This window comes from Veillonella seminalis (assembly GCF_003992065.1).
GTDB classification, from domain to species: Bacteria; Bacillota; Negativicutes; order Veillonellales; family Veillonellaceae; genus Veillonella_A; species Veillonella_A seminalis.
This window is the reverse complement of record NZ_RQUZ01000002.1, coordinates 57,672-114,614: the sequence shown is the minus strand read 5'-3', so window position 1 is coordinate 114,614 and position 56,943 is coordinate 57,672. Positions and strand designations below refer to the sequence as shown.

The window sequence follows — 56,943 nt, the reverse complement described above, 5'->3', positions numbered from 1 at the left end:
TATTACACGAGTTGCCTTTGGTAGTGGTAACTTGACAAATATTGAAAGTGCTACACGATTAGTACGAGAAATCGACAATGCAGAAATTATTACTAAGGTACAAAAGAATAATACGTGTACGGTAACAGTGCGATTGACTAACGCTAATTTTACAACGGCTCAAAATATTTCCGAAATCGGTATTTTTGCAACGGATCCGGATGAAGGTGAAATTTTATTTGCGGGTATGGTGGATGCAAATCCGGATTTTGTTCAGGCGGCATCTAGCAGCACATTAGTGGCCAAAACCGTAACAATGGGTATTGGTTATTCAAATTCGGATAATGTAACGATTTCACTATCAAATACGATGTGGGTCACGGCAGAAGAAGTTTTGACGATGATTAGTGATGAGCTTAGAAAATATGGTAACAATACCCATCGGATTAATGATGCGGTAGTCGCTGCTAATACGGCTCAAACTATTACAGCCTTAACTGATATGATTGGCAATCGTATTAAGGCCATTACAGGAGAATCCACATGGGTTGGCAATCCAGCTAATAATATTAAAGGGATTCAGAGCAGCATTACGGATTTATTATCGCTAGTTGCATCTCTGCCGGTTACAAATATTAAGGATTTTAACAAACAAGTAATTAGTGCTTTAGATCAAGAAAAACTTACTGCATTAGGAGTCAAATACAATTTTGATAATCCTAATGCTTGGTCAATCAGTTTTGGCAAGCTGTTTGGGGGGTTAATTCTCCAAGGTATAAACATCAATCCAAATATAACTATTAATAGTAGCAGCAGTACAATTCAATTACCCATTCCATTCGTTAAGAAAAATCTTGCATCCTTGTTATCCGATACAACCGGCACAACCGCTATTACCGGTGGTGGAAATGATGAAGGTGCTGCTATTAGATCACGTTATACAGATCGAGTTATTTTATACTCAGGTTGGGATAGAGGCTTAACAACAGAAGTAACTATTATTGCTTTTGGATATTAGTACCCAAGGTATAAACGCTGAAATTAAAACTGAAGAAACAATTTTGCAATATCCTATAAACTTGAATACTTATTTAGGTGCATTAGCATTAAGCCACGATGCCTATAGTTTGGTAAGTGCAAAAACAATTGAACGAATAACCACATTAAAAAACGGAACCAGAAACAATGATTTATCAACTATTGTATTACGCAAAGTATTGGTCAAAGACTCTACACCATATACTGCTGGCGGTGCTCATGTTTTTATTTTTGGCAATTAAATTCCAATAGAAAACCAAAAGAATGCCACATTGTCACCATAGTTGCGATTTAATACATCGAAGTAAGCAATAGCATTAAAACTATCATTTTTTACGCCTCCAATTCCATCATTATTGAACAATACCATATGAGGTGGTTTATTAGTTAATTCTGGAGCTACTGTAGGCATTAATAATACTCCAAATGCTTTTTGGTAAATAACATTAAATTGTACGCTTTTAGCTCCAGCATGATAAGTGTATCCACCTTGGCTATATTCCTACTAGCCATATCCAAGTAGTGATTTCTACATTAGAGGCCGTCAAAGCATGTAAAAACACACGTGCGTTTGAATTATTAGGATTTACAGAGGCGTGCTCCGCAAACGTAGCAGAGGTATCGATTAACCCAGATGTAAAACCTAACAATTTTTTAAATGGAATAGGATATGTAATTAATTTTTCGCCTTCGGAATATCCTGAATTTAATGCACTACCCGTAATTCCAATAACTTTTATACCTTGGTTAATTGCCAACGGAAATAACACTATAGCTTACATCAGATGATACGCCTCTTAAATTTGTGCTAAATCCAAATTTGTTGTATCCGGCTAGCGATAATCTATATATATCACTACCATTATCAACAGCTGTTATACGAGCACTTAACACTGTGTTAAAAGTAATAGGCCAAGCAATATTATTGCCATTTCCAGGGCTAGCTAGGGCGTTTACACCTTGGCTAGCAACCAAGGGCGATAATAGTTACCTCAGTTGTTAATCCCTTATCCCATGCGGAATATAAGTTTACTTTATCGTTCCATCTATTAGCAATGCGTGCACCTTCATCGTTACCAGTAATTCCTGAAATCATACTGCAAGTGTCTGATAAAACAGATGCAAGGTTTTTATTTGGAAAAATAACCGGTAAGTCGATTTGTGCCGCAGTGCTATTAGTTTTGATGTTTGGATTAACATTTACACCTTGGCTACTAACTACCAATAGCAAGCCAATACGCCTTGCCATCTAGAGTTGGAGTTGAGGTTACTATAACAGCACTAGTTAAGCCATCAGTAGTTGGTCGTATTGCCATCTCGACTGTTACACTTTGCCCTGTTGTATGATTTGCAACCATAGTAACTCGTTTTGTAAATCTTATTGGATAGGTTAAGAGTTTGTTTTCATCATATAGTCCACCTTGGGGATGAAAAATTAAATACATATCATAAATGTTAGGAGGTGATAAATTGATTTACACTAGTAATGAAGTCGAAAAGATTGATTTAGAAATCAATCAGGGAGACGATCATCAAATAACTTTTAATTTAACTGACGATAACGGAGAATTAATAGACACTTCAAATAGTAAGTTTATATTTGGTGCCTGTTATCGGTATAGCGATCCGTTAGCCATTAAATGTGAGTGCGAGGTTGTTAGTAATGGCGAGATTTTGTTGAGGATAAACCGTGATGTTACATCTAAATTAATGGCTAATAATAGTCATGCTAAATTTAATAAGATGTATTATGATATCCAACGAATTTGCAATGGCAAGGCCCAGAGAATTGTGCAAGGGGAATTATTAATATCTCCGGGCAATGCTTTTAAGGGGGATAAGAATGAATTGTAAATCAGTAAATGTGGTAATACATAATAATAAGGATCAAATTAATGTAAGGCCTAATGAAAAGGGCGTATTACAAGAGTTAAAAATAGAAGGTAATCTATTAACTATCACAGGTGGCAATACTGTGCAGCTGCCAATTGCTGAAACTACGGCATTAAATAAGATTAATGATCGACTGACAACGGCAGAAGGAGCCTATAGGGAAATCAATAATAATATGGCACAAATGAACGCCACGGTATCAGAGGATATCTACTATTTAAAGGAAAGCATTAAATATTTAGTTACGGCTGATCAAGTAAAGGATATTATTACTGATGCTGTTGGTGCCGATATAGATCAAATGAGGCATAATTATAATGATTTATTTGATGAAATAGACATGACAAATAGTACACTCAATCGCATTAAAACGGATATGATTACTAAAAGTCAGGTACAGTCATTGATTGATGATGCCCTTGGTAAGATCGTGAATGCAGAGGAGGTCCGGTATTAATGGCTCTTGTACTAATTAATAGTGACACCTTGCAGCGGATTGCAGAGGCGATAAAATCTAAACTTGGAAATGACAAGAAGATGCTGCCATCAGAAATGCCTAAGGCGATTGATGAAATTTCAACCGGTAAAGGTGAAGGCATTGATTTGGCAACACTCGCTGATGGAACATATCCGTGGAGTGACTATATCGGAACAGAAACTGCCATAAACACTCGTTTGTATAGTATGCAGAGTATGAGCAGTTATACTAATAACTCACTCATTTCTATTGGAGTGGATAATGCATTTACTATGTCAACGATGCAGCGATTTAGTGCTCCAAATCTGGAAACATTGAATAATAAATCAAACATTTTTCAATATTGCAACTATCTAATAGAGGTTGATATAGGAAAGGTAACAGCCTTGCCTACTGGCACGTTCTATGGTTCTCCAAAACTTGCAGCTGTGCCAAACGCTGACATTATTACTAGTGTTGGGCAACAGTGTTTTTCATTCAATTCAACACTGACTGAAATCGATTTGAAGCAGTGTGAGAGCATTGGCCCTTTTGCCTTTGCTCAATGCGGCAATTTGGAAGTAGTACGATTGCCATCAATTGTGAATTTAACGGCCAACATATTTAATAACAGTCATAAAATACAAATAGTCGAACTGGGTGAATTTTGTAAATCAGTTACAAATTCAGCGTTTAGCAGCTGTAAAATTGACCTTACATTGATTGTGCGAGCAACTACACCTCCAACGTTGAATGGCTCATTTATGTTAGGGTCGGGTGGGGCAGTAATATCTGTAATGGTTCCAGCAGAAAGCGTAGAAGCATACAAAAACGCTCCAAACTGGAGCAATTATGCACCGGTAATTAGTGCAATTAGTAACTAATTTGCAACATCAAGACTCTAACAATAGTGCATCTATTCTACTTGCTTAAAATATAAATAGTATCAAGTTTGCAGCATTACTTTAGCAATGCAATAGCTCTACGCAGATCACGTAAGCCTTTGTGAGTATATACCTTGATTGTTACATCTCCATTTTTGTGTCCGAGTATAGCCCGAACAGCATTAGGATTTGCATCGGCACGATCAAGCATGGTTGCTACTGTATGCCGGCAATCGTGAGTCGTATGCTTGCCATTTGTGATCCGATTAAAATGCTTTGAAAAATTGGTATAGGAAATCGGGAATAGGCGATCTTGATATTGAGAACAGAGACGTTCGACAATTGGCAAAATACGCTTATGAAGAGGGATAACTCTCCCTTCACCGGCTTTAGTTTTTGATTTCGTAATTGTGAGGTATTTGCTTTTAAGATTAATATCTTTTCGCCGGAGATTGAGTAGCTCATCACACCGCATGCCGGTATAGAGGAGAATCAGAGCTCCATCCGCTTCGGATGTATTAAGCTGCCATAGTTTATTTATTTGCTGCCGGGTAAATGGTTTGTGTGGCCGTACTTTAGTATTCTTACCAATAGTGACTAAGTCTCCATAGTTACGCTGCATGAGTTCCTTTTTGATGGCATACTTGCATAGTTGGTTAATTAAAGAGCGTACCTTCTTTTTGCTTGCGTAAGATAATTGCATGGCATCAAGCACGCCTTGAAAATCATCGTATGTTAGTTGTTGTATTGGAATAGTGGCAATAGATTGGATATGCCGGTAAGCGTTTGTATAACTAGATACTCCAGATTTAGAAAGCGTTGGAGCGTGATGCGGCAGCCATTGCTTGTATAGCGTTGTTAAAGTAATAGTTGATTTTGGAAGCTCAGCAGGTTGGCGATTATAATCAGCCAAGGCCTGAAGGGCTTTTTCTTTTGTCTCAAAATAGCCGATAACTAATTGATTTCCGTCAAGGCTTTTACGGACCATATAGGGTCTACGGCGATTACCGGATAATTTGCTGACGGATCCATAGTTGTTTGGCAGTTTCATAATTTTACCTCCAGTTATTTAAAAGAAAGGATTGATGATTGTATGAATCAATATCTTATTGTACTAGATAATCCGGATAAAAACGGAGAAAGTCAGCGTTTAGCATCATACTGGCTAGAAGTTCATGGAGATACATGGGAAGAACTGGAAACGCTAGCAAAGCAAGCGTATCCGGGAAAACAATATTTAAGAGATGATGATGGAAGCATTCAGGCTAAATTAGCTGATGGTAAATATGTTTGGGGCGGAGATAAGCCAGTGTTGCCAACTCCATATGTACCATCAGAAGCGGAAGTAAGAAAGGCCCGGATACAAGAAATTAAGGCAGAAACAGATGCTGCCAATGCTCCGCTGCAAGAACGTATGCTTACAGCCTTATTACAAGGTAATGATAAGTTGGCAGCACAATTACGTGATCAGTATCAAGCCAATAATAAGGCTATGATTGATGCAATCAAGGAGGTTTAATTATGGAAAAGAAATTATATTGCGAATATTGTGCAGCGGAATTAACTGAAGATGGCCGTTGTCCGGATGAAAATTGTGTTTTAAATGTTTATCTTGATGCTATTGCAGAATGCGATAAAGAAATTGAAGCTGAAAAGGAGATCAATGAATGATTTATGTACAGTATTTGCAAGACATGTGGCAATCATTGATTTCCGCATGGTGGGTGAAATCAGCATTATCTGTTGTGGCCGCAGTAGCCATTTGGCTAATTGGATTAAAGCACGTACAAGTATTAGGTATATTTGTGTTATTAGTATGCCTTGATCTTGTAACCAAGTGGGCTAGTGTGGCATATAATATGTTAGTAAATCAGTTTGGATATGATCCGGAACACATTGCGGTGTGGGAAAAATACAGGGCAATTCCTACGGCCTTTGATTTAAACCTTATTAAAAGCGAATATATGCGTAAGGGATTTTGCAAAAAAGTACTTACATATGTAGCAGCCACGGCGGCTGCTTTTTTGTTTGACTGGATGGCAGGCAAGAACTCTTTTGCAGTCAATCTTGTATGGTTATATTTGGGCTCATCTGAATTTTTAAGTATTTTAGAAAACCTCCGGGACGGAGGAAATAAAAGTATGGGTCGGTTTTTGGAATTAGTAAAAGATAAGATTGAAAATAAGGTTAAGTTTTAGGAGGTGCAGTATGAGAGTATTTGTAAATCCAGGCCATGCACCTGGAGGTATACCTGATCCGGGAGCCGTTAATCCTGTTACCGGAAGCCGTGAAAGTGATATTGCCGCTAAGGCCGGTAAGTTATTAGCTGGGTACTTAATTACGGCCGGAGTTGAAGTAAAAGCACTGCAATCTGATGATTTAGGCGAGGTGTGTGCAGCTAGCAATGAATGGGGGGCTGATATATTTATCAGTCTCCACTGTAATGCTTTTAATACTACGGCTCGTGGTACAGAGACATTGTATAAATCTTTTAATGGCCAGAGATTAGCCGGATTTATACAGTCTCAAATTATCCGGTCTGTAAATACTATTGACCGGGGAAGTAAACAGCGTGATGGCCTATGGGTCTTAAATGGCACTGATGCCGTTGCCGTGTTAGTCGAGTTGGCATTTATCGACAACATGGAAGATCTAGAAATTTTAGAAAATGATTTAGACAAAATGGTCCGGGCGATTGCTCGTGGCATTACTGACTATTGGACGGCTTAAAATAATTATTTAGGGGATAGGGATATGGATAATAAAAGAATATGCTATGTTTTATATGCAGCCATTGCAGTGGCGTTAATTGTTATTACAACGGCATTTTATATCAACAGCAAAGAAAAGGTCGAGAAGCCAAAAGTTATACCTCAAACCACTATGTCAAATCCAGCGGAAATTGCTAAAGAAATTAAAGTAACTCCTAAACAGGCGGAACAAATTGCAAAAGCCGTACCTGAAGCTAAGCCGGTTGTTACGTATACGGTAGTAGCACCTACGGTAGAAAAGGCTGCTGCTAAGACAGCTGAAGCAATTAAAAATAAATCACCGGATGTACCTAATGAGGCCATTGTCAATACTGATAGAACTGTAGTTGTGCCGAATACTGAAAAACAGAAGGTTGATGTCTACAAAATCAACCTTAATAAGGAACATAAGATTAAAGCCGGTGTTACTGTAATTGATGATAAAGTCTACCCAACGGTAGGCTATCAAGCCGGCAGGGTAGAAGGATTAGTACAATTTGATGGCTCTAAAATAAAAGGAGCCACGGTAATGTATACGGTGGCTCAGTGGTGAAAGGTACGGTGATCCGTTTATCTCGTAGCATATTGCGTTAAGTATGTGAAAAAGAAGAAAGCCCAAAAGGTTAGATAAAATCTAGCTTTTTGGGCACTTTTTTTGTTTATTTTTACTTGACATTATACCGTATATGCGGTATAATAAAACCATAGAAAGGAGGTAGAAATGATTGATAAAGTAGATGTTGAATGGTTCATAACATTAGTAGTAATGATATGGCTAGAGTTCAGAAAAAAAGAAAAGCCCTCAAATCGTAAGCGTCGTCGAAAACAAAAACGATAAGAGAGCGGTGAAGGGAGAGGGAAACCTCTCCTGACACTTTCATTATATCATAAGGAGTGAATACGATGAAAGACATTATAGCAATTATAGGCATTGCCATTTTAATATATTTTATAGACTTTGATAAGGAAGCCATAAAAGCTTTGATTACCGGATGTGTTATAGGATATTATATATGCAGGAGGATCCGATGAATTACATTGATAAAGTATTAACTCTGGAAGAAGCAGCGGAATTATGGGGAAAGAGTACAGATTCATTGCGTCAAGCTTGTATTGAAAGAAATGGAAAGCCACCACGATTTAAGATAGGCGTTGAGGCTAGGCAATCAAAACGTATATGGTTAGTAACATATGATGGCATGAAACGCCTATATGGTGAGCCGGTGGAGTGATATGTTTTGATGTCACTACCACGCAGAAGAATATCGGGAACATATCGAGTACACTTTCCATGCCTTTTGCAAAGTCGTTATCCGAAATGCAACGATCAACGCAGCGAGGACACGGAGCAGGAAGCACAAAAGAGAAATATCCCTTGAATACCTCACAGACGAAAAGCACTACCCTTTAGGCACGACAGATGAATATTTCCAAGCCCCGGAGCCGGACGAGGAATACATACTTACCCTTTGCGGCGATACGGTCATTTTCAGCAGCGGCTTACTTGCGGAAGCCCTGTCACGGCTGGACGAACGGGAGCGGGAAATGATTTACCTGTCCTTTTTCAAGCGTATTCCACAGCACGAAATTGGCAGACAGTACGGGCGCAGCCGCAGCACAGCGGGCTACCATATCCGAAAAGTCCTACGGCAGCTCCAAGCGGAAATGGAGGGAATGGCATATGAGAAATAATAGGCTTCTCCCCTATGAAACAATCGTCCAAGCCACCAGCGGGGAGCCGGAAGCGGTGGGAACTGTATTGCAGTATTACCGCCGCCGCATACAATGTGCCGCCCGTGTGAATGGACGGGTAGACCAAGATACAGAGGACTACATCACCCAGACGCTTCTCACAGCTATTTTCAAGTTCCGCTTTGGGAGATAGCCCTACCGCCTACAACTGAATAACCGCCGCTTCGCCGGCAACCAGAAAGCAGTAAATCTATTCAACAGATTTGCTGCTTTTTTTCGTTCCTGTTTGGCATTTTTGAAAATCCCCAGTATGAAAAAACAAAAGGGAAAATTGCCGCCGCAGTTGGCAAAATCCCTTACTTATCCGTGGAGGGTATCAAAGAAAAAAATACTGCCATTGTCCGCCTTTTTCGGCTTGCGTGGTGTTGTAGGGAATAAGGGGAAATTCTAAAAATCTCCGTCCATTTTGCTTTGCGTGGTGTTGTAGGTAGTGAAAGGAAAATTTTCAAGATATGCCGGAATAGCGGGTAGCAAAGCCCTTTTGAAACGTCTTGTTAGCGGAAAGTACGGAAGCCGGGGAACGCCGGAGTTTTTCAGAGCAAGATTCTACCGCAGTACCAAAATTCGCTTATCGCTCATTTTGCCCCTGCGGGAATCTTGTTGGGGAGTGCCTTCCCCAAACCCTGCTTATGCGGCTTACGCCGCTGGAAAATCCCTCAAAATAATTTTTCGGATTTTTCAAAAACAGTTCCGCTTTACACCCTGTTTTTCTCCTATTAGTGAGAGGACACCACGCACAGCCGAAGGAGGTTTTACCATGCGAAAACGATATAACACGCCGCACCGCAGCCGGGTAGTCAAGACACGCATGACCGAGGAAGAATACGCCGAGTTTGCGGAAAGGCTTTCTGCTTACAACATGAGCCAAGCCGAGTTTATCCGGCAAGCCATAACCGGGGCAGCCATACGCCCCATCATAACCGTTTCCCCCGTCAATGACGAGTTGCTTGCCGCTGTCGGGAAGCTGACCGCCGAATACGGCAGGATCGGCGGCAACTTAAACCAGATAGCCCGGACGCTGAACGAGTGGCACAGCCCCTACCCGCAGCTTGCCGGGGAGGTACGGGCGGCGGTTTCCGACTTTGCTGCCCTAAAGTTTGAAGTCTTGCAGAAAGTGGGTGACGCTGTTGGCAACATTCAAACATATCAGCTCTAAAAATGCGGACTATGGCGCAGCGGAAGCCTATCTCACATTTGAGCATGACGAGTTTACCATGAAGCCCACCCTTGATGAAAACGGGCGGCTGATACCGAGGGAGGATTACCGCATTTCTTCCCTCAACTGTGGGGGCGAGGATTTCGCTGTTGCCTGTATGCGGGCTAATCTCCGCTATGAGAAAAACCAAAAACGGGAAGATGTGAAAAGCCACCACTATATCATCAGCTTTGACCCACGGGACGGGACAGACAACGGCTTGACCGTAGACCGGGCGCAGGAGCTGGGCGAGCAGTTCTGTAAAGAGCATTTCCCCGGACACCAAGCCTTAGTCTGCACCCACCCGGACGGGCATAACCACAGCGGCAATATCCATGTGCATATCGTCATCAACTCCCTGCGGATTTATGAAGTCCCGCTTCTGCCCTACATGGACAGACCAGCCGACACACGGGAGGGCTGCAAGCACCGCTGCACCAACGCCGCTATGGAATATTTCAAGAGTGAAGTCATGGAGATGTGCCACCGGGAGGGGCTTTACCAAATCGACCTCCTAAGCGGCAGCAAGGAACGGATAACCGAACGGGAATACTGGGCGGCAAAGAAAGGACAGCTTGCCCTTGATAAAGAGAACGCTGTCAGAGAAGCCGCAGGACAGCCGACCAAGCCCACCAAGTTTGAAACGGACAAGGCGAAGCTGCGCCGGACGATACGGCAGGCACTTTCCCAAGCTGGCAGCTTTGACGAATTTTCTTCCCTTTTGCTGCGGGAGGGTGTGACCGTCAAGGAGAGCCGGGGGCGGCTTTCCTACCTCACGCCGGACAGGACAAAGCCTATCACAGCCCGGAAGCTGGGGGACGATTTTGACAAGGCTGCTGTCCTTGTCCTGCTTACGCAGAACGCCCACAGAGCCGCCGAACAGAGCAAAGCCATACTCGAATACCCTGCCGCGGTTAAAAAGCTGTCACAAGGGGAAAAAACCACAAAAACCACCCCGGCAGACAACACCTTGCAGCGCATGGTTGACCGGGAAGCCAAGCGAGCCGAGGGCAAGGGCGTGGGCTATGACCGCTGGGCGGCAAAGCACAACCTAAAGCAAATGGCAGCTACCGTTACCGCCTATCAGCAGTACGGCTTTTCTTCCCCGGAGGAACTGGACGAAGCCTGTTCTGCCGCCTATACCGCCATGCGGGAAAGCCTTACAGAGCTGAAGCAGATGGAAAAGACGCTGAACGGGAAAAAGGAGCTGCAACGGCAGGTGCTTGCCTATTCCAAGACCCGCCCTGTCCGGGACGGGCTGAAACAGCAGAAAAACGCCAAAGCAAAAGCAGCCTACCGTCAGAAGTACGAAAGCGACTTTATCATAGCAGACGCAGCCGCCCGCTATTTCAGGGAAAACGGCATTTCCAAGCTGCCGAGCTATAAAGCCCTGCAAGCAGAGATTGAAACCCTTATCCAAGAGAAAAACAGCGGCTACAACGATTACCGGGCAAAACGGGAGGAATACCGCCGCTTACAGACTGTCAAGGGCAATATCGACCAGATTTTACACCGGGAGCGCAAGCCTGTGAAAAGGCAGGAACAGGAACGATAAAAACCGCCCCAAAATGTACCCGAACCTATACAGAACAAGGGGGCTGCCCCGTACCCTATCCGCAAATACCAAAGGATTTTTTAACGGGCTTATAGGGCAGAAAAAACCCGAAAATGATACCGAGATGATACAGAATTACCGCCGATACCGCCACACCAGCGGAAACGGCAGAAAGGAGCGCACCCATGCCAAGAATGAGCAAGAAACGGCGGCTGGAATGGTCTTTTTTCCTGCGGCAAGTGAAAGTCGGGAATTCCACCTGCGATCGTATCACATACAATGACCTCTGCCGGGGCTGTACCCATAGCTGCAAGCAGAGCTTCCGGGCGGTTATCATACTCTGCCCCCACTACTACTCCAAACGCCGGAAAAAGGAGGACAGGGACAATGGCAGATAACCGCAAGTATTACTACCTCAAGCTGAAAGAGAACTTTTTTGACAGCGACTCCATTGTGCTGCTGGAAGATATGAAAGACGGGATTTTATACTCCAATATCCTCTTGAAGCTGTACTTAAAATCGCTGAAAAACGGCGGGAAATTGCAGCTTGACGAGCATATCCCCTACACAGCGCAGATGATAGCGACACTGACCCGCCACCAGATAGGGACGGTTGAGAGGGCTTTAGAGATTTTCCGGCAGTTGGGGCTTGTGGAGCAGCTTGACAGCGGGGCTTTCTATATGACCGACATTGAGCTGATGATAGGACAGTCCTCTACCGAAGCCGAGCGGAAACGGGCTGCAAGACTGGAAAACAAGGCACTTTTACCGCCCCGGACAAAAGGCGGACATTTGTCCGACATTCGTCCACCAGAGATAGAGATAGAGTTAGAGAAAGAGATAGAGATAGAAAAAGAGAGAGAGGGAGAAACGGGACACCCCGCCCCCGCCGCTTATGGCAGATACAACAATGTGATACTGACCGATACAGAGCTTTCCGGGCTAAAAACAGAGTTGCCCGACAAGTGGGAGTATTATATTGACCGGCTTTCCTGCCATATCGCTTCCACCGGGAAACAGTACCACAGCCATGCAGCCACCATTTACAAGTGGGCGCAGGAGGACGCTGCCAAAGGCAAGGCTGCCCCGAAACAGGGCATACCCGATTATTCATGCAAGGAGGGCGAGAGCTTATGAAAAACGGAATTGAAGCTATGATTACGGACATTACAGCCACTACCGCCGAAGCGGAGGACTACACAGGCGAGGACGGGCTTTTATACTGCGGTAAGTGCCATACGCCCAAAGAAGCCTATTTTGCAGAGGGAAAGACTTGTTTCGGGCGTGACCGCCACCCGGCAGAGTGCGACTGCCAGCGGGCAGCCCGTGAAAAGCAGCAAGCCGCCGAAAGCCGACAGAAGCACCTTGAAAAAGTGGAGGACTTGAAACGCCGGGGCTTTACCGACCCTGCTATGCGGAACTGGACATTTGAGCATGACAACGGCAGAAACCCGCAGACCGAAACCGCCCGCTTTTATGTGGAGAGCTGGGAAACCATGCAGGCTGAAAATATCGGCTACCTGTTTTGGGGCGGCGTGGGGACGGGAAAAAGCTACCTTGCCGCCTGTATCGCCAACGCCCTTATGGAAAAAGAGGTTGCCGTCTGCATGACAAACTTTGCAACGATACTGGGTGACCTTGCCGCCAGCTTTGAGGGCAGGAACGAATATATTTCCCGCCTTTGCAGCTACCCTCTGCTGATACTTGATGATTTCGGTATGGAGCGAGGAACAGAATACGGGCTGGAACAGGTTTACAGCGTGATTGACAGCCGTTACCGAAGCGGCAAGCCGCTGATCGCCACGACCAACCTCACGCTGGAGGAATTGCAGCACCCGCAGGACACGCCCCACGCCCGTATCTATGACAGGCTGACTTCCATGTGCGCCCCCGTCCGCTTCACGGGCAGCAACTTCCGAAAGGAAACCGCACAGGAAAAGCTGGAACGCTTAAAGCAACTGATGAAGCAGCGAAAGGAGAGCCTATGACAGAAACGAAACAGACAAGCACCACCAAAACAGACCGCCGCCCGGACTGTGTGACGGAAATCCGCATGGGCAACTCCGTCCTTACCGTTTCCGGCTTCTTCAAGCAGGGCGCAACCGACACCGCAGCCGACAAGATGATGAAAGTGCTGGAAGCGGAAGCTGCTACACAAAAAACGGCGATTTGACCGACCATAAAGAAGCAGATTTGACGCTTTTGCCGCTATACAGACAGCCGCCCCATGTGGTACAATCAAGGTACGGAATAGTGGGGCTGGCTGTCGGAAACGGAGGATTTTATGTTAAGACAGACCAACCAACAACCAATTACCGCCCTTTACCCAAGACTATCCCATGAGGACGAGCTGCAAGGCGAAAGCAATTCCATTTCCAATCAGAAGCGTATCCTTGAAACCTATGCAAAGCAGAACGGCTTTTCCAATCTGCGCTGGTACACGGACGACGGTTATTCTGGTGCGAACTTTCAAAGACCCGGTTTTCAAGCCATGCTTGCGGACATTGAAGCCGGAAAAGTCGGGACAGTTATCGTAAAGGATATGTCGAGGTTAGGGCGAAACTACCTGCAAGTGGGAATGTACACGGAAATGATTTTCCCACAGAAAGGTGTCCGCTTCATCGCTATCAATGACGGAGTGGACAGCGCACAGGGCGACAATGACTTTGCCCCGCTGCGGAATATCTTTAACGAATGGCTGGTGAGAGATACGAGCAAGAAAATCAAAGCAGTAAAACGCTCAAAAGGCATGAATGGCAAGCCCATCACAAGCAAGCCTGTGTATGGCTACCTCATGGACGAGGATGAAAATTTCATTATTGACGAGGAAGCTGCACCCGTAGTCAAGCAGATATACAACCTCTGTCTTGCCGGGAATGGTCCGACCAAGATAGCCCGTATGCTCACAGAGCAGCAAATCCCCACGCCGGGAACGCTTGAATACCGCAGGACGGGCAGCACCCGCCGCTACCACCCCGGCTATGAGTGCAAGTGGGCGACCAATACCGTAGTGCATATCCTTGAAAACCGGGAATACACAGGCTGTCTGGTAAATTTCAAGACAGAAAAACTTTCTTACAAAGTCAAGCACAGTGTAGAAAATCCCCCGGAAAAGCAAGTGATTTTCGAGAACCACCACGAGCCTATCATAGACACCCAAACATGGGAACGGGTGCAGGAGCTTCGCAAACAGCGCAAACGCCCAAACCGCTATGATGAAGTGGGTTTGTTCTCCGGCATACTGTTCTGTGCGGACTGCGGCAGCGTGATGTATCAGCAGCGATACCAGACGGACAAGCGCAAGCAGGACTGTTATATCTGCGGCAACTACAAGAAACGCACCCATGACTGTACGGCGCACTTTATCCGCACCGACCTCTTGACCGCTGGTGTACTCTCCAATCTGCGGAAAGTGACCAGCTATGCGGCAAAGCATGAAGCCCGGTTTATGAAACTCTTGATTGAGCAGAACGAGGACGGGGGCAAACGCAGGAACGCCGCCAAGAAAAAGGAACTGGAAGCCTCCGAGAAACGCATAGCCGAGTTATCCGCTATCTTCAAGCGGCTGTATGAGGACAGCGTGACCGGGCGCATATCAGACGAGCGTTTCACAGAGCTGTCGGCAGACTATGAAGCAGAGCAACGGGAGCTGAAAGAAAGAGCCGCTGCTATTCAAGCGGAGCTTTCCAAAGCACAGGAAGCCACCGTGAACGCAGAAAAGTTTATGAATGTTGTCCGGCGGCATACCAGCTTTGAAGAACTTACCCCTACTCTGCTGCGGGAGTTTGTAGAGAAAATCGTTGTGCATGAGTGCAGCTATGACGAGAACAAGACCCGCAGACAGGACATTGAGATTTATTATTCTTTTGTTGGCAAGGTGGACTTGCCCGAATAACCGCCCGACCTATCCGACACAATGCGCAAGTGCCGGATAGGAACGGCAAAATTTTTTACACTTCTATTACTTCTTTATCGCACATCAGTAAAATCTCAAGGTATTAAGCAGCTTATGGCTGGTGGAGGAATTGTACTAATCGGTATTAAGTTAATTCCACTACTTGCAAATGTTTTAAATTAGGAGAAAGTCTATGTTTGGTATCTTTGACAAGCTAACTGAATTTTTTAAGGATATGCTACTTGGAGGTATCAAAGCAAATCTTGAGTCCATGTTCTTAGATATAAATGACAAGGTAGGAGTTATTGCAACTGATGTTGGGAAAACGCCAATGGGTTGGAATGGAGAAGTATATAACTTCATAAAAAATATTAATGATAATGTGATTGTTCCAATAGCAGGTCTTATCATAACAGCAGTTTTATGTATTGAACTCATAAATATGGTTATGCAAAAGAATAATATGCACGATACAGATACTTTTGAGTTTTTCAAATACATTATAAAGATGTTTATAGCAGTCTACCTTGCAAGCCATGCCTTTGAATTTTCAATGGCAGTCTTTGATGTGGCACAAAATCTTGTAAACAAAGCGGCAGGGGTAATCACTACTTCTGCCACTGTTTCAGGAAATCAGATAGTTGCAATGGTTGATGCATTAAAAGAAAAAGAAATAGGTGAGCTTTTAATGATACTAGTTGAAACAAGCCTAGTGAGGATTGCAATTCAATGTATATCTTTAACTATTACATTAATAGTATATGGGCGTATGTTTGAAATATATGTCTACTCATCAGTATCATCCATACCATTTGCTACTATGGGAAATAAAGAATGGGGTCAGATTGGAACAAATTATATCAAGGGACTTTTTGCCTTGGGACTACAAGGTTTGTTTTTGATGATATGTTTAGGTATCTACACCGTTTTAATAAGAACGGTACAGATTACAGATATTCACGCAAGCTTGTTTAGTATATTAGGATATGCTCTACTACTTGGACTTATGATGTTTAAAAGTGGAACAGTTGCAAAAAGTATTATGAATACGCACTAGGAGGAATAAATGTTAAAAAAGAAAAATTGTGCTTTATTGGGACTTGGATTTTTATTGGGAGGAACTTATGAAATCTTAAAAGAGAAAAAAAGAAATGAAGAGATTAGAAACTTAAAGAGGAGAATAAATAGACTCGGAAGATGTCATAATGAATTTGTTATGTATCAAGGAGAATACAATGACAGAAATGAAGAAAAACAAGAAGAATTAGAAGAAAGAATTAGCTACCTAGAAGAAGAAACAACATCTAATTATGACCATATACTTGAACTTTCCAAAGAAGAAGTAGAGGGAGATTAAAATGGCGTACGTACCAATACCAAAAGATTTGGACAAGATTAAAACAAAGGTTGCCTTTAACTTAACTAAAAGACAACTTATAGGTTTTTCTGTGGCAGGACTAATTGGCATACCAACCTATTTATTTATGAAGAAATATCTACCTAATGATGTTTCTATTATTGTAATGCTAATAGTAACCCTGCCAATCTTTTTTATAACCTTATATGAAAAAGATACCTTAACTTTTGAAAAATATTTTAAATTTTTCTATCTTCATAAGTTTTATCAACCAGCTAAGAGAATAAGAAAGGAGGCATACCTTGAAGCAAAGAAAAAAGCAAATCAGCGACTTAAAACTAAGGGAAAAACAATTAAAAAAAGACAGAAAGGAAGTAAGAAGGTTAAAAACAAAGAAAGATCCAACAAATAGTCTTCTAAGTGTACTTTTAAAGAAAGAGAAAAAGAGATTTACTGTTGAGGACACTATTCCATATATAAGAATGTTACCAGAGGGCATTTGCCAGTTAGATGAAAAAAATTATTCAAAGACAATTTCATTTCAAGATATAAATTACCAGTTGGCATTGGAAGAAGATAGAGATTTAATCTTTAACCAATTTGCCAACTTTTTAAATTCTTTTGATCCAAGTGTACACATCGAACTTTCGTATGTAAATCAATTAGGAAGAAATAAAGACCTACAAGATGCAATTAAAATTGCAGACAAGGGAGACTTCTATGACGATGTAAGAAAAGAGTTTAGGGAGATGTTAAAGCTTCAACTTGCAAAGGGCAATAACGGACTTAAAAAGATGAAGTATATAACCTTTACCACAGAAGCCGATAACCTAGAGCAAGCAAGAGCAAAGTTAAATAGACTTGAAGTGGATATTTTATCTAACTTTAAATCTATGGGGGTAAGAGCAGAAAGTCTTGATGGCGAAGAAAGATTAAGACTTGTTCACGATATGTTAAATCCAGACAAGAACTTTAATTTTTCATATAAAGATTTGAATAAGAAAGAGTCTACAAAATCACATATAACTCCCAATATCTTTAATTTTGCACCAGCAAATAATTTTAAATTTGGGAAATATATTGGGGCAGTAAGCCATTTTCAAATACTAGCAAGTGAGCTATCAGACAGAATGCTATCTGAGTTTTTAGATATTGATGACAATATTTATGTAGCATTTCATATAGATGTAGTTGAACAAGCAGAAGCTATTAAACTTATTAAGAGAAAAAACACAGACCTGGATAGAATGAAAATTGAAGAACAAAAGAAAGCAGTTCGTGCTGGATATGATATGGATATTATTCCTTCAGATATAAATACTTTTGGGGCTGATGTTAAGTCCATGTTATCTGACTTACAAAATAGAGATGAAAGGCTCTTTGTAGTATCCATAGTAATGATGAATTTTGCTAGGACTAATCAAAAATTAGAAAACACTATTGCTCAAATCTCATCAATTGCTAACAGACATAATTGTCAGCTAAAAAGATTATCTCACCAACAAGAGCAAGGACTTGTTTCTGCCTTACCTCTAGGAGTTAATCAAGTCGAAATAAAAAGATTTTTAACTTCATCATCAACGGCAGTATTTATGCCTTTTACAACAGAAGAGCTATTTATTGATTCGGCAAATTCTTTGTACTATGGATTAAATGCCCTTAGCCAAAACTTGATTATGGCAGATAGGAAGAAACTAAAGAACCCTAACGGTCTAATATTAGGTACACCAGGTTCTGGTAAATCTTTCTCAGCAAAGAGAGAGATGGCAAATGCAATTCTTGTAACAGATGATGATGTAATTATTTGTGATCCTGAGGGCGAGTATTCAAACCTTGTAAAACAATTTAATGGAGAAGTTATTAAAGTTTCAGCAAAGTCAAAGGATTATCTAAATCCATTAGATATTAATATGAACTATGGAGATGGGGACGCACCTTTAAAGGATAAGGCAAACTTCATAATGTCTATGCTTGAACTTGTAGTAGGAGGATCTGGTCTTACTGCTGCAGAAAAATCTGTTATAGATAGGTGCTTACCAAAGATATATCAAAAATATTTTGAAGACCCCAAACCAGAAAATATGCCTATACTAGGAGATTTATACGATATGCTCCTATCTCAAGAAGAGGGAGTTGGTAGGAAACTCGCAACAGAAATGGAAATTTATGTTAAGGGAAGTCTTAATGTATTTAATAATAGGTCAAATGTTGACTTAAATAGACAACTGCTCTGTTTTGATATAAAAGAGCTAGGGACACAACTTAAAAAAATAGGTATGCTTGTAATTCAAGACCAGGTTTGGAACAAGGTTTCCCTTAATAGAGGAAGCAAGTCTACAAGATACTATATAGATGAGTTTCACCTTTTATTAAAAGACCCACAAACTGCCTCATATTCAGTAGAAATCTGGAAAAGATTTAGAAAATGGGGAGGTATTCCAACAGGTATAACTCAAAACGTAAAAGACCTTTTAACAAGTCAGGAAATTGAAAATATCTTTGATAATACAGACTTTGTTCTAATGTTAAATCAAGCATCTGGAGATAGAGATATTCTTGCTAAGAAATTAAAAATATCGCCTTATCAGTTAAACTATATTACTAATTCAAACGCAGGTGAGGGACTATTATTCTTCGGGAATACTATTGTTCCCTTTATAGATAAATTCCCTAAAGATACCATGCTATATAAGCTAATGACAACAAAACCAGAAGAAGCTAAGTAGGTGTGATATGGATAAAAAACTAAAAAAAGATTTTCAAAAGAAAATTATAAGAAATAGGGACGCTCCTGAAACGAATCTTGAAAGTAAACTTGTTCATTCAGATGATTATACCAATAAGATTATTAAGACTAGGAATAGGTTCGGAGATAAAATTTCAGAAAAAGAATCTAAACTTATTCATGAGAATGTATTAGCTAAAGATCAAAAACAAGATAAACTAAAAGATTTTCAGAAGTCTAAAAACAAGGAAAGAATTAGAAAAGAAGTTTTAGATAATAAGGATAAGGTTGAAGAAACAAAACAAGCTAATCTTGAAATAAGGGCAGATGAAAGCTTTAAACTTGATGAAGACTTAGATGTAGACTTCAAAAAGGTAAATTTTGATAGTGAAAATAGTAGAAATATTAATTCTAATAAACTAACAACAGATGATATCTCAGCTAAGGCTCAACCAATAAGCAATAAGACGGCATCAAGTAAAATACAAGTTCTTAAAAATTATGAGGATAAACTTATTCATAGTAAGGATAAATTTCAAGACAAAATCAACGAGAAAGAGTCTAAGCGAATCCATACAAGTGAAGATAAACCTATTGAAGCGAAGAAAAGTAAGAGAATATATAGAAAAGATAAGCTTGTTAAAGATGAAGTAAGTAAGAACGAGAGTAATACTAATATCGATAAAAAGCAAAAGCAGAAGCTTTATCAAGAAAAGAAGTTTAGAGATAAGGAAAAATTTTCTAAAGAAATAGATAAAGAAAATAAGCTAAGCCAAGTTGATACAGAAAAAACTTTTGATAATCCTGAGTTTAAGGACAATAATCAAGAATTTATAAAAGATGAAAAGGAAACAAGCCTTAAACCTTCAGAACAAAAGAAAGTTAATAAAAAGAAGACTTACTACAAAAGAAAAAATTATGAAAGTGATAAATTCACTCGAAAGAAAATTGATGACTTAAAAAATGAATCTAAGAAAGTTACAACTAAAGATTCTAAGAAATCACAAGATGTTAAAGATTTTATCTCAGATAAAAAGATTGGAGAGCTTGAAAAGTCTAAAAGCAAGCTAAAGGATAATATTTTAAAGAATAAAACTAAAGGAAGTCTATCTTCTGGGGTTTTATTATCTGGAGCTAAGTCATCAGAGTTAGTGAGAGATTATTTAAGTTCAGGATCTGACAATACTGGTGTAGAATCTGGAGAAAAGGCCGCTAATGTAAGCTCTAAACTCCAGCATGGAATAAGGAAGTATAAGCTAGACAAAAAGAAAAAGTCCTTAAAAAAGCTATCTAAACTTGATAAGAAAATAAGAAAGAGAAAAAGCAAGTTGGAGTTTAAAAGTGGTTTGGAAGATTTAAAAAAGTCAGACGCCTATATAAAGAAAAATAGATTTAAGAAGTTTTACCAGAGAAAACAAATGAAAAGCATGATAGCTAAAAAGCACGAAACAAGACTGGTAGATAGAGTTAAAAAAGCTATTTTAAGTTTAGGTAAGGCTTCTAAAGAGCTAATCGTAAGAAAAAGTAAGATGGTTCTATTTCTAGTAATAGGACTAGGTCTTATGCTATCAATCATGATTGGTGGTGGAAGTGTTGGTATGAGTGGACTAAGCAACTCAGTAAACTCAGTAATGACAACAACATACCTATCACAAGATACAGTTCTAAGTGAAGTTAATCAAGAATTTTCATCAATGGAATATGACCTACAATCACAAATAGAAAGTGTAAAAACAAGTCATCCTGGATATGACGAATATATCATAAATAAAGAAGGAGAAATTGGTCATAATACCCATGAACTTTTATCCTATATAACTTCAAGATGTGGAGAAGTAAAATCAGCATCTGAAGTAAAAGGAATTTTAAAAGAACTTTTCGACAAGATGTATAAGCTTGACTTTAAAGAAGAAATTGAAATTAGAACAAGAACAGTAGCAAGAACAAGATATGATAGTCGTGGTAATCCTTATACTAGCTATGAAAAAGAAGAGTACGAATATAAAAAGTTAATTGTAACTTTAAAGAAAAAAGAAATGGATGAAGTTGTTAGGGAAATATTTAAAGATTATCCAGACAATGTAGTTCATTATGAAGCTCTTCTAGAAGCCAAGGGGAATATGGGAGATGTTTTTGGATCAGGTAATGGGGACTTAGGAGAAATAGTAGATAATCCAAACTTTGGAAATCCTGGTCTTGCTTTTGATTCAGCTACTGCCAAAGCCTTATTTAATGAAGCAGAAAAACATATAGGTAAAAGATATGTGTTTGGAGCAAGTGGACCATCTAACTTTGACTGTTCAGGTTTTGTATGTTGGTCATTTACAAAGTCTGGTGTAAAGAGAATGCCAAGAACAACTGCATGGAGAATATACAAAGACTATTGTAATCCAGTAAGTCCAAGTGAAGCTCAACCTGGAGATATTATATTTTTCCACTCAACATATAACAGTGGAACACCAATATCTCACGTAGGAATATACGCAGGTAACGGAATGATGATTCACGCAGGAGATCCAATTCAATACACATCAATAAATTCAAAATATTGGAAATCACACTTTTATGGTTTTGGAAGACCAAGATAGAAGGGAGATATTATGTGAACAGAAAACTTGTAAGTATTAGAAATAAAAAGAAAAAAATAGAAGAGAAATTGAAAGATTTAAATGCAAAATACAAGGAAATTTGCGATGAAGAAATACAAGTTGAAAATGAAGAAATAATTGTAACTCTTAGGAGGAACAATATTAGCTTGGAAGAATTAATGGAGAAAATTAATGATAGAAAAAGAGAAGAAAAATTAAAAGAAAAGGAGAACATTCATAATGAAGAAATTTAATACGAACAGACTAAGAGCCTTTTTTATGGCTCTTTTATTAGTTTTAACATCAACTGTGCATACAAGTGCATTTGCAAAGTCTGATGTTACTTGGACGGAAGATGATTTTATGTATTCCTCTGAGGGAAATATAATCGCTTTTAGTGATAAAGGTTTAGAAAAGAAAGAGAAGACAAATATTCTAGTATTTCCTGAAGGAACGAAATCTATAAATGGAAATTATTCTTTAAGTCATTCAAACGATGAACTTAGATATAAAAGAGAATTTGGACTGGTAATCACGTCCTCTAATAAATAAAGCCTGTAACCATGCGTGGTTACAGGCTTTCTCATTTACAGAATATGCTCGACGGTGTTGACTTTTTTAGTCGTTACACAACTGTTGCTCAACCGGTATCAGATTTTTTTGTGTCGGGAGCAGCTCAACGGCATCGACTAATTGTTTAATTGTCTTATGCGTATAGGTGCCTTCCGTTAGGTCTTTGATACTATGGCCCATGATAAGTTTTATGATGTGCGGTTTAATATCGGCATTGGCAGCCATCGTCGCAAAAGTGTGCCGGCCATCGTGTGGCAGGTGCCCACCTTTTACCCATTGACGTCTGAGTTTGGCGTAGTCACCAATAACACCGGCCAATGTTTCATCCCGGTTAAACCGAGCTTTATTTACAAGCTCAAATACAAAGGGAAGTATGCATTTGGCAATTGGGATGACACGGTTTTTACCGGCCTTCGTTTTATTACCTCCAACAACATAACCGTCTTTTAAATACGTATTTTCAACGCGTAAATTGATTAATTCTCGTGGACGCATTCCGGTGTAGATGTAAATCAGTTTGAGCTTATTGATGCCTTCATCCTGATTCTGCCATAACGCTAGTATCTCTTCTGGTGTGTAAGCGGAGTGAATAGTACTTTCTTCAGCCGGTGGGCGTACTACAAATTTAGAGTAATCCTTAACATCTATATCGTGTTTAATGGCTGTAACGAACGTAGCTGACATGGCCAATACGATTTTATTAATCGTGGATCGTGACGACTCCTTATTGTCATCTACAATTCGTTGCAGATGGATTAGTTTCACATCGCCTATAGGCATATCCATTAATTCGTCCAGCCGTCGTTCCGCTAAGTCGTAATTGGCTAACGTTGATGCGGTAATACCTTGACGTTCCTTGTCGGCTTTCATCCATTTAAAGCACGTGCCAAAGGTAACGTCTTGTTTTTCAAAAACTTTTGGATCACCTTTATAATTCTTTAGAAATTCGAGGGCCTCTCGTGCAGTACGAAAGGTACCAACGGTTTTCCGAATCATACGGCCTTCTTCATCTTCGCCGATGGTGATAACGGCCCGGTAGGGCTTACGTAACGGTTTGTGGGTCATCTTATATACGGAACCCGAACCATTTGCTCTTCTCATAAAAAATCACGCTCCTGTCTTAAAAATAGGTATGGTTAATAGACCTGGAGCGTGTACCGTGATATAATTAAATTACTGAGTATGCGGCACTTCTCCAAGTGTTGTATATGAATCCCTCATCCGTTGCCGCGGGTGGGGGATTTTTTTGCTTTAATTGATTAGAAAGGGATATTATCCTCATCCCAAGGGGTTCCCTCTGCTGTAGTGGCACTGTTTTGTGCGTCGCGTTCATCTTTCCATGATGTTAGAGCTTTTTCTTTGAAATAAAGGCTTTCTGTCCCACATTTAGGACAATAGCGAAAATGTGGTTCTAATTTTTCGCCACAATCTTCACAGACATTTTGAGTAGGTAGCGAACAAATCGGGCAGTAGTTCCAATCGGAATCTATGTTTTCTAGTTCGCAACGCGGGCATGTTTCTGTTCGTCCGTTATCTATATTTTGGGGATATGTTTTGTAGTCCATAATAGGCAACTCTCCTGTTACATCTCCGTAAAAAAAGTTGATAAGATAGTTATTTTTGTGATACCACATAAGGCTTTTATTGCCACAAACCGGGCAATATTCTATAGACCTCGTATTTGCTACAAATAAATGACATCAGCAATATGTTTTGTATTGCCGCGATAGGAATAGTAAATAATTAATGCCTTCATTACAATCGCCTCTAATCTTTTTAATACAAGCTTTAATTTCAGTGCCAGTATAATCCTTGGAGTCGACTTTAAGTCAAGTATGTAAAAATTTAATTTACATTTTGAAAAAGAGGATTTGTTACTTCTCATATTGAATTATATTAATTAAAGGACTAATTAGGAGAAAGGAGGAGACCGATGGTAACCTATTTACTGATTGGTGGTATTATGCTGCTTGGAATTGAATCCGTTGTGCCGGGCACTTGCGTATTTGGTGTGAGCGGAATGATTCTGTTATTGGCGGTACTCTATTTATATTTAGGCGCCGGAGCTACTGCAGCTGTAGTGGTAGCTATTTTATCCGTTATTTCACTGGCTGTCGGCATATGGTTGATAAAAAAAGTGCCGCACAGTTGGATTGGCAAACGTTTGACTTTAACTTTGGAATCTACTAAAGATCGCGGCTATAGCGGCAATGATGAACGGGTAGATTTATTGGGTCAAGAAGGAGTAACGCAATCGGTGTTAAGGCCGGCCGGAAGGGCTCTTTTCGGTGAAAATATTATTGATGTTATAACGGACGGCGAGTTTTACGAACCGGGGACGAAAGTCGTGGTAGTAGCGGTTACCGGTGGCCGTGTGGTAGTCAGAAAAGTTGAGTCTGAAGAAGCAAAGTAGTTTGCCATATTCTTAGAGTCCTGTATTAAGGACTTGTACTGAATTTTTTATATAAACAAATGAGGAGGCTCTATGGAAGCGATAGTTAATTTCAGCTTTATGTTTATCATTGTGGCAGTCGTCGCAATTGTGGCCCTGTTTTTCCATTTTGTTCCGTTGGGATTATGGATTTCCGCATTAGCGGCCGGGGTTAATGTAGGCATTTTTACTTTGATCGGGATGCGTTTGCGTCGTGTATCACCGTCGAAGATTGTTTTGCCGCTGGTAAAAGCTAATAAAGCGGGCCTTTCTGTTAATGTAAATCAGTTGGAAGCTCACTATTTGGCAGGCGGTGATGTAGACCGCGTCGTAGATGCTTTAATTGCTGCTGAACGTGCGTCGATTCCGCTTACGTTTGAACGTGCTGCTGCCATTGATTTGGCCGGTCGTGATGTATTGGAAGCAGTACAGATGAGTGTTAATCCTAAAGTTATTGAAACACCGACTATTTCCGCTGTGGCTAAAAACGGGATTGAGCTTAAAGTTCGTGCCCGTGTAACAGTGCGTGCCAATATTGACCGTTTAGTTGGCGGAGCCGGCGAAGCAACGATTATTGCTCGTGTCGGTGAAGGTATTGTAACGACGGTAGGTTCTTCGGAAGAACATACGGATGTACTTGAAAATCCGGATCACATTTCCCGTACTGTATTGAATAAAGGTCTTGATGCGGGCTCCGCTTTTGAAATCTTATCCATCGATATTGCCGACGTTGATGTAGGACGTAATATCGGGGCTCAACTTATGACCGATCAAGCGGAAGCGGATAAGAATATTGCCCAGGCAAAAGCGGAAGAACGTCGTGCCATGGCTGTGGCCAAAGAGCAGGAAATGAGAGCGTATACGCAGGAAATGCAGGCAAAAGTTGTGGAAGCACAGGCGGAAGTACCGCAGGCTTTATCTCAAGCATTGCGTGACGGTCACATGGGCGTTATGGATTATTACAATATGAACAATATTATGGCTGATACTAAGATGCGTGAAACTATTGCTGAAGGGGAAACGACGGAGTTAACGACTCAGCCGAACCCACGTAATAAATAGCGAGGTTTAAGCTATGGATTTGGGGTTAATAGTAGTATTGCTTCTATTGGGGTCTGTAATTTTTGATAATCGCAAAAAACGGCGTAATTCTCAGAATAAGAATCCTAACGAAGACAATGCTGATATAGAAAATCGGACCGGTTTTGACTGGTCCGAACCGGGTGAGCAAAACAGGCCGGGACCACGGTCTCAGCAGCCGACGAATCCTATGCCGTCTAATGAGTCGCGAAATCAACCTTCGAATGGTGACTATACTGGCACACAAGGCACGGGTGGCACGGAAAATACCCGTGCTCGTGGGCAAGGTAAGTCGCCTATGTCTTGGGAAGAGATGGAACGCTATTACGGCATTAAGATGGAACGGAAGGAACCGACGGCACCGAGAACTCAGCCGACACGTAAAGAAGCTCAGGTGTATAGAGAATCCACCATGTCCGGTGAGACAAATCGACGCGTTGGTGTTCCTATGCCACAAGAAGCCTCTTTACCGCAAGAAGCTTCGTTACCGCAGGAGGCACCTCGTCCTAGAGATGTATCTTCACCGCAACAGCGGCAACCTGAACCGGTTATTGTGGCGTCAGAGCAACGAGCGGAAGCAAAACGTAAAGAGTCGATTCGTCCGGCACAAACCGAAACAGCACGTCAAGTGCCGAAGACGGTCACTATTTCACCGAATCGTACGACTATTCCGTCTGCCCAACCGGTTAAAACAATGCCTGCATCGGCTGCTTGGCAACCAAATGCAGCTGTTACAGGGCGGCATATATTTCATGGCGGCAATCATCGTTTACCGCCGGGCGGTTTAAGAGCGGGCATTATGTGGTCTATGATTTTGCAACCGCCTAGAGTTAAGCAGGGTGTGTATCGTCGCTAATATGAATTAAGTAGGTTTACGAGGTAAAATGTGATAAATGTGACAATTATCACATTTTCAATATTGTATTAGATTTATACTATTTGTTAGCGCGATTTGTATTAGCCTTGGTTAATACTATTAAATTAAATAGAGTCATAATTCGTCCCTCGGATTGCTTTCTATATTGACGCGATTCGAGTGGCGTGTTACGATTTAGACAGTTGTATTTGAAGTTGATATAGGTATGTCATTATAAAGAAATGAGAGGGCTATAAGATGACATTTTTAACAGAAGAGGTGAAAGCACGCCTCATCAAAGATTTACCGAAGTTTGCTAAAGTAAGCGAACAGTTTTTTAACAAAGAAATCTCAGTTAATGACTACAAAGGCTTGTCCGGCCCGTTCGGCACTTATGCAGAACGCGGTGCGAATACAGGCATGTTCCGTTTGCGTTTACCGGGGGGACGTATTACGCAAAAGCAATTGGCCTTTTTAGCTGATTTATTCACTCGCAATGATTTACCTCATTTACATTTTACGACCGGCCAATCTATTCAGATTCACAGCCTTCAGGGACCACAAATCATTGAAATGTTTAAAGAATGTCACGCTCAGGGAATTTATTCTCGCGGTGGCGGCGGTGACCATCCGCGTAATATTGCAGCCAGTCCGTTGTGCGGTGTAACACCGGGTGAACCGTTCGACATCACCCCATATGTGCAGGTGGCCAGCGAATACATTTTGACTTTAATTCCTGACTTCAAAATGCCGCGTAAACTTAAAGTTGCTTTTACTAACGGTCTTGAAAACGCTACCCACGTAACTTTCAAGGATTTAGGTTTCTGGGCACAGGCTGACGGTACCTTCACTGTATATGCAGCAGGCGGCCTCGGCGGCAATCCGCGTAAAGGTATTTTATTGGCAGAAAAAGTAGAGCCGTCCGAAATTTTATATTATATTAAAGCTATGGTTCGCACATTTATTGAAAATGCGGACTATAAAACACGTAGCAAAAACCGCACCCGTTATATGGTTGCTGAAATGGGTGAAGATAAATTCCGTGAAACATACAATAAATTCTTATTGTTTACTAAACGCGTAGAAGACTTGGACTTCACTGTACCTGATACTACAATTACTAAAACCGGCAACGGCAAATTATCCCAAGAAGAATTGGCAAAAGCTAACGGTTTAATCGGTGAACAGGTTCAAGACGGTTTATATTACGTATACTATCATCCGGTAGGAGGTCATGCTCAGCCGGTAGTGGCTCGTGACGTATTCCAATACGTAGGTTCCTTGGAAGGCACCGAAGCTCGTATGACCGGTGAAGAAGGTACGTATTTCATTAACTTGACGGCAGATGAAGCTCGTAAAGTATATGATCTTATTAAAGATGACAGCTCTACCTCCAATTTCTCCGCCAGCGTATGCTGTGTTGGTGCGTCTAAATGCCAGGTAGGTTTCCAGAATTCTCAGGTAGCTTACAAAGACATTTTGGCTCACTTAAAAGCGGAAGGTATTGATGACAGCTTGTTACCAAAAATCCACATTTCCGGTTGCCCTTCTTCTTGCGGTACCCATCAGATTGGTACTTTAGGCTTACACGGTTTTGTTAAACAAGTTGACGGCAAACCGCAACCTGCTTTCAATTTATTTAAAGGCGGCAGTGATGAATTGGGCGTTGTAACTTTCGGCGAACCTTTAGGTGCCATTACAACTGCTGATTTACCGGCCTTCTTTGCCGAATTGGCACAGATTTTAAATGCAGCCGGTGTTGCCTATGATATTTGGATTCAGGACCATGAAGCTGATTTCGAAGCATTGGCTAAAAAATATATCTAAAAGAAACATCAACTATACATAACGAAAGCCCCCTCGTGGTGAGGGGGCTTTTTTATATGCTTATAATTTTTTGCTTTTATGACAAGAAACCTTGGTTTCTGTGATGCGGAGCTAATTACGCTAATTTATTATTAAGCTTTTAATTCTTCCAGGAATTCAGTAATGCGTTTTAACGCTTCCTTGATGTTGGCTAAGGAGTTGGCATAAGCTACACGGACAAACCCTTCTCCGCAATCGCCAAAGGCATTGCCCGGTACGACCGCCACATGTTTAGCATAAAGCAATTTTTCGCAGAAGGTTTCTGAATCAAGACCGGTGGAACGGATATCAGGGAACACATAGAAGGCCCCTTCCGGTTCAAAACAAGTCAGTCCCAATTGATTGAATGTGTTAACTAAAAGTCGACGGCGAATATCATACTGATCGCGCATATATTCAATGTCTTTGTCACCGTTTTGCAAGGCTTCGATGGCGGCATATTGAGCAACCGACGGGGCACTCATAATGCCGTATTGATGGAGCTTCGTCATTTGCGTAATGATTTCTTTTGGACCAAGAGCCATACCTAAACGCCAACCCGTCATAGCAAAGGCTTTGGAAAAACCGTTGATAACGATAGACCGCTCTTTCATGCCCGGAATGGAAGCAATCGTTACATGCGGTTCGGAGCCGTAGGTTAACTCGCTGTATAATTCATCGGAAATAACGAGTAAATCATGTTCTTCGATAACTTTGGCGATTTCCTCTAAATGTTCGCGGCGCATAACGGCACCGGTCGGATTATTAGGGAATGGCAACACTAAGAGTTTAGTGCGCGGTGTAATATGGGCACGAATATCTTCGGCAGTAAGGCGGAAGTTGTTTTCCGCTTTTGTTTCTACCGGTACGGATACACCTTTGGATACTTCTGTAAGTGGCGTATAACAAACAAAGCTGGGTACCGGAATCAGGACTTCGTCGCCTTCGTTAATGAGGGCACGAAGCGCTAAATCGATGGCTTCGGAACCCCCGACAGTAACCAGAATCTCAGTAGCCGGATCATAGCTTACCTCGTATTTACGATTAAACCAACGGCTGATTTCTTCTCGCAAGTCTGAAAAACCGCGATTCGGTGAGTACCAGGTTTTTCCTTTTTCCAAGGTATCAATGCCGGTTTCACGAATATGCCACGGCGTAGTGAAGTCCGGTTCGCCGATACTGAGAGAAATGACATCGTCAATTTCGCTGGCAATGTCGAAGAAACGGCGGATTCCGGACGGTTTTACATTGGTCAGCTCACGATTTAAAAATTTATCATAATTAATCATAGAACACATTACTCCTTGTTTCTTTTTGTGCTTCGTCATGGTAGATAACGTTGCGGTCTTTGTAGCGGCTTAAGATAAAATGAGTGCCTGTTCCTTGTACGCCTTCCAAGGTGGAGAGGCGACGGGCTACAAAGAGGGCGATATCGCGCATGCTTTGCCCTTGAATGATAACGGTCAAGTCATAACCGCCGGACATGAGGTAGACACCTTCCACTTCTTCAAATTGCATGATGCGGTGTGCCAATTTATCAAAGCCCTGATCGGGTTCAGGGGTAACTTTGAGCTGAATGAGGGCTGTTGCTTTATTGGCATCGATGGCTTCCCAGTCGATTACGGCTTGATAGCCTTTGATAATTCCTTCCGCTTCGAGGGCGGCGATACGTTCAGATACCTCAGCTTCGGCTACACCTAACATGGCCGCCAATTGGTCATGTGTTAATTTCGCGTCTGTCGCCAAAAGGTCGAGCAGCTTTTTGTCAGTAGCAGTTACAGTAAAATTACTCATAATTAATATCTCCTTTCAAAGGTCGGAAACGAAGCATCCGAGGTATCAGACAAACAAGGTAAGTCTCAGTCTGTTACAGTTTAGTCTGACAAGATAACGATTTTTGTCTGACAATATAGTATACAATTTATTGTACCACTCTTTAAAGTTGAATTAAATAGAAAATTCAGTATTGATGCAGAAGATGCATGATAAAGATGAGTTTAGTGTCGGTATATAATGTGGTAAAGAATATTTTAAGCTGCCGATAACTATAGGATAAATAAAAAGCCGTGCGCCTATTACCTTGAAGGGTAAAGCGCACGGCCGGTCAATCTCTATCAATGTTTCTATCAAACAATATCAAAGTGTATGTTTATTATTTGGTTACTACTTTAAGTTCTACAGGAATCTTGCTATCCACAGTTTCACCCTTAATAACTTTGGAAGCAGTATCTACAGCAATTTTACCCATCAATTCAGGTTGTTGTGCAATAGTAGCCGCTAAAGTACCGTCTTGAACAGCTTTTTCAGCGTCTGCCGTACCGTCAAAACCTACGATGAAAAGTTGTTTGCCGGCAGATTTAGCAGCCTGGATAGCACCGAGGGCCATTTCGTCGTTGTGAGCAAAAATAGCTTTTACATCAGGGTTAGCTTGAAGAATGTTAGTGGAAACGTTTAAGCCTTTAGTGCGGTCGAAATCAGCACTCTGTTTAGCTACAACGTCTAAGGATTTGTCGGCAATATTGTGGAAGCCTTGACCGCGTTCGCGAGTAGCGGAAGCACCCGGAATACCTTCGATTTCAGCAACTTTTGTGCCGGCACCGAGTTTGTCAACAATTAATTGAGCCGCCATTTCGCCGCCTTTAATGTTATCGGAAGCGATATGAGCTACGACTTTACCTTTATCGGTAGAGCGGTCAACTGTGATTACAGGAATGTTTTTAGCATTCGCTGCTTCAACGGATGTAGCGATGGCTGCGGAGTCAACCGGATTTACGATCAATACGGACACGCCGCTTTCTAATAAGTCGGCAACGTCATTGGCCTGTTTTGCAGGGTCGTTTTGAGCGTCAACGATTTTAACTTTAAGGCCTAATTCTTTAGCCTGTTTTTCAACACCGTCTTTTAAAGATACGAAGAACGGATTGTTTAAAGTGGACACGGAAAAACCGATAGTGCCTTGTTTTTTATCGCTGCCACCGTCTTTAGAAGAGCCGCAACCGGCTACGAGACCGATAACTAAAATAACGGCAGCAATGATTGTTAATAATTTTTTCATTCTAACCTCCTACGCTTTTTTGCGGTCCCCGAGGACTGCAAGTAGAATTACAATACCTTTGACGATTTGTTGATAGAAACTGGAAACGTCGAGAATATTTAAACCATTGTTGAGGGTACCGATAATGAGGGCACCGATTAAGGTACCGACGATGTGACCGCGACCGCCGGCGAGGCTGGTACCGCCTAATACTACGGCTGCGATGGCGTCAAGTTCATAACCCATCCCTGCTGTAGGTTGAGCCGAGTTGAGGCGAGAGGTAATGATGGCACCGGCAATGGCACTGAGCATACCGGTTAAGGCGTAAGCGAAGATTTTTACACGGTTAATTTTAATACCCGCAATGTAACTTACTTTTTCACTGCCGCCGATAGCATAGGTCTGACGGCCGAGGGATGTTTTTTGTAAAACAAACCATAAAATAAGGAAGGATACGAACATGGTAATGGCCGGAACCGGCAGACCTGCAATGTCGCCTTGTCCGAAGCCGTGGAATAACGGATCCGAAGTCAAACCGCTGATAGGGTTACCATCTGTAAATACCAAGGTGGCACCGCGATAAATGGTCATGGTAGCCAAGGTGGCAATAAATGGCGCTACTTTACCGTAGGCGATGACAATCCCGTTGATACCGCCTAGGATGATGCCCACACCGGCGGAGGCGAGAATGGCCACTTCCGGATTCATGCCGCCAACGATGAAGTTTGCCATGATGGCACTGGATAAGGCGAGAATAGAGCCAACGGATAAGTCGATACCGCTCGTTAAAATAACGAAGGTCATACCGAAGGCGATAATCGCATTAATGGAAACCTGACGTAATAAGTTACGCAAGTTGGAGAATTCCAAGAAGCTGTCATTTAGAAATGCGATGATAATAAATAAGGCAATCAGGCCGATGAGAGGGCCTAATTTTTTGAGTTTTTCTGTAATATTTTGGTTCATTATTGTCCTCCTGTTGCTAGGTTCATGATAGTTTCCGGTGTTGCGTCACTATGGTTTAAAATACCGGCTACGGCACCTTCGTGAATTACCATGACCCGATCACTCATCCCGATAACTTCAGGGAGTTCCGAGGAGACCATAATAATGGAAACCCCTTGGCTTGTTAATTCATTCATTAAGTCGTAAATATCGCGTTTTGCACCTATGTCGATACCGCGAGTCGGCTCGTCCATGATGATAATGGACGGGGATAAACCTATCCATTTAGCGATAACTACTTTTTGCTGATTACCGCCGGATAATGAGGAGGCGGGTAAGTGAACCGATTGAGTTTTTACGCCTAAGCGCTTGGACAAAGTATCGGCAAAACTTACGAGTTTATTGCTATCCAACACATGGTTCGGACATACTTGACCGAGGTTAGGTAGGGTAATGTTTTTACCGATGGAAAAATCCAGAATGAGACCTTCACCCTTACGGTCTTCAGTAATAAAGGCAATGCCCGCTTTGATGGCATCTTCCGGGTTTTTGAAATGTAAATGTTCACCGTTTAAAGTGATTTCGCCGCCTTCATGCTTATCAATGCCGAAGATGGCACGCATAATTTCCGTACGACCGGCACCCATGAGGCCCGCAACACCTAAAATTTCACCTTTGCGCAGGTCAAAGGAAATGGTGCTGTTAAAATCTTTCGGTTTGAGCCCGTTAACGGTGAGAACAACTTCACCCGGTGTGGTTGTTCGGTCAGGATAGAATTCGTCGATGGAACGACCTACCATGTGACGCACCACTTCGTCGACCGTAGTTTCCTGAACCGGTTTAGTGCTGATGGTGTGACCGTCGCGCATAACCGTGATAACATCGCATTCACTGAATACTTCTTCCATGCGGTGAGAGATGTAGACAATGGCAACGCCTTGTTCTTTTAATTGGCGCATCATGCGGAACAAGGTTTCCGTTTCACGTTCGGTAAGAGCTGCCGACGGTTCGTCCATGATTACCACTTTGGCATCAAGCATTAAAACACGCAAAATTTCCGTCATCTGCTGTTGCCCGACGGAACATTCACCGGCTTCTTTAGTGAGCGGTAATTCGATATTAAGTTCCTTGCATTTTGCCTGTGCTTCAGCCAGCATGGATTTGCGATCGAGCATACCGAGACCGTTTCGTTTCGGTTGCATGAGATACAGATTTTCCAGGAGACTTAAATTAGGCCAAATATTTAATTCCTGATGAATAAAGGCAATCCCGTTTTTCTCTGCTTCCCTCGGATTGGCGAAGGTAGTGGCTACACCGTCGATAGTAATAACGCCGGCATCAGCTTTGTGCAAGCCTGTGAGAATGTTCATTAAGGTTGATTTACCCGCCCCGTTTTCCCCCATAAGGGCGTGAACCTCTCCGGCTTTTAAGGTAATGACCACGTCTTTTAGAACTTGGTTAGTTCCGAAGGCTTTGGCAATATCTGTCATCTTGATTTCCATTGATAACTCCTAAACGTTTATTTCTCGTCGTTGAAAATGCAGTCTGCCTGTAAGATTACATTGGCATACGGTGTTGTTTCACCGGTGCGGATAATACATTTACAACGTTTGGTTGCTTCTTTGAAGGCTTCGTGATCGGTTGTTTTCCATTCGTAGCGATCCTGCGGATAGAGTTCTTGAAGAACGGCATAATTATGTGGATTCATTTCTTTCATCGGTGAGGCGATGTGAATGGATTCAGACTGCATATGTTCTTTTAAAAGACGCACGACGGCTTCAAAGCTTGGCGTGCCGAACGTAAGGGCTAAGTCGATTTTTTGAACTCCGGCCGGTACGGGTAAACCGCAATCGCTGATGCAAATTGTATCGGTGTGGCCTAAATCGGCTAATACTTTGGCAATATGACTATTTAAAATACCACCTTTTTGCATGATTAACTCCTTTTCGCTAAGAAGGCTGCGACTTCATCAGCTGTAGGCATACCTTCCTGAGCTCCTAATTTTAAAATGGAAAGTGCAGCGGCGGCATTGCCGTATTGAAGCGCTTCTTCCATCGATTTATTGTTGGCAACAGCCGTGGCAAACGCACCGTTAAAGGTATCGCCGGCGCCGGTTGTGTCTACCGGAGTCACGGTGAAGCCCGGCACGGTATGAACTTTACCTCCTTGTGCATAGGCAACGCCTTCTTTGCCGAGGGTTACGATAATTTTACCTTCGTTGGCGAGCATGGTAGCTTCGGTTGATTGCGAAGGATATAGTGCAGCTAATTCGTGTTCATTAGGTGTAATATATGTGGCGGCATCGAGCCAAGCCGGATCCAAATCGGCGGCCGGAGCCGGGTTTAAGAGGACTTTAATGCCGTTTTTTGAGCATTTTTCGGTAATATAGCCAATTGTCGATAAAGGAATTTCGTTTTGTACGAGCACTAAATCGGCTTTCATGATGGCGTCCCATGCATTATCCACAACCTTTTCGTCCACTTTGGCATTGGCACCGGCAATAACGATGATGCTGTTATCACCTTCTGCTAAGGTAATATGGGCGGTACCGCTGTTTTCACCTTCAATCACGGTGAGATAGTCGGTATTTATATTGTATTTGTGGAGATTGTCCAATACCATGCGGCCATAGGCATCATCGCCGATGCAACCGACCATGGTAACCTGAGCCATCAACTTGGCGGCGGCTACCGCTTGGTTAGCGCCTTTGCCACCCGGCGAAATATTAAGCCCCGAGCCCATGATGGTTTCACCGGCTGTGGGACGTTTATCGGCCATGACGGTAATATCCATGTTACAACTGCCGATAACTACAATGTTATTCATTGTAACCTCCTTAGTATTTAATAGCGATTACTCTAGTATACACTAAATTTCGCTAATTTAACAGATAGTAAAAGTCTTAATTTAGTATATACTAAATAATCGTATTTGCCTACTGTTAAAATACAAAACATATGCATAATTAAATGTTGTGGGACGCTATGTTGAAAGCTGTAAATAGTGAATCAATATTAAATTTATGATATTTTTTTAAAAGATACGAAAATAGGAGATTAGCAATTTTAACAGCTTTAAAATAGGTGTATATATGTTGAATTAGGTTTAAGGGATTATTTTTGGTATAATATAGTAGATATAGCAAAATAAGAAATTTGAAAAAGGAAGGTCTGACAGTTAGTATGAGTGATAATAAAACGCCGATGATGAGTTTGGAAGCGGCTATTGGGGCTCGACGCAGTATTCGCCGTTATGAGACTGTGCCCGTTGAACGTGCTAAAATTGAGCATATGATTGATATGGCTAAAATGTCGCCATCGCCTAAAAACCGTCAAGCGTGGCGTGTACGCATACTTGAAGGGGCGGCAAAAGATCAATTTGTAGAAATGGGCTATACCTGTTTACAGGCGTTAAAAGAGACGGACCAAAAGTTCGGCAGTCTTGAGATTAGTTTACATGCTATGAAAACGGCCGGGGCTGTACTGATTGTATATAATCCTTTTGATGATGATATCGATTATGATCTCATTTAGAAGAAAAGTGATTTACAGGCCTTAGGTGCGTTTATTAATACGATTCTCTTGATGGCTACTCAAGACGGGTTAGGTTCTTTATGGATTAATGATATTTATTTCATTCAGGAAGAAGCCAAAGCATGGCTCAATATAAGTCATGAGATTGCGGCGGTTTTAACTATCGGTGTTCCCGCGGAACATCCTTTTGCCAGACCTCGACTTAGTTTGCGCGATATCATTGATGAAGGGGGAGCTTATTGTTTTATAAATTGGATATTTTAAAAGGAGACTGCACATGAGTGAATTACCAAATTGCCCGAAATGCGGCGAAGCGTATACGTATGAGGACGGACATCTTTATGTATGTCCAATGTGTGCTCACGAATGGTCGGCCGCCGATGCGGAAACTGCCGAGAGTGGCTTAGTTGTTCGTGATGCTAATGGGAACTTATTACAAGACGGCGATTCCGTAATTATTATTAAGGATCTTAAAGTAAAAGGAGCATCTGTGCTGAAGCAGGGGACTCGTGTCAAAAATATTCGCCTTGTTGAAGGTGATCACAATATCGATTGTAAAATTGACGGTTTCGGTGCCATGGCATTGAAGTCTGAATTTGTGAAAAAGCTGTAAGAGTTTACAAAAAGAATAGTGAATATCAAAAAAAGACAGGTTCGTCATGAACCTGTCTTTTTGCTATAAGCATTATGGCTTATTTTGTATTTTATTATAAGCTGAAAGTTTTGATTTCAGTTTCGTTAATGGATTTTGCAATATCGTCAGCCAATTTAGCAAATAATTTTAATTGGTCTTGATGTAAGGCACCGCGAATATCGAGTGGTGTACCCACAATTTCCATATCTTTGATTTGGTTGGTGAAGTAGTCCACCATGCGTTTCATAGCGGCGGAAGCCCAAGAATGGTTACCCACAATGGACACCTTATGGTTATGGAAGTTAAGTGCTTTCAATTCGTAAAGTAAATTTTCCATAGTAAGGTATAAGGCTAAGTTATAAGTAGGGGCCATACAAACGAGATGGCTGTATTTCCATGCGTCTGCAATGATGTAGGACGGATTGGTTTTGGATACGTCATAGATTTTAATATCCGTAATACCGCGGAAGGATAATAAGCGAGCTAATTGCTGTGCCATATCGGCGGTGTTGCCGTACATGGAACCGAAAGCGATAACTACACCTTTCTTTTCAGCGGAGTAAGTGCTCCAATGCATATATTTTTCAATCATGTATTGGATGCTTTCCGGCGTACGCCAGATTGGACCGTGAAGCGGTGCAATCATTTTAATGCCCAACGGAAGGACTTTTTTGATGGCGTTTTGTACCTGAACGCCGTATTTACCAACGATGTTGGTGTAGTAACGACGAGCTTCGTCTTCATACACTCGTTCAAAATCAAGCTGGTCGGCAAAGATGTTGCCGTTGATAGTACCGAAGGTACCGAAGGCATCGGCGGAGAAGAGCACGCCCGTACTGGATTCAAAAGTACAAGTTACTTCAGGCCAGTGAACCATTGGCATGGTATAGGAATGTAAGGTGTGTTTACCTAAGCAAATGCTGTCGCCTTCTTTAACTTCATAATAGTTTTCAGGGTGTGGACGGCCGTAGAATTGTTCGAATAAACGGAAGGTAGTGCGGTTGCCTACAAGTTTAACATTCGGATAGCGGTCAATGAGTTCAACCAAGGTAGAGCAATGGTCCGGTTCCATATGGTTAACAACTACATAATCAAGCTGACGACCGCGTAGTAAAAATTCTACATTGTCAAAAAATTCTTGACGGATGCTGTCATCAACGGAGTCTACGATACAAGTTTTTTCGTCATCGATAAAATATGAGTTATAGCTTACGCCCAAAGGAATGGGAAACAAATTTTCAAAGCGTTCCGTATCCCAGTCGTTGCTGCCTATCCAATAAATATTATCTGTTAATTTCTGTGCGCATTGCATGTGCTTACATCCTTTCACTTAAGAATAACAAGAGCTGGTTATGTCTCTAAACTTATTCACCATCTTTTATGATACAAGGAATTATATAGATATGCAACTTATACCGTTGAAAAAACGACATTTGTCATGCCGTTTTTTTCCTTTACTATGCATTTTTTGAAATAATAGATGGCTTGAAACATTTTATTTACTCAAATAATGCACCAATAGTATTATTTGTTAATTATTTGAAGTAAGCTACGCCGGAAGCAAATACAGGCATACCCTGTTTGCCCGGAACGTTTTTAGAAATGCCGTAACCGGTACGTTCAATATGGCCCATTTTACCGAAGACGCGGCCGTCAGGACTGAAGAGACCTTCGATAGCGGCAACGGATTGGTTAGGGTTGAAGCGAGCATCGTAGGAAGCGATGCCGTCCAAATCAACATACTGCGTAGCAATCTGGCCTTTGCGGTTGAAGTCGACCACTTGAGCCGGAGAGGCAATGAAGCGACCTTCGCCGTGAGAAATCGGAATCGTATAGATTTCGCCGGCTTTGCAGAGGCTCATCCAAGGGGATTTTGTGGAAATAACTTTGGTGTGAACCATGCCGGAGAGATGGCGACCGATGGTATTGTAAGTTAAAGTAGGGCTGTCCGTGGTCATAGGGGCGATTTCGCCATATGGTAAGAGACCTAATTTGATCAACGCTTGGAAGCCGTTACAAATACCGAGTGCCAAACCGTCACGGTTGTGCAATAAATTGTGTAAGGATTCACTTAAGTACGGATTGCGGAACAAGGTAGCCATAAACTTACCGGAACCGTCCGGTTCGTCACCGGCACTGAAGCCGCCCGGGAAGAAGACGATTTGTGCTTCGTCCAGTTTACGTTTCATTTCCTGAATGGATTCTTCCAATTCCGCTACGGTGCGGTTGCGAATAATAACAATATCGGCTGTGCCGCCGGCACGTTCAAAAGCAAGAGCGGAATCGTATTCACAGTTAGTGCCCGGGAATACAGGGATTACGACACGTGGTTTAGCAACAGAAGGTGCTTGATGAGGTTTTGCTTTTTGATCGTGAATGTAGGCAACCGCTTCACCTTGACCGGATTTGGCAGTCAATGGGAAGATTTGTGCTAACGTGCTTTCGTAAGCTTCTTCAAGATCTGCTAAGGTAAGTTCAATGCCGGCTGCTTTGATAATCGGTTCTTTGGTAAGCGTACCAAGGATAGTTACATATTCATCTTGCGCCCAAGCCTTAGCTGTAGCTTCGTCAGTTTCGATAATCCAGGAACCGCTGTGCGGTGCGAATAACATATCTTTTGCTTCGTCGTTAAGTTCTACGCCGATGCGGTCACCGAGGGCCATTTTAGTGATGGCTGCGGCAATACCGCCCGCTTCTACTACATAAGCGGCAGCCACTTTGTCGTCACGCGCTGCTTGCGTAATACGGTCCGCCTGGGCTTTGAAAATATCAAAGTCAGGGGTGTCGTCTGCTTTACGTGGGAAGTCTACATGAAGTACTACATGACCGGCTTCTTTGAAGTGCGGTGTTAAAATATTATCTACATGAGCCGTTGTTACCGCGAAAGCAACGAGGGTAGGCGGAACAGTGAGATCCATGAAGGTACCGGACATGGAGTCTTTACCGCCGATGGCGCCGATGCCTAATTCTTTTTGTGCTTTATAAGCGCCGAGTAAAGCAGCTACCGGTTTACCCCAAGCTGTTTCGTCTTGGTTCAAACGTTCAAAGTATTCTTGTAAAGTTAAATATACGGAGCTGCGTTCGCCGCCGAGAGCTACGATTTTGGCAACCGCTAAAAGGATAGCTTGCTGAGCACCGTGGAACGGACTCCATTCGGAGATGTACGGATCGAAACCGTGAGTCATAAGACTGGCTGTGGTGGTTTCCGCATGCAATACCGGCAATTTGGCGGCCATGCCCTGTACCGGAGTTTTCTGATACAAACCGCTGAACGGCATAAGCACCGTACCGGCACCGATAGTGCTGTCAAAACGTTCGCCTAAACCTTGCTGTGAGGTTACAGCCAAGTCTTTCATGGTGTCGAGCCAGTGTGCTTTGATATCTGTTACAGCAGTTGTGTTGTAATAGCCGGAAACAGGGGAAGCTACATGAGCTTTCTGATGCTGATCGGCACCGTTAGTATTTAAGAAATCACGGGAGATGTCGACAATGTTAGTGCCCTGCCAAGTCATGATGAGACGATTGCTGTCGGTTACATCGGCAACGATAGTAGCTTCCAAGTTTTCTTCATCACAGTATTTTTGGAATGCTTCCCAATCTTTGGCGGCAATTACGCAAGCCATACGTTCTTGGGATTCGGAAATAGCAAGTTCGGTACCGTCGAGACCTTCGTATTTTTTAGGGACCGTATCAAGGTTGATTAAAAGACCGTCCGTCAATTCACCGATGGCAACGGATACGCCGCCTGCACCGAAGTCGTTACAACGTTTGATTAAGGTGGTTACTTCCGGACGACGGAATAAGCGTTGGATTTTGCGTTCCGTTAACGGATTACCTTTTTGAACTTCCGCACCGCAAGAGGCGAGGGAGGATAAGTCGTGTTCTTTGGAGGAACCGGTAGCACCGCCGCAACCGTCGCGACCGGTTTGTCCGCCTAATAAGACTACGATGTCGCCCGGTACCGGTTCTTCACGACGCACGTTGCTGCGAGGGGCAGCACCGATAACGGCACCGATTTCCATGCGTTTGGCTACATAGCCCGGATGATAGTATTCACGAACTTCGCCGGTAGCAAGACCGATTTGGTTACCGTAGGAGCTGTAACCGCGAGCCGCACCGGTAGTAATCTGTACCTGCGGTAATTTACCTTCCAAGGTTTCGTCAAGCGGTGTAAGCGGATTACCGGAACCGGTAACACGCATTGCTTGGTACACATAAGCACGGCCGCTCAACGGATCGCGGATACAACCGCCGAGACAAGTAGCGGCGCCGCCGTAAGGTTCGATTTCCGTTGGGTGATTGTGCGTTTCGTTTTTAAATAATAAAAGCCATTCTTCGGTTTTCCCGTTTACATCAACCGGCACAATAATAGTGCAGGCATTGATTTCTTCGGATTCGTCGATTTCTTTGAGACCGCCTTGGGCACGCAATTCTTTAACAGCTAATGTTGCCATATCCATTAAAGTACGAGCTTTTTTACGGCTTGCATAGAGCACACCGCGACCGGCCATGTATTCTTCGAGGGCGGCACGAATCGGTGCGGTTTCCGGAGTATCATCAATAGTGATATCCGTAAGTTCCGTCATGAATGTGGTGTGACGGCAGTGGTCGGACCAGTAAGTGTCTAAAACGCGGATTTCCGTGATGGTTGGGTTGCGTTTCTCCGTATTGGCGAAATAATCCTGAATGAGAGCCAAATCGGCATCGCTCATGGCAAGTCCCAATTCCTGACGAAGGGATTTCAAAGTAGCTTCGTCGGCAGTAATGAAGTTTTTAAGACTTTCAACCGGCATTGGCGGTTGTACATCCAATGCTAAGGAAGTCGGAATTTCTAAGGATGCTTCACGAGAATCAACCGGGTTAATATAATAATGTTTTATACGTGCTAAATCATCTGCACTGAGATTCCCTTCCAAGGCAAACACACGTGCCGTGCGCACCGTGGCACCCGATTTGAGGGTTAACATAGCAAGACATTGTTCAGCGGAATCGGCGCGCTGGTCGTATTGGCCGGGCACGTATTCTGTGGCAATAATATGCGTATGTTCCGTTTCAGGGAGGGTGTCAAAAAGCTCATCTACCGGTGGTTCGGAGAAAATGAGTTGTTTGGCATTGGCTAAATCTTCGTCAGATACGCCTTCAATGTCATAGCGTTCGTAAATGGTGACAGCTTTGACAGGAATATTCAGTTCCGTACGAAGAGTTTGATACATAGAAGTAGCTTCGTGAGCAAAGCCTTCGCGTTTGCGGACGAAAATGCGATGAATTGACATAATAAGCCTCCTCTTAACATTGTCATTGGTGTACTGGCTATTGTGCAGTTGTTTAATAATAGATATAATGTACCTATATTGACAATTCTAGTATATACGGTTTAGACTTATTAGTAAAGAAAAATTTAATTAGGGAGGATTAATAATTTCTTTCTTGTAGTTAGTTATGGTTATTAATAAATAAGCATTTAACAAGTAATTTTAAAATACCGATAAGTAGGCTTGAAATGACTATTACACGTAACGTGATATATGGTATTATAATAATAGTTAAAAACTGATTAATAAGTAGCTAATTGTAAGAGACTAAGCAGTTTGAACATAAGTTGGGGTTTGCGTGATAGTTGTTACTGTAAAGGAGAGAAGATTATAATGAGTATTTCTACTGATTTATATCGTACTTTTTTAGGGGTGGGTTTACACCTGTCTTTTTCAAAAGCGGCGAAAGAGATAGGTGTTTCGCAGTCGGCCATCAGTCAGAGTATTAAGCAATTGGAAAAAGAGCTTAACATGGTGTTGTTCGAACGTACGACCAAATTGGTGTCGTTTACTCCGGAAGGTAAGGAATTATTTGATACTGTGGCCAAAGCGTTCTCCATTCTTGATAACGGTGTAACCCAATTGCAGGATCGTTTGACTCATGAACAGGAAAGCGTAAAATTAGCGGCTACCGATACATTATGTCGTCATTTCCTTTTGCCGTATTTTAAAAAATGGCAAGAACAGGAGCAGGAAACGGGCCTTCAGATTACGAACCGTCCGTCCCCTGATTGTGTAGCCATGGTTGAAAACCGCGAAGTGCAGATGGCCATCGTTAACACCTATGAAGGTTTGGAATCCAATCCTCAATTGGAAGTTATTGAATTGCACACCATGCAGGATATTTTCGTAGGCGGACCGTTTTATAAAGGCATGGGGACGGTTGATTTGAATCGACTCTTACAAGAACCGTTGCTATTGCTTACACCGGGTGCGGCAAGTCGTGTGTTTTTTGACAAACTGACTAATAAAGCCTTCAAAAAACCGTCTTTTGAATTGGGCAGTCTCGATGTATTGATGGATTTTGTAGAAATTAATATGGGTATATCGCTTGTACCGGATATTTTGGTAAAACAGAAAATCAAAGAAGGGCGCGTGGTGGAAATCAAAACCGATATCGTAGTACCGCCGCGTAAAATTGCTTTGGTTCGTTCCCGTTTGTTGCCAATATCCCAAGGAGCAGCTAAATTTATTGACCTTCTGCTTAAGAAGTGATATTGTAGAAGAATCAAGAGGAATATATTTAAGGAGATTTTCGCATGGAATTATTAAAACAACGCATTATGGAGGAAGGCATTGTTCTGAACAATCGCGTCCTAAAAGTCGACAGCTTTTTGAATCATCAAATCGATCCGAAATTGTTTGTTGCTATGGGTAAGGAAATTGCGGAACGCTTCAAAGATAAGGGCATTCAACGTATTGTAACCATTGAAGCTTCAGGTATTGCCGTGGCTTTGCCGGTAGCAATTGAAATGGATGTGCCGCTCGTTTTTGCTCGTAAAAAGAAATCTATTCTTATGACGGATGATGTATACCATTCTGTGGTATATTCCTATACAAAAGAAGAAAACTATGACGTGACTATTTCTAAACGTTTCTTGCCGGAAGGTGAAAAAGTGTTGATTATCGACGACTTTTTAGCTAGTGGTGAAGCAGCTATGGGGCTTTGCAAATTAGTGGAAAGCGCCGGTGATACCGTGGAAGGTATTGCTATTGTAATCGAAAAATCCTTTCAACCCGGTCGTGAGCGCTTGGAACGAGCCGGCTATGATGTTCAGTCTTTAGTACGCATCAAGGCATTTGAAAATGACCGTTGCGTATTTATTGAAGAATAAATGTAATTAAATTAAGGGAGTGGAAGTTATGAACAAGAAAGCAGAAAAATTTGACCAGTTTTTAGAAGCAGGGAATATAACCAATTGGTTTGTAAAAGAAGAACATCAAGATGATGCCAATTCGGTTGTATATCGTGGTCATTTTGATGTGGCTGCACAGCAATTACCGTTATTTGTCGTGCTTGATGACACGGTATTTAATTTGATGCGCTTGATTGTGACTACCGGTGCCGTGCCTGAAGATAAACGCGAAGCGGTTGTTGAATACTTGAACGAATTAAACGGCCAGTTTAAAATCTTCAAATATTATTTGGGTGCACAAGACCATGTTGTGTACATGGATATTAGTGTTCCATCCGCTGAAGACAGCTTTAATCCTGAATTATTGGTTCGTCTTTTAGCTGAAGTTTTGGAACCGCATTTGGAAGAATTCTATCCTAACATTTTGAAAAAAGTATTGGGGACAGAAGTAGATCCTACTGAAAAAGTAAACTAAGAGGTGTATCGTGGCGAACGCTAAGAATGAAAAAAGTCCAATATTTGAAAAGTTTTTGATTAGCGAAGAAATAACCTGTTTTGATAAACGTAATGTTGAAGATGAAGAAGGTACGGTTGTATATCGCTCTTATATTCAAACTGAAATGGGCGATATGCCTATCTTTGTGTTGCTTGATGCGACAATTTACGGTGTCATTCGTGTCCTTGTGGGCGCTAATGTGGTGACAGCGGATAATTATCAGGCAATCAGCGAGTTTATCAATCGCGAAAACAGCAAATATAAAAACTTCAAATATTATATTGAACATGATGACAACAGTTTGTATTTAGACTGCATTTATATCAGTCCGAATACGGCGTTCGAGCCTGAACTTCTATATGTGTTAATGCAACAAATCGTTCAATATATGCCGGGGGCCGTGCCTGCTTTGAAAGAAGCTATGGGGATTGAACAATTACCGGATCCTTTTGCGCAATATGCCCATAAGCATTGATAATCAAGATGCTCTCTTATGTAAATAAGAGAGCATCTTTTTTTATAAATTACTTTTGTTAATGTTCGTTATAATCCGAATGTTTAGCGAAAATAATCTTTTTATATTCGGATATTGTGTTGACTAATAAGAGGGCTTTTGTTAGAATTTAGATAGAAAGTCTAATTCTGACCGCAGGGTAGTTTTTATTCTACAGCTAGGAGGTAAACACATGAAAGTTGGCATTGTAATGGGTAGTGACTCTGATTTAGGAGTTATGAAGAAAGCCGCCGACGTATTAAAGGAATTCGGCATTGACTATGAAATGGTTATTGCATCCGCTCATCGTACGCCGGAAGAAGTTAAGAAATTTGTAACACGTTTGGAAGCCGAAGACGCTATTGCTTTTATCGCCGGAGCCGGTGCGGCCGCTCACTTACCGGGCGTTATCGCCAGTTTCACCGTATTGCCGGTAATCGGTGTGCCGCTTAATGCGACAGCCTTAAAAGGTATCGATGCTTTATTGGCTATTGTTCAGATGCCATCCGGTATGCCGGTTGCAACTATGGCTGTGGACGGTGCTAAAAATGCAGCTTTGTTTGCTGTACAAATCGGTGCCGCACAGGATGCTGAATTGAAAGCACAATACAAAACATATCGCGATGACATGGCAAAAGCTGTTATTGCCAAAAATGAAAAACTGCAAGCGGAATTAAATAAATAATATAAATGAAATGTTTGGATTTTAATCGTATCAGTAAGAGTGCGATTAAAGGATTAAAGTAATGTTTTGACAAATATCTGAGAAATCACAGGAGGCCACATTATGAACATGTTATATGAAGGTAAAGCTAAACAAGTATTTGAAACTGAAAACCCTAAAGAATATTTAGTACATTACAAAGATGATGCAACGGCATTTAACGGCGAGAAAAAAGGCACCATTCATGACAAAGGTGTTTTGAACAACAAAATTTCTTCCTTCTTCTTTGAATTGTTGACTAAAGAAGGCGTACCTAACCATTTCATTAAACGCCTTAATGATCGTGATCAATTGGTTAAAAAATTACAGATTTTACCTTTGGAAGTTATCGTGCGCAACATCGTGGCCGGCTCTTTGTCCAAACGCCTCGGCATTGAAGAAGGTACTCCTTGCAAACGTCCTATTTTGGAATTCTGCTACAAAAACGATGATTTAGGCGATCCGTTCGTAAACGAAGACCAAATCCTTGCTTTGGATTGGGCTACTGAAGAACAATTGGCTTTGATTCGTCAATATGCTATGAAAGTTAATGATGTTCTTAAAGCATTCTTGGCTGACAAAAAAGTTACATTGGTTGACTTCAAATTGGAATTCGGCGTTCATAACGGTGAAGTATTGTTAGGTGACGAAATTTCCCCTGATACTTGCCGTTTCTGGGATAGCGAAACTAACGAAAAACTCGATAAAGACCGTTTCCGTCGCGACCTTGGCAATGTAGAAGATGCTTACAAAGAAATGTTATTCCGCCTTACCGGCGAACGTGCTTAATAGGAGACAGCGATGCATTACGACTCTGTATTTGACAAGTGGCATGAAGAGTGTGGCGTATTCGGTATTTACGACCGTCATTTGAATGTAGGTAATTTTACCTATTGGGGGCTTTTTGCTCTGCAACATCGCGGCCAGGAAAGTGCCGGCATCGCCATCAGCAATGGTGACGATATTGAAGTGACCAAAGGCATGGGCTTGTTAACGGAAGCGATTAAACAGTTGCCGGAAATTGAAGGTGGTTTTATCTCCTCCGGTCACGTGCGTTACTCCACTACAGGTTCCAATAACCCTAAAAATATCCAACCGCTTGTAATTCATTACCAAGGCGGCGACATGGCGGTAGCTCACAACGGTAACTTAACCAATGCGTTGGGGCTGCGCCGTGAATTGGAAGACCGCGGCTCGATTTTCCAGACTACAATGGACTCGGAAGTTATCGTTAACTTGATTGCCCGTTCCAAAGCAGCCAACACGGAAGACCGCATCATTGAAGCGGTGCGCCGCATTGAAGGGGCGTTCTCCCTCGTTATCAGCACGAACGATAAATTAATCGGCGTGCGCGATGCCAACGGGTTTCGTCCGCTTTGCCTCGGCAAAACCGAACACGGTTATGTGCTTTCCTCGGAAACCTGTGCTTTGGATGCGATTAAGGCAGATTTTATCCGCCACATCGAACCGGGCGAAATGGTTATCATCGATGATTCCGGCGTGCGCAGTCGTTTGTTTGTGGAATCGGGAAAAGAAATCAATAAAGCACTTTGTGTGTTTGAATATATTTACTTTGCCCGTTCGGACAGTGAAATCGACGGTCAAAGTGTTTACCAGGCTCGTCTTAACATGGGCCGTGAATTGGCTCGCGAAACTAAGTATGATGCCGATCTTGTTATGTCCATTCCGGACTCCGGTACAACGGCTGCCTTAGGTTATGCCCGTGAATCGGGGATTCCGTTTGGCGAAGGTCTTATTAAAAACCGCTATATGGGTCGTACCTTTATTAAACCGGATCAGGCACAACGTGAATTGGCCGTGCGCATGAAATTGAATGCGGTGGCCGATGTGGTTAAAGGCAAACGTATCGTTCTTATTGATGATTCCATCGTACGCGGTACTACCAGCGGTATTATTGTGCGCATGCTCAAAGAAGCAGGTGCCAAAGAAGTATACATGTGTGTCAGCTCGCCGGCTATCGAATATCCTTGTCATTACGGCATTGATACATCGGTGCGTAAAGAATTGATTGCGGCTACACATACGATTAAAGAAATCAGAGAATATATTAAAGCGGATAAACTTCATTATTTAAGCCGTGAAGGCTTATGTCGTGCAGTGAGCGGCGTTCCGGAAGCGGAACTATGTTTTGCCTGCTTCGACGGTGATTATGCAGTAAGTGTTCCTATGGACCAAGATGAGGGAGGCAAATATGTGCTCGAATAAAGGCGGAATTACCTACCGTGATGCCGGTGTTGATATTGATGCCGGTAATAAAGCAGTCGAACTTATGAAAGCAGCGGTAAGACGTACGTATACACCGGGTGTAGTCGGTGATATCGGCGGTTTTGGCGGTTTGTTTTCGTTGGCCGGTTTTGATATGAAAGAACCTATGCTCGTATCCGGCACCGACGGTGTAGGCACTAAATTGCGTCTCGCCATCATGATGGATAAACATGATACCATCGGCCAAGACTGCGTAGCTATGAGTGTTAACGACATCCTCGTTCAGGGGGCGACACCGTTATTCTTCTTGGACTATATTGCGGTTGGTAAATTGATTCCGGAACAGGTAGCAACCATCGTTCGCGGTGTAGCGGAAGCTTGTGAAGAATCCGGTTGTGCTTTACTCGGCGGTGAAACGGCTGAGATGGCCGGCTTCTATGGCGACGGTGACTATGATGTGGCCGGTTTTGCCGTAGGTATCGTAGATAAACCTCGTCTTTTGACCGGTGAAAACATTAAAGCCGGTGATGTACTCTTGGGCTTACCATCCACCGGGGTTCATTCCAACGGTTTCTCCTTAGTTCGTAAGATTGTCTTTGATCATAAAAAAATGTCCTTGCAGGATGAAATCCCTGAATTCGGTAAAACTTTGGGTGAAGAATTATTGACCCCGACCCGTTTATATCCGAAAGCAGTATTGCCATCCATTCGTAAAGGTCTTCTGAAAGGCATGGTTCACGTAACCGGCGGCGGATTCTATGATAATATTCCGCGTATTCTGCCGGAAGGTACTACCGCTCGTGTAAATGCCGATGCATGGCCTAAATTACCTGTATTCTCTAAATTGCAGGAATGGGGCAATGTAGATGTTAAAGAAATGTACCGTACCTTCAATATGGGTATCGGTATGATTTTGGTAGTTGATCCTGAAAACTTGGCAGCCGTAAAAGCACAGCTTGAAAAGCAAAACGAAGCTGTTTATGAAATCGGCCGTATTGAAGAAGCCGGTGCGGAACGCGTAATTATGGAAGGTCGTGAATTCATTGGCTAAGCGAATTGCTGTTTTTGCCAGTGGTCGCGGTTCCAATGCTGCCGCTTTATATGAAGCTATAAAGCAAGGTGAAATCAATGCAGAGGTTGTGGTCGTATTGAGCGACCACGCCGATGCACCGGTTTTGACACGTGCCAAAGAATGGGGCGTGCCGACTGTTGTAGTGGAACGCAAAGGTTTTGATTCCAAAGATGCCTTTGAAGAAGCCATGCTTGAAGCGATTGCGCCATATGAGCCGGAAGCTGTTGTGCTGGCAGGCTATATGCGTTTATTGGGTCCTACCTTTATTAAACCGTACGAGTACAAAATTTTAAATATTCATCCCGCTTTGTTGCCGTCTTTTCCGGGGCTTCATGCTCAGGGACAGGCCGTGGCGGCAGGGGTGAAAGTAAGCGGTTGTACCGTTCATTTTGTAGATACGGGGATGGATTCGGGCCCGATTATTATGCAAGCCGTTGTGCCTGTATATGCCGATGATACGGAAGATACATTGGCAGCACGCATTTTACCGGAAGAACATAAAACGTATAAAAAAGCACTGGCCCTCTTTTGTGAGGACAAATTATCGATTAAGAATCATATTGTACACATTGAGGACTAGCCTTTGGGCGGTCCTTTTGTGCCCCTTTGAGGCAATTTTATTGGCGTAGGTCAGTTGTAGGAGGTCTTGTATGATTAAAAATGCACTTATCAGTGTATCCGATAAAACCGGCATTGTAGATTTTGCCAAATCCTTGGCAGAATTGGGTGTCACTATTTATTCCACGGGCGGTACATTCCGCACCATCGCTGATGCGGGGGTAACTGTACATCAAGTGGACGAATTGACAAAATTCCCTGAAATGATGGACGGTCGTGTGAAAACGTTGCATCCTATGGTACATGGCGGTATTTTGGCGGTACGCGACAATGAAGAACATGTAAAAGCTATGCAGGAACACGGCATTCAGCCGATTGATTTGGTTGTTGTTAATTTATACCCATTCCGTGAAACTATTGCCAAACCGAATGTGGCTTTGGAAGAAGCAATTGAAAATATTGACATTGGCGGTCCAACCATGGTTCGTTCCGCCGCTAAAAATAATGCGTTCGTAGGTATCGTGGTAAATCCTGAACGTTATGATGAAGTGATTGTTCGTTTAAAAGCTGACGGTGACTTAGGCCGTGATTTCCGCTTCGCTTTAGCTAAAGAAGCGTTTGCCCATACGGCAGCTTATGATACGGCGATTGCCAACTACTTCAGCGAACAGCTCGGGCAGACACCGTTCCCTCCTGAATATTTACAGGCTTATGAAAAAGTTACCGACCTTCGTTATGGTGAAAACCCTCATCAGAAAGCCGCTTTTTATAAAGAAATCGGTGAAGCCTCCGGCATGGGTGCCATGAAACAGCTTCATGGCAAAGAATTGTCCTATAACAATATTGTCGACATGGAAGCGGCTTGGAATATGGTTTGGGAATTTGAAGAACCGGCGGCCTGCATTATTAAACATACGAACCCTTGCGGCGCGGCTATCGGCAGCGATTTGCATGATGCGTATGTAAAAGCCTATGAAGCCGATTCTGTATCTGCTTTCGGCGGTATTGTAGCACTTAATCGCGAAGTGGATGAAGCAACGGCTACGGAAATGAGCAAAATCTTCTTGGAAGTTATTATGGCTCCTAAATTCTCCGCTAAAGCGTTGACTATTTTGACGGCCAAGAAAAATATCCGCCTTATCGAATTGGCTAAACCGGAAGTTGACCAAGTAGTGGTTAAAAAAGTATCCGGCGGCTTACTCGTTCAGACGGAAGATGATTTGAAAGAAGATGAAACCTCTTACACGGTAGTAACAAAAGTTCAGCCTACGGAAGAACAGTGGCAGGAACTTCGTTTTGCTTGGAAGATGGTTAAACATGTTAAATCTAACGCCATTTTAATTGCTAAAGATCTTCAGACTTTAGGCGTCGGGGCCGGTCAGATGAACCGCGTGGGCGCCGCTAAGATTGCCCTTGAAGAAGCGGGTGAAAAAGCAAAAGGCGCGGTACTTGCATCGGATGCATTCTTCCCGTTCGGCGATACGGTAGCAACCGCAGCGGAACACGGCATTACGGCCATTATTCAGCCGGGCGGTTCCATTCGCGATGAAGAATCCATTGCAAAAGCCGATGAAGCGGGCATTGCCATGGTATTTACTCATGTTCGTCATTTTAAACATTAATTGAGGAGGCTTTATGAAAGTTTGTGTAATTGGTGGCGGCGGTCGTGAGCATACCTTAGCGTGGAAATTGGCTCAAAGTGATTCGGTTACTAAAGTCTATGCCATTCCGGGCAGCAAAGCTATGGAAGATGTGGCAGAATGTGTAGCCATTGATTGGCAGGATTTTGCTGCGGTAACGAAATTTTTACAAAAAGAAGCGATTGACCTTGTTGTCATCGGTCCGGAAGCTCCGCTCGTGGCAGGCCTGGCTGATGCGGTGCGTGCGGCAGGTATTGCCGTATTCGGCCCTTCCAAAGCAGCGGCTCAATTGGAAGGCTCTAAAGTATTTGCCAAGGACCTCATGAAAAAATACGACATTCCGACTGCTGCTTACGGTGTATTTGATGATGCGGCCAAAGCAAAAGCTTTCATCGATGAAACCGGGGCACCTATCGTTATTAAAGCGGACGGTTTGGCTGCCGGCAAGGGTGTAGCTGTAGCCATGACGGTGGAAGAAGCGAAAGCCGCCGTTGATGATATGCTCTCGGCTAATCGTTTCGGCGATGCCGGTCATATCGTTGTTATTGAAGAATTCATGGTCGGCGAAGAGGCATCTTTATTGGCCTTTGTGGATGGTACTACAGTAGTGCCGATGATCGCTTCGCAAGATCATAAACGAATTTTCGACGGTGATAAAGGACCTAATACGGGCGGTATGGGGACCTATGCACCGGCGCCGGTTATGACGGAGGCTTTATTAAAAGAAGCTTACGATAAAGTGCTGGTGCCGATGGTTAAGGCCATGAAAGCAGAAGGTATGCCATATGTGGGCTGTCTGTATGCCGGTCTTATGATTACCCCGGAAGGACCTAAAGTGGTAGAATTTAATGTGCGTTTCGGCGATCCGGAAACGCAAGTTGTCTTGCCTTTATTGGACGGCGATTTAGGCGAAATTATGATGGCTTGTGAAAACGGTCGTTTAACCGAAGATATGGTTAGTTGGCGTGACGGCAGTGCAGCCTGTGTTATTTTGGCGTCTGCCGGCTATCCGGAAACATCCCATAAGGATGATGTAATTGACGGCGATTTAAGCTTTACGGAAGATACCTTGGTATTCCATTCGGGCACCTCGTTTAAAGATGGTCATTATGTAACGGCCGGCGGTCGTGTACTCGGTATTGTAGGCCTCGGAGATGATTTGCAAAAGGCACTCGATAAAGCGTATGAACGAGTGGCCAAAGTACGCTTCGAAGGGCGTCAGTATCGCAAAGATATTGGTCAAAAAGCATTTGCTCATTTGAGATAAAATTCATCAATTTGTGAAGTTTGTAATCAAATTATTTACGCCTGTTGAATAATAGGTGTATAATAATATCAGAATTTTTCTATTTTGAGTAGTATATGATAGGCCAATGAAGCGGGGCGTGATAGTATGGCTTTATATAAAAATCTTAAACGAGTTCGTACGAGGACGGGTAAAAGCCAATTGGAAGTAGCACATAGTGTAGGGATTAGCAATGCAGCTCTTTCCAATTATGAAACCGGTTATCGTGAGCCCGATTTGGAAACGTTAAAGCAATTAGCCGTATATTATGGTGTATCCTTAGATGAATTGGCTGAGGTTAAGCCTAGTGCACCTCCGGTTTACGACTTATGGGCTGTTATTAAGAACAAGGAAGTAGCCTTTAATGGCAAACGTTACGCCTTGAAGCCGTCACAGCGTCAACAACTGCGCAAACAGTTGGCCGATTTTTTTGAAAAATATGACCCGCTAGTCGATAAAAGCGAAAAATAAGGTACCCATAGGTAATCGAAATGATATGAATGTCTATAGTAGTTGTAGCTATATTTAGCCTATTCATAATACAAGTAATGAATACATCGAATTTAATTGTAAGTTGTAAGTAATGGTATGTATGCATTAAAATAGATGAAGTACTAAAAAGGAGCTCGATCTCGATGTTTGGCATTGAGGTCAGCTCCTTTTTGGTCTTTTTTTGAATTTTGCTGTTTGAAATTTGAAAAGTCGATTATTAGAAATAGTATAAAAGTTTTTCCGACTTCGAAATTCAACTAAACAAAATAGAAAATTTCGATATAGAAATTTTGACGATTATAGAACGATTGTGGAACCCGGTTCTACCACGAGTCCTTTTTGATGATGTTCCGCTTCTAATTTTGCCACAAACGCATCCGGATCTTGGTCGATTACCGGCCAGGTTTTGTAGTGAACCGGAATAGTTACGTCAGCTTTAATTAAAGAGGCTGCCAATAAGGCATCTTCAGGACCCATAGTGAAGTTGTCACCGATTGGCAAAAGCGCATAATTAAGTTTGCCGAAGCGATTTAAGTATTGCATGTCGCTGAAGAATGCAGTATCACCGGCAAAGTATAAGGTTTTGCCGTAGAAGGTAACGATAACGCCCGCTGCATGACCGCCCGGAATACCGGCACCGTGGAAGGCCGGGGTAAGACGGATGGAACCGAATTCAAAATCATGCTTGCCGCCCAGGTGCATGGCGTGAGCTTTGAGGCCTGCTTCTTCCGCTTTGTGAGCTACTTCGGCGGTGGAAATAACAAGGGCATTATTGGCTTTGCCGATAAGGTCGGCATCGCCGTAATGGTCGCCGTGACCGTGGCTGATGACAATGTATTGGCATTTGATATCTTCCGGTTTAGCTTTTTCCCAGGTGTTCCCGTTGAAAAAAGGATCAAATACGATGGTTGTTTCACCGTTGGATAACATAAAGGTTGCATGACCGTAATACGTTAATTTGACTTCCATAAAAGACGCCTCCTTATGATTTAAATATTAGACTACTGTTATAATTAATGATACCATAGAAATAGATTGAATTACATAAATTTTACGGATAAGAATCAATTAGTCGAAGATTCGAATTACTGACAATACATTGTTTTAAAGTAAAAATTCATGAGTTGAGGATACATTATGGAATTGACACATTTTGATGAAGCCGGTAATGCACGCATGGTAGATGTAAGTGAAAAAGCCGTTACGTCCAGGACGGCGGTGGCGGAAGGCTACATCTTGGTTAATGAAGAAATATATGAACGCATTAAGGCCGGTACGATGAAAAAGGGCGATGTGTTGGCGGTAGCACAATTGGCGGCTATCATGGGCGCTAAAAAGACATCCGATTTAATTCCCTTGTGCCATCCCCTTATGCTCACTAAGGTAGCGGTGATTTGTGAACTTGATGAAACACGCCGTGCCGTACGGATTGAAGCTACGGTGAAAACATCGGGGCAAACCGGTGTTGAGATGGAAGCTTTGACGGCTGTTCAGGTGGGGCTCCTTACCGTGTATGATATGTGTAAGGCCATCGATAAGAGCATGGTTATGGGACCGGTATATTTAATTGAAAAAGAGGGCGGCAAGAGCGGTCATTTTATTAATCCGAAGCGCCCAGAAGTATAGTTTTTGGGCGTACGGTGGTATATGCTGTTGTTCAAATATATACTGTGTCATACTTAATAAACACTTGAACCATACTCTATAATTAGGTAAAATAAGATGTTAGATCAAATAGATTAAATGACAGAAAAGAGTGTATTATGGAAATTGTATTGGTAGAACCGGAAATTCCCGGCAATACGGGAAACATTGCCCGCCTTTGTGCGGCCAATCACATGACCTTGCATTTGGTAAAACCTTTGGGGTTTAAGTTGGAAGATAAATATTTAAAACGAGCCGGTCTCGATTATTGGGATCTCGTGGATGTACAGGTTCATGAAAACTTGCAGGAAGTATACGATAAATATCCCGACCGTCGTTATTTTTATGCGACGACGAAAGCTAAACATACATATGCCGAAGTAGAGTATCAGATTGGTGATATGCTCGTGTTCGGTAAAGAAACAAAAGGGTTACCGGAAGAGTTATTGGCAGCGAATTACGACCATACGATTCGCATCCCTATGATAGCGGAAGCCCGTTCCCTTAATTTATCCAATTCGGTGGCGATTATTGCTTATGAAGCAATGCGTCAGCTGAATTTTCCGGATTTAAAAAATTTTGGTCATTTAACAATGAAAGGTGGAGTTTAATACTATGAACTATGATAAGGCTTACGAATTACAAAAAGCGATGCGTGAAAGCGAAGAATATAAAGCATTGATGACGGCTCAGGCTGCTGTTGAAGGTGACAGCACCGCCAAGGGTTTGATTGAACAGTTCTTGATGCAACAGATGCAATGGGAATACGCTAAAATGGCCGAAGCTCCTGAAGCGGAAGAAATCGGTAAAAAATTAGAAGAATTGATGCCTATGATTCAGGCTAACTCCGGCGCTCAAGCTTATTTACAGGCGCATGTGCGTTGGACTCAAGTTTCTAATGACATTTATCGTATTATCAGTGAACCTATTACAGAAGGAATGAAAATTCTTGAAAAAGCTAAACAGTAATTTACAAGCTCTTTATACTGATTTACAGCAAATTGTAGCGCCCGGTTCACTGCTTTGCAATGAGCCGTTGGCTGCCCATACAACCTTTAAAATCGGTGGACCTGCCGATATTTTTGTGACGCCTCAAACTATGAGTCAATTGAGTCAAGTTATGGCGGCGATTCATCAAGCTGATGTACCGCTCACCGTTTTGGGGAGCGGCTCCAATGTCTTGGTGCTCGATGGCGGTATTCGCGGAGTCGTGTTGTCACTCAGTGATATGCGTGAAACCATGGCGGCTATTGACGGTGTGATGACTGTCAGTGCAGGCTATATGTTAAAAGACGCTTCGGAATTTGCTTATGCGGCCGGGCTTACCGGCATGGAGTTTGCTATCGGTATTCCGGGCACTTTGGGCGGGGCCGTATTTATGAATGCCGGTGCCTATGGCGGCGAGATGTGCCAAGTGGTGAGTAAGGTTCGCGCCGTTGATATGAGCGGTCACGTATCGGAATACACGGCGGATGAATTGGCGTTCGCTTATCGTCACAGCCGTTTTCACGAAAGTCATGAAATTATCGGCGAAGTGGATATCCGTTTAAAAGAGGGCGATAAGGATGAAATTTTAGCCCTTATGGAAGATTTGACGGAGCGTCGTCAAAGCAAACAACCGCTCGAATATGCCAGTGCCGGCTCAACTTTTAAACGCCCACCGGGTTATTTTGCGGGGACTTTGATTGAGCAGACGGGTCTTAAAGGCCTTGCCGTAGGGGATGCGGAAGTATCCCAGAAACATGCGGGCTTTGTTATTAACAAAGGTCAGGCATCGGCTAAAGATGTGTTAAATTTAATCCATAGTGTGCAGGCTCGCGTAGCCGAAGCCCATGGCGTGAATTTAGAAACCGAAGTGCGCATTATCGGTGAAGACGCACAAAATTAAGAAGTATCATAGAATTAAGCGGATTTAATTTGTGCCGTCGCAACAAAATTTTAAATAAGGTTTGGCTCGAATGGGTAGGAACCTATATCTAGGTTTTTCTATTTGAGCCAAAAATTATTATATCGGGAAATGTTAAAATGTGGTTGACACCACTCTGTCAAACCATGTATAATATTTCGGTAAGCATTTGAATCTTATTCCATTAGCCCCGGAAAGAGAGCAGGATGCTTTTTGGTAAAGTTAGTCGTTATGAGGAGGAATTAGCAGCATGAAAACCAC

66 protein-coding genes and 1 pseudogene (2 of these 67 running past the window's edge) are annotated in these 56,943 nt (G+C 42.4%); 51 read left to right on the top strand and 16 right to left on the bottom strand.

Annotated features, from left to right (window positions below; genetic code table 11):
• Positions 1–997, top strand: partial view of a phage tail protein gene (locus EO126_RS02035; RefSeq protein ID WP_127007234.1) — the 3' portion only. Its footprint begins 83 nt before the window's first position; 997 of the gene's 1,080 nt are visible here — the last part of the coding sequence; the start codon falls outside the window, past its left edge; the stop codon is at positions 995–997.
• Positions 987–1,259: a hypothetical protein gene (locus EO126_RS02030; RefSeq protein WP_127007232.1), complete on the top strand. Its 273-nt coding sequence runs from the start codon at positions 987–989 to the stop codon at positions 1,257–1,259. The genes EO126_RS02035 and EO126_RS02030 overlap by 11 nt, the downstream gene beginning before the upstream one ends.
• Here EO126_RS02030 and EO126_RS10685 read toward each other — a convergent pair.
• The 3 genes from EO126_RS10685 to EO126_RS02020 all read right to left on the bottom strand — a co-directional run bounded on the left by EO126_RS10685 (position 1,256) and on the right by EO126_RS02020 (position 2,248).
• A complete protein-coding gene (locus EO126_RS10685; RefSeq protein WP_164726689.1) occupies positions 1,256–1,429 on the bottom strand; it encodes a hypothetical protein in 174 nt (57 codons plus the stop codon). The two genes, EO126_RS02030 and EO126_RS10685, sit on opposite strands and share 4 nt — an antisense overlap.
• Before the next feature lie 82 nt (positions 1,430–1,511).
• On the bottom strand, positions 1,512–1,775 hold the full coding sequence (locus EO126_RS02025) for a hypothetical protein (RefSeq protein WP_127007230.1): 264 nt from the start codon (positions 1,773–1,775) through the stop codon (positions 1,512–1,514).
• A gap of 206 nt (positions 1,776–1,981) precedes the next feature.
• On the bottom strand, positions 1,982–2,248 hold the full coding sequence (locus tag EO126_RS02020) for a hypothetical protein (protein WP_127007228.1): 267 nt from the start codon (positions 2,246–2,248) through the stop codon (positions 1,982–1,984).
• Positions 2,249–2,487: 239 nt separating this feature from the next.
• Here EO126_RS02020 and EO126_RS02015 point away from each other — a divergent pair, with 239 nt between their 5' ends.
• The 3 genes from EO126_RS02015 to EO126_RS02005 are packed head-to-tail and all read left to right on the top strand — an operon-like array spanning position 2,488 to position 4,251.
• The gene (locus EO126_RS02015; protein ID WP_127007226.1) at positions 2,488–2,871 is read left to right on the top strand and encodes a hypothetical protein; all 384 of its coding nucleotides are present in this window, start codon (positions 2,488–2,490) and stop codon (positions 2,869–2,871) included.
• Positions 2,861–3,367, top strand: a complete 507-nt coding sequence (locus EO126_RS02010) for a hypothetical protein (protein ID WP_127007224.1) — start codon at positions 2,861–2,863, stop codon at positions 3,365–3,367. The genes EO126_RS02015 and EO126_RS02010 overlap by 11 nt, the downstream gene beginning before the upstream one ends.
• The gene (locus EO126_RS02005; protein ID WP_127007222.1) at positions 3,367–4,251 is read left to right on the top strand and encodes a leucine-rich repeat protein; all 885 of its coding nucleotides are present in this window, start codon (positions 3,367–3,369) and stop codon (positions 4,249–4,251) included. Before EO126_RS02010 ends, EO126_RS02005 begins: the two co-directional genes overlap by 1 nt.
• Before the next feature lie 76 nt (positions 4,252–4,327).
• On the opposite strand, the gene EO126_RS02000 is transcribed toward EO126_RS02005, so the two are convergent.
• Positions 4,328–5,302, bottom strand: a complete 975-nt coding sequence (locus tag EO126_RS02000; RefSeq protein WP_127007220.1) for a tyrosine-type recombinase/integrase — start codon at positions 5,300–5,302, stop codon at positions 4,328–4,330.
• Between the two features lie 42 nt (positions 5,303–5,344).
• Between EO126_RS02000 and EO126_RS01995 the strand changes: the two genes are divergently transcribed.
• The 22 genes and pseudogenes from EO126_RS01995 (at position 5,345) to EO126_RS01885 (ending at position 22,620) form a co-directional block, all read left to right on the top strand.
• The gene (locus EO126_RS01995; RefSeq protein WP_127007218.1) at positions 5,345–5,770 is read left to right on the top strand and encodes a hypothetical protein; all 426 of its coding nucleotides are present in this window, start codon (positions 5,345–5,347) and stop codon (positions 5,768–5,770) included.
• Positions 5,771–5,772: 2 nt separating this feature from the next.
• The gene (locus EO126_RS10680; RefSeq protein WP_164726688.1) at positions 5,773–5,922 is read left to right on the top strand and encodes a hypothetical protein; all 150 of its coding nucleotides are present in this window, start codon (positions 5,773–5,775) and stop codon (positions 5,920–5,922) included.
• Positions 5,919–6,449, top strand: a complete 531-nt coding sequence (locus tag EO126_RS01990; protein ID WP_127007216.1) for a phage holin family protein — start codon at positions 5,919–5,921, stop codon at positions 6,447–6,449. Before EO126_RS10680 ends, EO126_RS01990 begins: the two co-directional genes overlap by 4 nt.
• Positions 6,450–6,459: 10 nt before the next feature.
• Positions 6,460–6,981: an N-acetylmuramoyl-L-alanine amidase family protein gene (locus tag EO126_RS01985; protein WP_127007214.1), complete on the top strand. Its 522-nt coding sequence runs from the start codon at positions 6,460–6,462 to the stop codon at positions 6,979–6,981.
• Positions 6,982–7,005: 24 nt separating this feature from the next.
• The gene (locus EO126_RS01980; RefSeq protein ID WP_127007212.1) at positions 7,006–7,554 is read left to right on the top strand and encodes a hypothetical protein; all 549 of its coding nucleotides are present in this window, start codon (positions 7,006–7,008) and stop codon (positions 7,552–7,554) included.
• Between the two features lie 475 nt (positions 7,555–8,029).
• Entirely contained in the window at positions 8,030–8,233 is a 204-nt protein-coding gene (locus tag EO126_RS01975; RefSeq protein ID WP_021842623.1) for a helix-turn-helix domain-containing protein, read from the top strand.
• Between the two features lie 43 nt (positions 8,234–8,276).
• A complete protein-coding gene (locus EO126_RS01970) occupies positions 8,277–8,693 on the top strand; it encodes an RNA polymerase sigma factor (protein WP_127007370.1) in 417 nt (138 codons plus the stop codon).
• Positions 8,683–8,886, top strand: coding sequence for a helix-turn-helix domain-containing protein (locus tag EO126_RS01965; RefSeq protein ID WP_003505336.1), 204 nt, complete (start codon positions 8,683–8,685; stop codon positions 8,884–8,886). The genes EO126_RS01970 and EO126_RS01965 overlap by 11 nt, the downstream gene beginning before the upstream one ends.
• Before the next feature lie 624 nt (positions 8,887–9,510).
• Positions 9,511–9,909, top strand: coding sequence for a plasmid mobilization protein (locus EO126_RS01960; RefSeq protein WP_127007210.1), 399 nt, complete (start codon positions 9,511–9,513; stop codon positions 9,907–9,909).
• Positions 9,881–11,503: a relaxase/mobilization nuclease domain-containing protein gene (locus EO126_RS01955; protein ID WP_002569237.1), complete on the top strand. Its 1,623-nt coding sequence runs from the start codon at positions 9,881–9,883 to the stop codon at positions 11,501–11,503. The genes EO126_RS01960 and EO126_RS01955 overlap by 29 nt, the downstream gene beginning before the upstream one ends.
• A 387-nt stretch (positions 11,504–11,890) precedes the next feature.
• A complete protein-coding gene (locus EO126_RS01940; protein WP_002569235.1) occupies positions 11,891–12,640 on the top strand; it encodes a phage replisome organizer N-terminal domain-containing protein in 750 nt (249 codons plus the stop codon).
• A complete protein-coding gene (locus EO126_RS01935) occupies positions 12,637–13,491 on the top strand; it encodes an ATP-binding protein (RefSeq protein ID WP_002569234.1) in 855 nt (284 codons plus the stop codon). The genes EO126_RS01940 and EO126_RS01935 overlap by 4 nt, the downstream gene beginning before the upstream one ends.
• A complete protein-coding gene (locus EO126_RS01930) occupies positions 13,488–13,676 on the top strand; it encodes a transposon-encoded TnpW family protein (protein WP_002569233.1) in 189 nt (62 codons plus the stop codon). Before EO126_RS01935 ends, EO126_RS01930 begins: the two co-directional genes overlap by 4 nt.
• Positions 13,677–13,787: 111 nt before the next feature.
• Positions 13,788–15,398: a recombinase family protein gene (locus EO126_RS01925; protein WP_002569232.1), complete on the top strand. Its 1,611-nt coding sequence runs from the start codon at positions 13,788–13,790 to the stop codon at positions 15,396–15,398.
• Between the two features lie 90 nt (positions 15,399–15,488).
• Positions 15,489–15,581, top strand: a pseudogene (locus EO126_RS10895) (Maff2 family mobile element protein); the annotation flags it as partial.
• 10 nt (positions 15,582–15,591) lie between these two features.
• Complete coding sequence (locus EO126_RS01915) at positions 15,592–16,455, top strand: VirB6/TrbL-like conjugal transfer protein, CD1112 family (RefSeq protein WP_127007208.1); 864 nt, start codon at positions 15,592–15,594, stop codon at positions 16,453–16,455.
• A 9-nt stretch (positions 16,456–16,464) separates the two neighbouring features.
• Positions 16,465–16,755: a hypothetical protein gene (locus EO126_RS01910; protein ID WP_127007206.1), complete on the top strand. Its 291-nt coding sequence runs from the start codon at positions 16,465–16,467 to the stop codon at positions 16,753–16,755.
• Between the two features lies 1 nt (position 16,756).
• Positions 16,757–17,167 (top strand): PrgI family protein, encoded by a 411-nt coding sequence (locus EO126_RS01905; protein ID WP_006740597.1) that lies wholly within the window; start codon positions 16,757–16,759, stop codon positions 17,165–17,167.
• On the top strand, positions 17,058–19,481 hold the full coding sequence (locus EO126_RS01900; protein ID WP_127007204.1) for a VirB4-like conjugal transfer ATPase, CD1110 family: 2,424 nt from the start codon (positions 17,058–17,060) through the stop codon (positions 19,479–19,481). Before EO126_RS01905 ends, EO126_RS01900 begins: the two co-directional genes overlap by 110 nt.
• A 7-nt stretch (positions 19,482–19,488) precedes the next feature.
• Positions 19,489–22,068 carry a CD1108 family mobile element protein gene (locus EO126_RS01895; RefSeq protein ID WP_006555739.1) on the top strand — a complete coding sequence of 860 codons (2,580 nt, stop codon included), beginning with the start codon at positions 19,489–19,491 and terminating at the stop codon, positions 22,066–22,068.
• A 14-nt stretch (positions 22,069–22,082) separates the two neighbouring features.
• Entirely contained in the window at positions 22,083–22,322 is a 240-nt protein-coding gene (locus EO126_RS01890) for a hypothetical protein (RefSeq protein WP_002838498.1), read from the top strand.
• Positions 22,309–22,620: a hypothetical protein gene (locus tag EO126_RS01885; protein WP_006555740.1), complete on the top strand. Its 312-nt coding sequence runs from the start codon at positions 22,309–22,311 to the stop codon at positions 22,618–22,620. Before EO126_RS01890 ends, EO126_RS01885 begins: the two co-directional genes overlap by 14 nt.
• Positions 22,621–22,686: 66 nt before the next feature.
• Here the strand turns inward: EO126_RS01885 and EO126_RS01880 are convergent, their stop codons facing one another.
• A complete protein-coding gene (locus EO126_RS01880; RefSeq protein WP_006555741.1) occupies positions 22,687–23,742 on the bottom strand; it encodes a tyrosine-type recombinase/integrase in 1,056 nt (351 codons plus the stop codon).
• Positions 23,743–23,900: 158 nt separating this feature from the next.
• Positions 23,901–24,206, bottom strand: a complete 306-nt coding sequence (locus tag EO126_RS01875) for a double zinc ribbon domain-containing protein (RefSeq protein ID WP_006555742.1) — start codon at positions 24,204–24,206, stop codon at positions 23,901–23,903.
• A gap of 368 nt (positions 24,207–24,574) precedes the next feature.
• On the opposite strand from EO126_RS01875, the gene EO126_RS01870 reads away from it, so the two are divergent.
• From EO126_RS01870 to EO126_RS01855, 4 genes are all read left to right on the top strand, one after another.
• The gene (locus tag EO126_RS01870; protein WP_006555743.1) at positions 24,575–25,054 is read left to right on the top strand and encodes an NfeD family protein; all 480 of its coding nucleotides are present in this window, start codon (positions 24,575–24,577) and stop codon (positions 25,052–25,054) included.
• A gap of 99 nt (positions 25,055–25,153) precedes the next feature.
• Entirely contained in the window at positions 25,154–26,134 is a 981-nt protein-coding gene (floA, locus tag EO126_RS01865; protein ID WP_269145964.1) for a flotillin-like protein FloA, read from the top strand.
• Positions 26,135–26,147: 13 nt separating this feature from the next.
• Positions 26,148–27,008 (top strand): hypothetical protein, encoded by an 861-nt coding sequence (locus tag EO126_RS01860; protein WP_006555745.1) that lies wholly within the window; start codon positions 26,148–26,150, stop codon positions 27,006–27,008.
• A gap of 258 nt (positions 27,009–27,266) precedes the next feature.
• Positions 27,267–28,835: a nitrite/sulfite reductase gene (locus EO126_RS01855; protein WP_006555746.1), complete on the top strand. Its 1,569-nt coding sequence runs from the start codon at positions 27,267–27,269 to the stop codon at positions 28,833–28,835.
• Positions 28,836–28,966: 131 nt separating this feature from the next.
• On the opposite strand, the gene EO126_RS01850 is transcribed toward EO126_RS01855, so the two are convergent.
• From EO126_RS01850 to rbsK, 7 genes are all read right to left on the bottom strand, one after another.
• Positions 28,967–30,142 carry an aminotransferase class I/II-fold pyridoxal phosphate-dependent enzyme gene (locus EO126_RS01850; protein ID WP_006555747.1) on the bottom strand — a complete coding sequence of 392 codons (1,176 nt, stop codon included), beginning with the start codon at positions 30,140–30,142 and terminating at the stop codon, positions 28,967–28,969.
• Positions 30,135–30,647: an Lrp/AsnC family transcriptional regulator gene (locus EO126_RS01845; protein ID WP_127007202.1), complete on the bottom strand. Its 513-nt coding sequence runs from the start codon at positions 30,645–30,647 to the stop codon at positions 30,135–30,137. Before EO126_RS01845 ends, EO126_RS01850 begins: the two co-directional genes overlap by 8 nt.
• 358 nt (positions 30,648–31,005) lie before the next feature.
• A complete protein-coding gene (gene rbsB, locus EO126_RS01840) occupies positions 31,006–31,908 on the bottom strand; it encodes a ribose ABC transporter substrate-binding protein RbsB (RefSeq protein WP_127007200.1) in 903 nt (300 codons plus the stop codon).
• Between the two features lie 9 nt (positions 31,909–31,917).
• Positions 31,918–32,853 carry an ABC transporter permease subunit gene (locus tag EO126_RS01835; RefSeq protein WP_006555750.1) on the bottom strand — a complete coding sequence of 312 codons (936 nt, stop codon included), beginning with the start codon at positions 32,851–32,853 and terminating at the stop codon, positions 31,918–31,920.
• Positions 32,853–34,334, bottom strand: coding sequence for a sugar ABC transporter ATP-binding protein (locus EO126_RS01830; RefSeq protein ID WP_006555751.1), 1,482 nt, complete (start codon positions 34,332–34,334; stop codon positions 32,853–32,855). Before EO126_RS01830 ends, EO126_RS01835 begins: the two co-directional genes overlap by 1 nt.
• Positions 34,335–34,351: 17 nt before the next feature.
• A complete protein-coding gene (rbsD, locus tag EO126_RS01825) occupies positions 34,352–34,765 on the bottom strand; it encodes a D-ribose pyranase (protein ID WP_006555752.1) in 414 nt (137 codons plus the stop codon).
• Positions 34,766–34,767: 2 nt separating this feature from the next.
• Complete coding sequence (gene rbsK / locus EO126_RS01820; RefSeq protein ID WP_006555753.1) at positions 34,768–35,658, bottom strand: ribokinase; 891 nt, start codon at positions 35,656–35,658, stop codon at positions 34,768–34,770.
• Positions 35,659–36,014: 356 nt separating this feature from the next.
• On the opposite strand from rbsK, the gene EO126_RS11150 reads away from it, so the two are divergent.
• From EO126_RS11150 to EO126_RS01805, 3 genes are read left to right on the top strand one after another with little or no spacing between them, the layout of a single operon-like run.
• Positions 36,015–36,365 (top strand): nitroreductase family protein, encoded by a 351-nt coding sequence (locus EO126_RS11150; protein ID WP_006555754.1) that lies wholly within the window; start codon positions 36,015–36,017, stop codon positions 36,363–36,365.
• A gap of 51 nt (positions 36,366–36,416) precedes the next feature.
• Complete coding sequence (locus EO126_RS11145; protein WP_051018211.1) at positions 36,417–36,629, top strand: nitroreductase family protein; 213 nt, start codon at positions 36,417–36,419, stop codon at positions 36,627–36,629.
• A gap of 13 nt (positions 36,630–36,642) precedes the next feature.
• Positions 36,643–36,978 (top strand): zinc ribbon domain-containing protein YjdM, encoded by a 336-nt coding sequence (locus tag EO126_RS01805; protein WP_006555755.1) that lies wholly within the window; start codon positions 36,643–36,645, stop codon positions 36,976–36,978.
• 94 nt (positions 36,979–37,072) lie between these two features.
• Here EO126_RS01805 and EO126_RS01800 read toward each other — a convergent pair whose 3' ends face one another.
• Both EO126_RS01800 and EO126_RS01795 read right to left on the bottom strand, forming a co-directional pair.
• Positions 37,073–38,311, bottom strand: a complete 1,239-nt coding sequence (locus EO126_RS01800; RefSeq protein WP_127007198.1) for an FprA family A-type flavoprotein — start codon at positions 38,309–38,311, stop codon at positions 37,073–37,075.
• 223 nt (positions 38,312–38,534) lie between these two features.
• Positions 38,535–42,272, bottom strand: coding sequence for a phosphoribosylformylglycinamidine synthase (locus EO126_RS01795; protein ID WP_127007196.1), 3,738 nt, complete (start codon positions 42,270–42,272; stop codon positions 38,535–38,537).
• A 372-nt stretch (positions 42,273–42,644) separates the two neighbouring features.
• Here EO126_RS01795 and EO126_RS01790 point away from each other — a divergent pair, with 372 nt between their 5' ends.
• From EO126_RS01790 to EO126_RS01735, 12 genes are all read left to right on the top strand, one after another.
• The gene (locus tag EO126_RS01790; protein ID WP_127007194.1) at positions 42,645–43,526 is read left to right on the top strand and encodes a LysR family transcriptional regulator; all 882 of its coding nucleotides are present in this window, start codon (positions 42,645–42,647) and stop codon (positions 43,524–43,526) included.
• Positions 43,527–43,570: 44 nt separating this feature from the next.
• Positions 43,571–44,146: a xanthine phosphoribosyltransferase gene (locus EO126_RS01785; protein WP_006555759.1), complete on the top strand. Its 576-nt coding sequence runs from the start codon at positions 43,571–43,573 to the stop codon at positions 44,144–44,146.
• A 28-nt stretch (positions 44,147–44,174) separates the two neighbouring features.
• Complete coding sequence (locus EO126_RS01780) at positions 44,175–44,642, top strand: YbjN domain-containing protein (RefSeq protein WP_006555760.1); 468 nt, start codon at positions 44,175–44,177, stop codon at positions 44,640–44,642.
• A 10-nt stretch (positions 44,643–44,652) separates the two neighbouring features.
• Positions 44,653–45,138, top strand: coding sequence for a hypothetical protein (locus tag EO126_RS01775; protein ID WP_127007192.1), 486 nt, complete (start codon positions 44,653–44,655; stop codon positions 45,136–45,138).
• 211 nt (positions 45,139–45,349) lie between these two features.
• Entirely contained in the window at positions 45,350–45,841 is a 492-nt protein-coding gene (purE, locus tag EO126_RS01770; protein ID WP_127007190.1) for a 5-(carboxyamino)imidazole ribonucleotide mutase, read from the top strand.
• A 102-nt stretch (positions 45,842–45,943) separates the two neighbouring features.
• The gene (gene purC / locus EO126_RS01765) at positions 45,944–46,648 is read left to right on the top strand and encodes a phosphoribosylaminoimidazolesuccinocarboxamide synthase (RefSeq protein ID WP_127007188.1); all 705 of its coding nucleotides are present in this window, start codon (positions 45,944–45,946) and stop codon (positions 46,646–46,648) included.
• A 12-nt stretch (positions 46,649–46,660) separates the two neighbouring features.
• Positions 46,661–48,085, top strand: coding sequence for an amidophosphoribosyltransferase (purF, locus tag EO126_RS01760; protein WP_127007186.1), 1,425 nt, complete (start codon positions 46,661–46,663; stop codon positions 48,083–48,085).
• Positions 48,072–49,136, top strand: coding sequence for a phosphoribosylformylglycinamidine cyclo-ligase (purM, locus tag EO126_RS01755; RefSeq protein WP_127007184.1), 1,065 nt, complete (start codon positions 48,072–48,074; stop codon positions 49,134–49,136). Before purF ends, purM begins: the two co-directional genes overlap by 14 nt.
• Complete coding sequence (purN, locus tag EO126_RS01750; RefSeq protein WP_127007182.1) at positions 49,120–49,737, top strand: phosphoribosylglycinamide formyltransferase; 618 nt, start codon at positions 49,120–49,122, stop codon at positions 49,735–49,737. The genes purM and purN overlap by 17 nt, the downstream gene beginning before the upstream one ends.
• Positions 49,738–49,807: 70 nt before the next feature.
• A complete protein-coding gene (gene purH, locus EO126_RS01745; protein ID WP_127007180.1) occupies positions 49,808–51,337 on the top strand; it encodes a bifunctional phosphoribosylaminoimidazolecarboxamide formyltransferase/IMP cyclohydrolase in 1,530 nt (509 codons plus the stop codon).
• Positions 51,338–51,350: 13 nt separating this feature from the next.
• Positions 51,351–52,622, top strand: coding sequence for a phosphoribosylamine--glycine ligase (gene purD / locus EO126_RS01740; RefSeq protein ID WP_006555768.1), 1,272 nt, complete (start codon positions 51,351–51,353; stop codon positions 52,620–52,622).
• Positions 52,623–52,748: 126 nt separating this feature from the next.
• Entirely contained in the window at positions 52,749–53,111 is a 363-nt protein-coding gene (locus EO126_RS01735) for a helix-turn-helix transcriptional regulator (RefSeq protein WP_006555769.1), read from the top strand.
• Between the two features lie 318 nt (positions 53,112–53,429).
• Here the strand turns inward: EO126_RS01735 and EO126_RS01730 are convergent, their stop codons facing one another.
• The gene (locus EO126_RS01730) at positions 53,430–54,101 is read right to left on the bottom strand and encodes a metal-dependent hydrolase (RefSeq protein ID WP_006555771.1); all 672 of its coding nucleotides are present in this window, start codon (positions 54,099–54,101) and stop codon (positions 53,430–53,432) included.
• Positions 54,102–54,269: 168 nt separating this feature from the next.
• Between EO126_RS01730 and moaC the strand changes: the two genes are divergently transcribed.
• The 5 genes from moaC to rplM form a co-directional block, all read left to right on the top strand.
• The gene (gene moaC / locus EO126_RS01725; protein WP_006555772.1) at positions 54,270–54,758 is read left to right on the top strand and encodes a cyclic pyranopterin monophosphate synthase MoaC; all 489 of its coding nucleotides are present in this window, start codon (positions 54,270–54,272) and stop codon (positions 54,756–54,758) included.
• A 137-nt stretch (positions 54,759–54,895) separates the two neighbouring features.
• Positions 54,896–55,387: a tRNA (uridine(34)/cytosine(34)/5-carboxymethylaminomethyluridine(34)-2'-O)-methyltransferase TrmL gene (gene trmL / locus EO126_RS01720; RefSeq protein ID WP_006555773.1), complete on the top strand. Its 492-nt coding sequence runs from the start codon at positions 54,896–54,898 to the stop codon at positions 55,385–55,387.
• A 4-nt stretch (positions 55,388–55,391) separates the two neighbouring features.
• A complete protein-coding gene (locus tag EO126_RS01715; RefSeq protein ID WP_006555774.1) occupies positions 55,392–55,745 on the top strand; it encodes a YlbF/YmcA family competence regulator in 354 nt (117 codons plus the stop codon).
• Positions 55,726–56,664 (top strand): UDP-N-acetylmuramate dehydrogenase, encoded by a 939-nt coding sequence (murB, locus tag EO126_RS01710; RefSeq protein ID WP_006555775.1) that lies wholly within the window; start codon positions 55,726–55,728, stop codon positions 56,662–56,664. Before EO126_RS01715 ends, murB begins: the two co-directional genes overlap by 20 nt.
• Before the next feature lie 268 nt (positions 56,665–56,932).
• Positions 56,933–56,943: the start of a 50S ribosomal protein L13 gene (gene rplM / locus EO126_RS01705; RefSeq protein ID WP_006555776.1), read on the top strand. It continues 430 nt past the right edge of the window; the window shows 11 of its 441 coding nt (coding positions 1–11); its start codon is at positions 56,933–56,935; its stop codon lies beyond the right edge, outside the window.

Coding starts and splice junctions, on each gene's coding strand:
- EO126_RS10685 (WP_164726689.1), bottom strand. CDS start 1,429: ATGCCTACAGTAGCTCCAGAATTAACTAATAAACCACCTCATATGGTA.
- EO126_RS02010 (WP_127007224.1), top strand. CDS start 2,861: ATGAATTGTAAATCAGTAAATGTGGTAATACATAATAATAAGGATCAA.
- EO126_RS02005 (WP_127007222.1), top strand. CDS start 3,367: ATGGCTCTTGTACTAATTAATAGTGACACCTTGCAGCGGATTGCAGAG.
- EO126_RS02000 (WP_127007220.1), bottom strand. CDS start 5,302: ATGAAACTGCCAAACAACTATGGATCCGTCAGCAAATTATCCGGTAAT.
- EO126_RS01995 (WP_127007218.1), top strand. CDS start 5,345: ATGAATCAATATCTTATTGTACTAGATAATCCGGATAAAAACGGAGAA.
- EO126_RS10680 (WP_164726688.1), top strand. CDS start 5,773: ATGGAAAAGAAATTATATTGCGAATATTGTGCAGCGGAATTAACTGAA.
- EO126_RS01990 (WP_127007216.1), top strand. CDS start 5,919: ATGATTTATGTACAGTATTTGCAAGACATGTGGCAATCATTGATTTCC.
- EO126_RS01985 (WP_127007214.1), top strand. CDS start 6,460: ATGAGAGTATTTGTAAATCCAGGCCATGCACCTGGAGGTATACCTGAT.
- EO126_RS01980 (WP_127007212.1), top strand. CDS start 7,006: ATGGATAATAAAAGAATATGCTATGTTTTATATGCAGCCATTGCAGTG.
- EO126_RS01975 (WP_021842623.1), top strand. CDS start 8,030: ATGAATTACATTGATAAAGTATTAACTCTGGAAGAAGCAGCGGAATTA.
- EO126_RS01965 (WP_003505336.1), top strand. CDS start 8,683: ATGAGAAATAATAGGCTTCTCCCCTATGAAACAATCGTCCAAGCCACC.
- EO126_RS01960 (WP_127007210.1), top strand. CDS start 9,511: ATGCGAAAACGATATAACACGCCGCACCGCAGCCGGGTAGTCAAGACA.
- EO126_RS01940 (WP_002569235.1), top strand. CDS start 11,891: ATGGCAGATAACCGCAAGTATTACTACCTCAAGCTGAAAGAGAACTTT.
- EO126_RS01935 (WP_002569234.1), top strand. CDS start 12,637: ATGAAAAACGGAATTGAAGCTATGATTACGGACATTACAGCCACTACC.
- EO126_RS01930 (WP_002569233.1), top strand. CDS start 13,488: ATGACAGAAACGAAACAGACAAGCACCACCAAAACAGACCGCCGCCCG.
- EO126_RS01925 (WP_002569232.1), top strand. CDS start 13,788: ATGTTAAGACAGACCAACCAACAACCAATTACCGCCCTTTACCCAAGA.
- EO126_RS01915 (WP_127007208.1), top strand. CDS start 15,592: ATGTTTGGTATCTTTGACAAGCTAACTGAATTTTTTAAGGATATGCTA.
- EO126_RS01910 (WP_127007206.1), top strand. CDS start 16,465: ATGTTAAAAAAGAAAAATTGTGCTTTATTGGGACTTGGATTTTTATTG.
- EO126_RS01905 (WP_006740597.1), top strand. CDS start 16,757: ATGGCGTACGTACCAATACCAAAAGATTTGGACAAGATTAAAACAAAG.
- EO126_RS01895 (WP_006555739.1), top strand. CDS start 19,489: ATGGATAAAAAACTAAAAAAAGATTTTCAAAAGAAAATTATAAGAAAT.
- EO126_RS01885 (WP_006555740.1), top strand. CDS start 22,309: ATGAAGAAATTTAATACGAACAGACTAAGAGCCTTTTTTATGGCTCTT.
- EO126_RS01880 (WP_006555741.1), bottom strand. CDS start 23,742: ATGAGAAGAGCAAATGGTTCGGGTTCCGTATATAAGATGACCCACAAA.
- EO126_RS01875 (WP_006555742.1), bottom strand. CDS start 24,206: ATGGACTACAAAACATATCCCCAAAATATAGATAACGGACGAACAGAA.
- EO126_RS01870 (WP_006555743.1), top strand. CDS start 24,575: ATGGTAACCTATTTACTGATTGGTGGTATTATGCTGCTTGGAATTGAA.
- floA (WP_269145964.1), top strand. CDS start 25,154: ATGTTTATCATTGTGGCAGTCGTCGCAATTGTGGCCCTGTTTTTCCAT.
- EO126_RS01860 (WP_006555745.1), top strand. CDS start 26,148: ATGGATTTGGGGTTAATAGTAGTATTGCTTCTATTGGGGTCTGTAATT.
- EO126_RS01855 (WP_006555746.1), top strand. CDS start 27,267: ATGACATTTTTAACAGAAGAGGTGAAAGCACGCCTCATCAAAGATTTA.
- EO126_RS01850 (WP_006555747.1), bottom strand. CDS start 30,142: ATGATTAATTATGATAAATTTTTAAATCGTGAGCTGACCAATGTAAAA.
- EO126_RS01845 (WP_127007202.1), bottom strand. CDS start 30,647: ATGAGTAATTTTACTGTAACTGCTACTGACAAAAAGCTGCTCGACCTT.
- rbsB (WP_127007200.1), bottom strand. CDS start 31,908: ATGAAAAAATTATTAACAATCATTGCTGCCGTTATTTTAGTTATCGGT.
- EO126_RS01835 (WP_006555750.1), bottom strand. CDS start 32,853: ATGAACCAAAATATTACAGAAAAACTCAAAAAATTAGGCCCTCTCATC.
- EO126_RS01830 (WP_006555751.1), bottom strand. CDS start 34,334: ATGGAAATCAAGATGACAGATATTGCCAAAGCCTTCGGAACTAACCAA.
- rbsD (WP_006555752.1), bottom strand. CDS start 34,765: ATGCAAAAAGGTGGTATTTTAAATAGTCATATTGCCAAAGTATTAGCC.
- rbsK (WP_006555753.1), bottom strand. CDS start 35,658: ATGAATAACATTGTAGTTATCGGCAGTTGTAACATGGATATTACCGTC.
- EO126_RS11150 (WP_006555754.1), top strand. CDS start 36,015: ATGAGTGATAATAAAACGCCGATGATGAGTTTGGAAGCGGCTATTGGG.
- EO126_RS11145 (WP_051018211.1), top strand. CDS start 36,417: ATGGCTACTCAAGACGGGTTAGGTTCTTTATGGATTAATGATATTTAT.
- EO126_RS01805 (WP_006555755.1), top strand. CDS start 36,643: ATGAGTGAATTACCAAATTGCCCGAAATGCGGCGAAGCGTATACGTAT.
- EO126_RS01800 (WP_127007198.1), bottom strand. CDS start 38,311: ATGCAATGCGCACAGAAATTAACAGATAATATTTATTGGATAGGCAGC.
- EO126_RS01795 (WP_127007196.1), bottom strand. CDS start 42,272: ATGTCAATTCATCGCATTTTCGTCCGCAAACGCGAAGGCTTTGCTCAC.
- EO126_RS01790 (WP_127007194.1), top strand. CDS start 42,645: ATGAGTATTTCTACTGATTTATATCGTACTTTTTTAGGGGTGGGTTTA.
- EO126_RS01785 (WP_006555759.1), top strand. CDS start 43,571: ATGGAATTATTAAAACAACGCATTATGGAGGAAGGCATTGTTCTGAAC.
- EO126_RS01780 (WP_006555760.1), top strand. CDS start 44,175: ATGAACAAGAAAGCAGAAAAATTTGACCAGTTTTTAGAAGCAGGGAAT.
- purE (WP_127007190.1), top strand. CDS start 45,350: ATGAAAGTTGGCATTGTAATGGGTAGTGACTCTGATTTAGGAGTTATG.
- purC (WP_127007188.1), top strand. CDS start 45,944: ATGAACATGTTATATGAAGGTAAAGCTAAACAAGTATTTGAAACTGAA.
- purF (WP_127007186.1), top strand. CDS start 46,661: ATGCATTACGACTCTGTATTTGACAAGTGGCATGAAGAGTGTGGCGTA.
- purM (WP_127007184.1), top strand. CDS start 48,072: ATGTGCTCGAATAAAGGCGGAATTACCTACCGTGATGCCGGTGTTGAT.
- purH (WP_127007180.1), top strand. CDS start 49,808: ATGATTAAAAATGCACTTATCAGTGTATCCGATAAAACCGGCATTGTA.
- purD (WP_006555768.1), top strand. CDS start 51,351: ATGAAAGTTTGTGTAATTGGTGGCGGCGGTCGTGAGCATACCTTAGCG.
- EO126_RS01735 (WP_006555769.1), top strand. CDS start 52,749: ATGGCTTTATATAAAAATCTTAAACGAGTTCGTACGAGGACGGGTAAA.
- EO126_RS01730 (WP_006555771.1), bottom strand. CDS start 54,101: ATGGAAGTCAAATTAACGTATTACGGTCATGCAACCTTTATGTTATCC.
- moaC (WP_006555772.1), top strand. CDS start 54,270: ATGGAATTGACACATTTTGATGAAGCCGGTAATGCACGCATGGTAGAT.
- trmL (WP_006555773.1), top strand. CDS start 54,896: ATGGAAATTGTATTGGTAGAACCGGAAATTCCCGGCAATACGGGAAAC.
- EO126_RS01715 (WP_006555774.1), top strand. CDS start 55,392: ATGAACTATGATAAGGCTTACGAATTACAAAAAGCGATGCGTGAAAGC.